Origin of the sequence: Klebsiella sp. V115_8 (assembly GCF_029967715.1) — a bacterium.
Taxonomy (GTDB): domain Bacteria; phylum Pseudomonadota; class Gammaproteobacteria; order Enterobacterales; family Enterobacteriaceae; genus Klebsiella; species Klebsiella quasipneumoniae.
Window position 1 is genome coordinate 335,005 of record NZ_JASCAR010000002.1, and the last position, 56,588, is coordinate 391,592.

General features: G+C 52.9%; 61 protein-coding genes and 1 pseudogene (2 of these 62 only partly in view). 47 read left to right on the forward strand and 15 right to left on the reverse strand.

The genetic code is table 11. The features are described from left to right. The 8 genes from QLG03_RS04005 to QLG03_RS04040 all read left to right on the forward strand — a co-directional run. Window positions 1-47 carry the 3' portion of a GNAT family N-acetyltransferase gene (locus QLG03_RS04005; RefSeq protein ID WP_004179624.1) on the forward strand. Its footprint begins 397 nt before the window's first position, so 47 of the gene's 444 nt are visible here — the last part of the coding sequence; the start codon falls outside the window, past its left edge; it ends in the stop codon at window positions 45-47. Window positions 48-382: 335 nt separating this feature from the next. After that, window positions 383-616, forward strand: coding sequence for a DinI-like family protein (locus QLG03_RS04010; protein WP_122490329.1), 234 nt, complete (start codon window positions 383-385; stop codon window positions 614-616). Window positions 617-724: 108 nt separating this feature from the next. Continuing rightward, a complete protein-coding gene (locus QLG03_RS04015; protein WP_019704502.1) occupies window positions 725-916 on the forward strand; it encodes a hypothetical protein in 192 nt (63 codons plus the stop codon). A gap of 57 nt (window positions 917-973) precedes the next feature. Beyond that, window positions 974-1,573 (forward strand): DUF1367 family protein, encoded by a 600-nt coding sequence (locus tag QLG03_RS04020; protein WP_277458244.1) that lies wholly within the window; start codon window positions 974-976, stop codon window positions 1,571-1,573. Then, window positions 1,573-1,779, forward strand: coding sequence for a hypothetical protein (locus tag QLG03_RS04025; RefSeq protein WP_282473589.1), 207 nt, complete (start codon window positions 1,573-1,575; stop codon window positions 1,777-1,779). Before QLG03_RS04020 ends, QLG03_RS04025 begins: the two co-directional genes overlap by 1 nt. Window positions 1,780-1,781: 2 nt before the next feature. Continuing rightward, window positions 1,782-2,078, forward strand: coding sequence for a DUF1364 domain-containing protein (locus QLG03_RS04030; protein WP_264969171.1), 297 nt, complete (start codon window positions 1,782-1,784; stop codon window positions 2,076-2,078). After that, window positions 2,075-2,890 carry an antitermination protein gene (locus tag QLG03_RS04035; protein WP_282473590.1) on the forward strand — a complete coding sequence of 272 codons (816 nt, stop codon included), beginning with the start codon at window positions 2,075-2,077 and terminating at the stop codon, window positions 2,888-2,890. The genes QLG03_RS04030 and QLG03_RS04035 overlap by 4 nt, the downstream gene beginning before the upstream one ends. Before the next feature lie 252 nt (window positions 2,891-3,142). Further along, window positions 3,143-3,769 carry a YagU family protein gene (locus QLG03_RS04040; protein WP_038421387.1) on the forward strand — a complete coding sequence of 209 codons (627 nt, stop codon included), beginning with the start codon at window positions 3,143-3,145 and terminating at the stop codon, window positions 3,767-3,769. Between the two features lie 748 nt (window positions 3,770-4,517). Here QLG03_RS04040 and QLG03_RS04045 read toward each other — a convergent pair. Then, window positions 4,518-4,739, reverse strand: a complete 222-nt coding sequence (locus tag QLG03_RS04045) for a YnfU family zinc-binding protein (protein WP_306293433.1) — start codon at window positions 4,737-4,739, stop codon at window positions 4,518-4,520. A 153-nt stretch (window positions 4,740-4,892) separates the two neighbouring features. Here QLG03_RS04045 and QLG03_RS04050 point away from each other — a divergent pair, with 153 nt between their 5' ends. The 28 genes from QLG03_RS04050 to QLG03_RS04185 all read left to right on the forward strand — a co-directional run bounded on the left by QLG03_RS04050 (window position 4,893) and on the right by QLG03_RS04185 (window position 31,531). Next, on the forward strand, window positions 4,893-5,192 hold the full coding sequence (locus QLG03_RS04050; RefSeq protein ID WP_024176410.1) for a phage holin family protein: 300 nt from the start codon (window positions 4,893-4,895) through the stop codon (window positions 5,190-5,192). Beyond that, a complete protein-coding gene (locus QLG03_RS04055) occupies window positions 5,189-5,728 on the forward strand; it encodes a putative peptidoglycan-binding domain-containing protein (protein WP_060876946.1) in 540 nt (179 codons plus the stop codon). Before QLG03_RS04050 ends, QLG03_RS04055 begins: the two co-directional genes overlap by 4 nt. Continuing rightward, a complete protein-coding gene (locus QLG03_RS04060) occupies window positions 5,725-6,072 on the forward strand; it encodes a hypothetical protein (protein WP_004206698.1) in 348 nt (115 codons plus the stop codon). The genes QLG03_RS04055 and QLG03_RS04060 overlap by 4 nt, the downstream gene beginning before the upstream one ends. Beyond that, on the forward strand, window positions 6,069-6,344 hold the full coding sequence (locus QLG03_RS04065; protein ID WP_259427699.1) for a hypothetical protein: 276 nt from the start codon (window positions 6,069-6,071) through the stop codon (window positions 6,342-6,344). The genes QLG03_RS04060 and QLG03_RS04065 overlap by 4 nt, the downstream gene beginning before the upstream one ends. After that, on the forward strand, window positions 6,295-6,483 hold the full coding sequence (locus QLG03_RS04070) for a hypothetical protein (protein ID WP_072023041.1): 189 nt from the start codon (window positions 6,295-6,297) through the stop codon (window positions 6,481-6,483). The genes QLG03_RS04065 and QLG03_RS04070 overlap by 50 nt, the downstream gene beginning before the upstream one ends. A 1,522-nt stretch (window positions 6,484-8,005) precedes the next feature. Continuing rightward, window positions 8,006-8,251: a DUF2560 family protein gene (locus QLG03_RS04075; protein ID WP_004184480.1), complete on the forward strand. Its 246-nt coding sequence runs from the start codon at window positions 8,006-8,008 to the stop codon at window positions 8,249-8,251. A gap of 558 nt (window positions 8,252-8,809) precedes the next feature. Continuing rightward, window positions 8,810-9,805, forward strand: coding sequence for a terminase small subunit (locus QLG03_RS04080; RefSeq protein WP_282473591.1), 996 nt, complete (start codon window positions 8,810-8,812; stop codon window positions 9,803-9,805). Continuing rightward, on the forward strand, window positions 9,783-11,087 hold the full coding sequence (locus QLG03_RS04085; RefSeq protein WP_186977470.1) for a terminase family protein: 1,305 nt from the start codon (window positions 9,783-9,785) through the stop codon (window positions 11,085-11,087). Before QLG03_RS04080 ends, QLG03_RS04085 begins: the two co-directional genes overlap by 23 nt. A 4-nt stretch (window positions 11,088-11,091) precedes the next feature. Continuing rightward, on the forward strand, window positions 11,092-12,516 hold the full coding sequence (locus tag QLG03_RS04090) for a DUF4055 domain-containing protein (protein WP_282473592.1): 1,425 nt from the start codon (window positions 11,092-11,094) through the stop codon (window positions 12,514-12,516). Continuing rightward, entirely contained in the window at window positions 12,500-13,612 is a 1,113-nt protein-coding gene (locus QLG03_RS04095) for a phage minor head protein (RefSeq protein ID WP_040146369.1), read from the forward strand. Before QLG03_RS04090 ends, QLG03_RS04095 begins: the two co-directional genes overlap by 17 nt. A 106-nt stretch (window positions 13,613-13,718) precedes the next feature. After that, on the forward strand, window positions 13,719-14,483 hold the full coding sequence (locus QLG03_RS04100) for a DUF6651 domain-containing protein (protein ID WP_012967904.1): 765 nt from the start codon (window positions 13,719-13,721) through the stop codon (window positions 14,481-14,483). An 87-nt stretch (window positions 14,484-14,570) separates the two neighbouring features. After that, a complete protein-coding gene (locus tag QLG03_RS04105) occupies window positions 14,571-15,707 on the forward strand; it encodes a P22 phage major capsid protein family protein (RefSeq protein WP_004184463.1) in 1,137 nt (378 codons plus the stop codon). Between the two features lie 40 nt (window positions 15,708-15,747). Next, the gene (locus tag QLG03_RS04110) at window positions 15,748-15,960 is read left to right on the forward strand and encodes a hypothetical protein (protein ID WP_110228730.1); all 213 of its coding nucleotides are present in this window, start codon (window positions 15,748-15,750) and stop codon (window positions 15,958-15,960) included. Between the two features lie 3 nt (window positions 15,961-15,963). Continuing rightward, window positions 15,964-16,374 (forward strand): protein singed, encoded by a 411-nt coding sequence (locus tag QLG03_RS04115; RefSeq protein WP_259427693.1) that lies wholly within the window; start codon window positions 15,964-15,966, stop codon window positions 16,372-16,374. Window position 16,375: 1 nt separating this feature from the next. Beyond that, window positions 16,376-16,759: a glutamate 5-kinase gene (locus QLG03_RS04120; protein WP_110228728.1), complete on the forward strand. Its 384-nt coding sequence runs from the start codon at window positions 16,376-16,378 to the stop codon at window positions 16,757-16,759. A gap of 1 nt (window position 16,760) precedes the next feature. Further along, entirely contained in the window at window positions 16,761-17,312 is a 552-nt protein-coding gene (locus tag QLG03_RS04125; RefSeq protein WP_110228727.1) for a hypothetical protein, read from the forward strand. Then, a complete protein-coding gene (locus QLG03_RS04130) occupies window positions 17,309-17,701 on the forward strand; it encodes a phage tail terminator-like protein (protein WP_004146196.1) in 393 nt (130 codons plus the stop codon). Before QLG03_RS04125 ends, QLG03_RS04130 begins: the two co-directional genes overlap by 4 nt. Before the next feature lie 23 nt (window positions 17,702-17,724). Then, window positions 17,725-18,657 carry a phage tail tube protein gene (locus tag QLG03_RS04135; RefSeq protein ID WP_072413061.1) on the forward strand — a complete coding sequence of 311 codons (933 nt, stop codon included), beginning with the start codon at window positions 17,725-17,727 and terminating at the stop codon, window positions 18,655-18,657. A gap of 37 nt (window positions 18,658-18,694) precedes the next feature. Then, a complete protein-coding gene (locus QLG03_RS04140) occupies window positions 18,695-19,177 on the forward strand; it encodes a hypothetical protein (protein ID WP_040182785.1) in 483 nt (160 codons plus the stop codon). Window positions 19,178-19,344: 167 nt separating this feature from the next. Next, a complete protein-coding gene (locus QLG03_RS04145; RefSeq protein WP_282473593.1) occupies window positions 19,345-19,512 on the forward strand; it encodes a hypothetical protein in 168 nt (55 codons plus the stop codon). Window positions 19,513-19,578: 66 nt separating this feature from the next. Continuing rightward, the gene (locus tag QLG03_RS04150; RefSeq protein WP_004190632.1) at window positions 19,579-20,262 is read left to right on the forward strand and encodes a hypothetical protein; all 684 of its coding nucleotides are present in this window, start codon (window positions 19,579-19,581) and stop codon (window positions 20,260-20,262) included. 45 nt (window positions 20,263-20,307) lie between these two features. Further along, a complete protein-coding gene (locus tag QLG03_RS04155) occupies window positions 20,308-20,739 on the forward strand; it encodes a zinc ribbon domain-containing protein (protein WP_041937622.1) in 432 nt (143 codons plus the stop codon). A gap of 72 nt (window positions 20,740-20,811) precedes the next feature. Beyond that, window positions 20,812-23,703, forward strand: coding sequence for a phage tail length tape measure family protein (locus QLG03_RS04160; RefSeq protein ID WP_282473594.1), 2,892 nt, complete (start codon window positions 20,812-20,814; stop codon window positions 23,701-23,703). Continuing rightward, window positions 23,703-24,176, forward strand: coding sequence for a hypothetical protein (locus tag QLG03_RS04165; RefSeq protein WP_219714076.1), 474 nt, complete (start codon window positions 23,703-23,705; stop codon window positions 24,174-24,176). Before QLG03_RS04160 ends, QLG03_RS04165 begins: the two co-directional genes overlap by 1 nt. Further along, a complete protein-coding gene (locus QLG03_RS04170) occupies window positions 24,163-24,645 on the forward strand; it encodes a DUF1833 family protein (RefSeq protein ID WP_274578594.1) in 483 nt (160 codons plus the stop codon). Before QLG03_RS04165 ends, QLG03_RS04170 begins: the two co-directional genes overlap by 14 nt. 9 nt (window positions 24,646-24,654) lie before the next feature. Next, window positions 24,655-25,035, forward strand: coding sequence for a nitrite transporter (locus QLG03_RS04175; RefSeq protein WP_080935782.1), 381 nt, complete (start codon window positions 24,655-24,657; stop codon window positions 25,033-25,035). Beyond that, window positions 25,032-28,100: a host specificity factor TipJ family phage tail protein gene (locus tag QLG03_RS04180; RefSeq protein ID WP_282473595.1), complete on the forward strand. Its 3,069-nt coding sequence runs from the start codon at window positions 25,032-25,034 to the stop codon at window positions 28,098-28,100. The genes QLG03_RS04175 and QLG03_RS04180 overlap by 4 nt, the downstream gene beginning before the upstream one ends. A gap of 77 nt (window positions 28,101-28,177) precedes the next feature. Continuing rightward, a complete protein-coding gene (locus QLG03_RS04185; protein WP_349017249.1) occupies window positions 28,178-31,531 on the forward strand; it encodes a hypothetical protein in 3,354 nt (1,117 codons plus the stop codon). 108 nt (window positions 31,532-31,639) lie between these two features. Here QLG03_RS04185 and QLG03_RS04190 read toward each other — a convergent pair whose 3' ends face one another. Further along, a complete protein-coding gene (locus tag QLG03_RS04190; RefSeq protein ID WP_282473597.1) occupies window positions 31,640-32,452 on the reverse strand; it encodes a hypothetical protein in 813 nt (270 codons plus the stop codon). After that, complete coding sequence (locus QLG03_RS04195; protein WP_282473598.1) at window positions 32,452-34,455, reverse strand: hypothetical protein; 2,004 nt, start codon at window positions 34,453-34,455, stop codon at window positions 32,452-32,454. The genes QLG03_RS04190 and QLG03_RS04195 overlap by 1 nt, the downstream gene beginning before the upstream one ends. A 91-nt stretch (window positions 34,456-34,546) precedes the next feature. Between QLG03_RS04195 and QLG03_RS04200 the strand changes: the two genes are divergently transcribed. Continuing rightward, complete coding sequence (locus QLG03_RS04200) at window positions 34,547-35,098, forward strand: recombinase family protein (RefSeq protein WP_072421971.1); 552 nt, start codon at window positions 34,547-34,549, stop codon at window positions 35,096-35,098. 146 nt (window positions 35,099-35,244) lie between these two features. Here the strand turns inward: QLG03_RS04200 and QLG03_RS04205 are convergent, their stop codons facing one another. Together QLG03_RS04205 and QLG03_RS04210 are read right to left on the reverse strand one after the other, a co-directional pair. After that, window positions 35,245-36,699 (reverse strand): sensor domain-containing diguanylate cyclase, encoded by a 1,455-nt coding sequence (locus tag QLG03_RS04205; protein ID WP_072421970.1) that lies wholly within the window; start codon window positions 36,697-36,699, stop codon window positions 35,245-35,247. A 247-nt stretch (window positions 36,700-36,946) separates the two neighbouring features. Beyond that, a complete protein-coding gene (locus QLG03_RS04210; protein WP_063942102.1) occupies window positions 36,947-37,378 on the reverse strand; it encodes an organic hydroperoxide resistance protein in 432 nt (143 codons plus the stop codon). Window positions 37,379-37,513: 135 nt separating this feature from the next. Here QLG03_RS04210 and QLG03_RS04215 point away from each other — a divergent pair, with 135 nt between their 5' ends. After that, window positions 37,514-37,969 carry a MarR family transcriptional regulator gene (locus QLG03_RS04215; RefSeq protein ID WP_117128717.1) on the forward strand — a complete coding sequence of 152 codons (456 nt, stop codon included), beginning with the start codon at window positions 37,514-37,516 and terminating at the stop codon, window positions 37,967-37,969. A gap of 200 nt (window positions 37,970-38,169) precedes the next feature. On the opposite strand, the gene arsC is transcribed toward QLG03_RS04215, so the two are convergent. The 3 genes from arsC to QLG03_RS04230 are packed head-to-tail and all read right to left on the reverse strand — an operon-like array spanning window position 38,170 to window position 40,262. Beyond that, the gene (arsC, locus tag QLG03_RS04220) at window positions 38,170-38,595 is read right to left on the reverse strand and encodes a glutaredoxin-dependent arsenate reductase (RefSeq protein WP_072421969.1); all 426 of its coding nucleotides are present in this window, start codon (window positions 38,593-38,595) and stop codon (window positions 38,170-38,172) included. A gap of 12 nt (window positions 38,596-38,607) precedes the next feature. After that, window positions 38,608-39,897, reverse strand: a complete 1,290-nt coding sequence (locus QLG03_RS04225) for an arsenic transporter (RefSeq protein ID WP_072413073.1) — start codon at window positions 39,895-39,897, stop codon at window positions 38,608-38,610. 44 nt (window positions 39,898-39,941) lie between these two features. Next, on the reverse strand, window positions 39,942-40,262 hold the full coding sequence (locus QLG03_RS04230) for a transcriptional regulator (protein WP_072413074.1): 321 nt from the start codon (window positions 40,260-40,262) through the stop codon (window positions 39,942-39,944). A gap of 85 nt (window positions 40,263-40,347) precedes the next feature. Here QLG03_RS04230 and arsH point away from each other — a divergent pair, with 85 nt between their 5' ends. Beyond that, window positions 40,348-41,046 (forward strand): arsenical resistance protein ArsH, encoded by a 699-nt coding sequence (gene arsH / locus QLG03_RS04235; protein ID WP_072413075.1) that lies wholly within the window; start codon window positions 40,348-40,350, stop codon window positions 41,044-41,046. Between the two features lie 347 nt (window positions 41,047-41,393). Here the strand turns inward: arsH and QLG03_RS04240 are convergent, their stop codons facing one another. From QLG03_RS04240 to QLG03_RS04260, 5 genes and pseudogenes are all read right to left on the reverse strand, one after another. Next, window positions 41,394-42,566, reverse strand: coding sequence for a diguanylate phosphodiesterase (locus QLG03_RS04240; RefSeq protein WP_282473599.1), 1,173 nt, complete (start codon window positions 42,564-42,566; stop codon window positions 41,394-41,396). A 263-nt stretch (window positions 42,567-42,829) separates the two neighbouring features. Then, window positions 42,830-43,107: pseudogene (locus QLG03_RS04245) on the reverse strand (SOS response-associated peptidase family protein); the annotation flags it as partial. 204 nt (window positions 43,108-43,311) lie between these two features. After that, window positions 43,312-44,277 (reverse strand): putrescine export ABC transporter permease SapB, encoded by a 966-nt coding sequence (gene sapB, locus QLG03_RS04250; protein WP_017900865.1) that lies wholly within the window; start codon window positions 44,275-44,277, stop codon window positions 43,312-43,314. Next, entirely contained in the window at window positions 44,274-45,917 is a 1,644-nt protein-coding gene (sapA, locus tag QLG03_RS04255) for an ABC transporter substrate-binding protein SapA (RefSeq protein ID WP_023289350.1), read from the reverse strand. The genes sapB and sapA overlap by 4 nt, the downstream gene beginning before the upstream one ends. 347 nt (window positions 45,918-46,264) lie before the next feature. Beyond that, on the reverse strand, window positions 46,265-47,158 hold the full coding sequence (locus tag QLG03_RS04260) for an SDR family oxidoreductase (protein WP_255987978.1): 894 nt from the start codon (window positions 47,156-47,158) through the stop codon (window positions 46,265-46,267). Between the two features lie 107 nt (window positions 47,159-47,265). Between QLG03_RS04260 and QLG03_RS04265 the strand changes: the two genes are divergently transcribed. Then, the gene (locus QLG03_RS04265; protein WP_049013550.1) at window positions 47,266-48,108 is read left to right on the forward strand and encodes a helix-turn-helix transcriptional regulator; all 843 of its coding nucleotides are present in this window, start codon (window positions 47,266-47,268) and stop codon (window positions 48,106-48,108) included. Here QLG03_RS04265 and QLG03_RS04270 read toward each other — a convergent pair. Continuing rightward, window positions 48,075-50,396, reverse strand: coding sequence for a helix-turn-helix domain-containing protein (locus tag QLG03_RS04270; protein ID WP_282473600.1), 2,322 nt, complete (start codon window positions 50,394-50,396; stop codon window positions 48,075-48,077). The two genes, QLG03_RS04265 and QLG03_RS04270, sit on opposite strands and share 34 nt — an antisense overlap. 171 nt (window positions 50,397-50,567) lie before the next feature. Here QLG03_RS04270 and QLG03_RS04275 point away from each other — a divergent pair, with 171 nt between their 5' ends. Next, the gene (locus QLG03_RS04275; protein WP_064158318.1) at window positions 50,568-51,737 is read left to right on the forward strand and encodes a M20 aminoacylase family protein; all 1,170 of its coding nucleotides are present in this window, start codon (window positions 50,568-50,570) and stop codon (window positions 51,735-51,737) included. 25 nt (window positions 51,738-51,762) lie between these two features. Further along, entirely contained in the window at window positions 51,763-53,154 is a 1,392-nt protein-coding gene (locus QLG03_RS04280; protein ID WP_023289355.1) for an MFS transporter, read from the forward strand. Here the strand turns inward: QLG03_RS04280 and pspF are convergent. Beyond that, the gene (gene pspF, locus QLG03_RS04285) at window positions 53,145-54,134 is read right to left on the reverse strand and encodes a phage shock protein operon transcriptional activator (protein ID WP_072199080.1); all 990 of its coding nucleotides are present in this window, start codon (window positions 54,132-54,134) and stop codon (window positions 53,145-53,147) included. The two genes, QLG03_RS04280 and pspF, sit on opposite strands and share 10 nt — an antisense overlap. Before the next feature lie 152 nt (window positions 54,135-54,286). Between pspF and pspA the strand changes: the two genes are divergently transcribed. The 5 genes from pspA to QLG03_RS04310 form a co-directional block, all read left to right on the forward strand. Continuing rightward, window positions 54,287-54,955: a phage shock protein PspA gene (pspA, locus tag QLG03_RS04290; RefSeq protein WP_004203910.1), complete on the forward strand. Its 669-nt coding sequence runs from the start codon at window positions 54,287-54,289 to the stop codon at window positions 54,953-54,955. Between the two features lie 55 nt (window positions 54,956-55,010). Further along, window positions 55,011-55,235, forward strand: coding sequence for an envelope stress response membrane protein PspB (gene pspB, locus QLG03_RS04295; RefSeq protein ID WP_023289357.1), 225 nt, complete (start codon window positions 55,011-55,013; stop codon window positions 55,233-55,235). Beyond that, window positions 55,235-55,594, forward strand: coding sequence for an envelope stress response membrane protein PspC (pspC, locus tag QLG03_RS04300; RefSeq protein WP_004203911.1), 360 nt, complete (start codon window positions 55,235-55,237; stop codon window positions 55,592-55,594). Before pspB ends, pspC begins: the two co-directional genes overlap by 1 nt. A 28-nt stretch (window positions 55,595-55,622) precedes the next feature. Beyond that, window positions 55,623-55,841, forward strand: a complete 219-nt coding sequence (pspD, locus tag QLG03_RS04305) for a phage shock protein PspD (RefSeq protein WP_002901915.1) — start codon at window positions 55,623-55,625, stop codon at window positions 55,839-55,841. Window positions 55,842-55,943: 102 nt separating this feature from the next. Further along, on the forward strand, window positions 55,944-56,588 hold the 5' portion of the coding sequence (locus QLG03_RS04310; protein ID WP_032452561.1) for a YcjX family protein. The gene runs 753 nt beyond the window's last position; 645 of the gene's 1,398 nt are visible here — the first part of the coding sequence; the start codon lies at window positions 55,944-55,946; the stop codon falls past the right edge of the window.

Consider the following 56,588-nt stretch of genomic DNA (forward strand, 5'->3'; position numbering starts at 1 on the left):
TTGTGCGAGATACTGAGTTCTTCGTGTATAACAAGTTTCTGAAATAAATGTTCGATGTAGCCATAATAAAGTGGTTAGTTAATGCCTGGCGGGTTAGCTCACTACTTGAGTATGGCGTCAATGCAACTTACCCAGTGGTAGTCGTCTCATCTAAACTGGCAGACTACACAATTGGAGAGCCTTCTACTTTCAATTTTGCCAAAGTTGACAGAGAGAAATGGTATGGCAGCATGAGAAAACCCGCTTCGGCGGGTTTTTTATTGTGGAAAAACCTCAATCTAAACATAAGCATGGTGTTGGCAAAAAGTGCTGCAGAGGGGTTGAACATTTCACGCAACCGGTATACTGTTTATTTATACAGTATCTGTGTGGGGTGCTAACCATGAAAGTTGAAGTCACAATTGATAAACATAAAAAACTCCCTGATGGCGCCATACTTGCTCTTGAGCAAGAATTGCTGCGCCGTTTGTCCCAGTCTTATGATGACTGCAAATTAACCATTCGACGCACAAGCAACGATGGCCTTAGCGTTTTGGGCGGCGCTGATGGCGATAAGAAACGCGTAGAGCAAATCCTGCAAGAGACGTGGGAAAGCGCGGACGACTGGTTTTACTGATTCACCTTTTGGTGGCTGGCATTTCCCAAAGCATCGCAATAAGCGTGTCCCTTTGATGCTGTCGCCGGACTATATTTTTTGCGTCTGTATGTCGCTCAGGGGGATGAAGTGGAGCTCGATATCGCCGAAGTGGTGGACATTATCAGGCAGGGCGGGAAGTTTTTAATTTCGAGTGATGGAGGGAAAATAACCGGACTCGAAAAGGTAAGAAAAAGTCAGTTTTTGCTAACGATTGAAGAGTTTAAAGAGCTAGCTAAAGAAGCTGGCTGCATTGACGAAACCGAGAGTAAGCTGCAATAATTTACCTGCCGCCTGAACAACGGCAACGGAGCATCTCAGCGCCACGGAGTGAAACCCATGGCGCAACAATTACACCTGATAAAACAGACCCAAGGAATACTGATCCCTGCCACGCAGGAGACCAGTGATTTCTTGCAATCAAAATGCAAGCTCGGCTCCGTTCTGGAGGCCGACTTTAAGCTTGTCCGCAATCCGGCGTTTCACCGCCGTTACTTTGCTTTACTCAATCTCGGCTTTGAATATTGGGAACCTACCGGCGGGGCGATTTCGTCTAACGAGCGCAGGCTTATCACAGGTTACGCCAAATACCTTGCTGCATATGGCGGGAGTGAATCGGCGTTGCTTGATGCCGCCGGGCAATATCTCGACCGGATAGCTGAGAAGCGATCCGGCTATATCAGTATTTGCAAATCCTTCGATGCTTACCGGGCGTGGGTCATCGTTGAAGCCGGCCACTATGACGCCATACAGCTGCCGGACGGCACGCTGAAAAAACACCCTCGCAGCATTTCTTTCGCAAGCATGGACGAATGCGAGTTCCAGGAACTGTACAAAGCATCGCTGGATGTTCTCTGGCGGTGGATCCTCTCTCGTTCATTCAACAGCCTGCAGGAAGCTGAGAACGCCGCCAACCAGCTTTTAAGCTTCGCGGGGTGATGCCGATGAAACACTCATGGTTTCACCATCTCAAATGCACAACGCAGCAGGCCGAAGAATTGGTAGCGAGATATCGTCAGCAGGGCGTAAAGGTCGAACGAAGCTTAAACCCTGACTTTATGACATGGACCGTCAGCGCGCAGCTGGTGGAGGACAAAAAACCGCCGCGGCCAGACTCCCGCTGGCGCAACAGGATGTGGGGGTGAGTATGGCGAATCTTCGCAAAGCGGCCCGAGGCCGAGAATGCACAGTACGGATCCCCGGGTATTGCAATGGCAATCCTGAAACCAGCGTACTGGCGCATTACCGCCTGGCGGGTACCTGCGGAACTGGATGCAAGCCGGACGATACACAGGGCGCTATATCCTGCAGTGCTTGCCACGATCTCATTGATGGCAGAACGAAAACCACCGATTACACCCGCGACGAACTGCGTCTGATGCATGCCGAAGGCGTGCTCAGAACTTTGGCTATATGGAAACAAGAGGGGTTACTGAAAGCATGAAACTCGAAGCATCCTTAAAACATTTCAGCCCTCAGGGTATGCACATCAGCGACGATGTGAGAAGCACATCACCTGATCGTCTCAACGGTACGGATGTTATGGCTGGTATTGGGGTGACAAGCAGCAGGGCAAGGTTCGGACTGGCAGCGTTCTTTGGAAAGACTGGCATCAGCAAGACAGATGAGCAGTTGGCCGTCCAGGCGCTAGCGCGGCATGCGATTGAAAACGCACCGAAGAACGTACGCAAAACCGCGGGTAAAGAGCTGGGGCACTGCTGCCTGATTTTGGCGCAGTTTGCTTTTGCGGATTATTCCCGGTCCGCGGAAACAACGGGAGTCTGCAGGGTATGCAATGGCACCGGAAAGATTGAAACCACTACCACGGAACGCAAAGTTTCTAATCCGTGGGGCAAAGCACCATATTGGGCTAAAAAATCCCGTGCTGTCCGTCCTTCCGACTGGGATAAGTGGACTGAAGTAACAGCCAGCATAAGCGCTAAATGTGAAGCCTGTGACGGTAAGGGGAAAATAAATGCTCGCTGCCGCTGTGGTGGTTCTGGCCGGGTTCTGGACCGCAAAGCGACAAAAGAGCAGGGAGCACCGGTATATGAAATCTGTGAACGCTGTTCGGGGAATGGCTTTTCAGCGATGCCGTCTACTGCTGCTTATAAAGCGATTCTGACGCTTATCCCAGACCTGCACATCAGAACATGGACGCGCAACTGGAAACCTTTCTGCGATGCGCTGGTGGACCTATGCTGGAGGGAAGAGAAGAGGGCAGATGAAGAGTTTCAACGAGCAACAGCTGATTGAGTAAATTGTCGCATTATTTTGCATTTTAAGCGCACAATGCTTGATTTTGTCCGAAGTTGTCGTGTATATTTTAAATCGTGGAATAAAACGCCTGAACGAAAACATTCATATAAACCCTGCTCCTGCAGGGTTTTATGTTTTTGAAAACAAATGCCTGAAATCGGCTATAAAGTGTGATCTGAATCAAAATGTCATGCGCCAAACTTAAGGAATATTAAGGAACTGTAAATATTCTTTATAAGTGATGGCTTTATGGCGTTAAAAGATATTTTTGTGCGAACCGAACCTCGCAGACGGCATTATGGTGTTGCATTGTTTATCGGGCTTATTTCTGGGGTGGTTTCAGCATTTGTTAAATGGGGTGCTGAAGTACCATTACCACCGCGTAGTCCTGTCGATATGTTTACCAGTGCCTGTGGACCAGAGTCATTAATTCGAGCTGCCGGGCAGATTGATTGCTCCAGAAACTTCCTTAACCCTCCTTATATTTTTCTGCGTGATTGGTTAGGGCTGGCCGATCCAAATGCGGCTGTCTATACCTTCGCCGGACATGTGTTTAACTGGGTAGGCGTAACACATATCATATTCTCCATCGTGTTCGCGGTTGGGTATTGTGTAGTTGCCGAGGTGTTTCCAAAAATTAAGCTGTGGCAGGGTTTGCTTGCTGGTGCACTCGCACAACTGTTTGTCCATATGATTTCGTTTCCGCTTATGGGCCTAACCCCACCGTTGTTCGAACTACCATGGTATGAAAACGTTTCTGAAATATTTGGACACCTGGTGTGGTTCTGGTCCATTGAGATAATTCGCCGGGATCTGAGAAACAGAATTACGCACGAACCGGATGCTGAAGTTTCTCTGAATTCAGCATTCAGATAATCTAAGCTGCGAAGTCATAAACCCGCATAAACTGCGGGTTTTTTATGCCTGTGATTAGTCGCTCTTCGATAGCAATGTATGCAGAGTGTATTGACGCTAGCTACGTTTGCAACATAACGTATTGATGTGGTGAATCCCCCTATGCGGAGGGGCGGCCAGTCAGTTACAGAAACCTGTAAATGCAGCGCGGGCCATGCCGACTGGGGCATGCTCACCGGGAGGCACCCGGCACCACACTGCCACTAAACATATTTAAGATTCATGTTGGGTTTACTGTTTACAGTTACCCTTCTATGTTTAAAGAACGTAACGGTAAAAACAAATGCATCCTGGTAAATCGGTAGCTCGGACAATCAGGCGCGCTCTTACCGTTGCTCCTTGAAATGCCAACTTCAGCCCGCCTCTCTCAGCGGGCTTCTTTTTTTCCTCGTAACAGCTAAAAGAAAAAATCAAAAAAAGCTATACCTTCATCTGGCTGGCGAAGGGGTAAACACTAAGATGTGAATCCTCAGCGCGAGCCATGATGACTGACCGAAGAATTACCTGTCGTTATCTGGCACCCCACATGCAGCATAACCCCTTATGGCCTTCCATTACGGTAGGCCTGCTGTCTTCTGGGGCCCTGCACGTCAAAAGTTCAGTCTGTAGGCCTATACCAGTCTTGGCGGAATTTAGCTAACGGACTCACTTTTCTAATCAAGACGGGCACAACAGTGGATGCTTTACCGATACTATGATTACGTAAAGCCTAAGCTAGAGGGAGTTTGTCTTGAGTGAAAATCTTACTGCAGTGGGGGCACATCAGCGCAGAACCTTTTTGGACTCGGGTGTAACTATGTTCTGATTGGTTGATGCAGTTAGGGCAGGTACATTTGATGAGGTAGTTGCGATTGTTTTTTGAGTTTTTGCGTTGTTGCATATGACATTTCCTGATGAATGGTCCGCAACCATACACTATCCACTGATACATAGCTCGTATTGAATTTCCCAACCACCTCGCACAGGTGGTTTTTTTCTTTCAGGTACCCGGAATCACCATTGATGAGTATTCCTCCCGCCGGTCCTGATCCTTATCAAACTCACAGCACCCCGTTAACCCGGAGGTGAACCTATGGCAAAGCATATGCAAGACAAAGAGAGCATGGCCGGAATCACCTGGCTGGCTCTGCTGATCATTGCTGGTTGGGGCGGCCTTGTCCGATTCCTGATGGATGTAAAGCAGGGCAAAGCAAAATGGAGCTGGATAAATGCTTTTGCGCAGATTGTGGTTTCGGCTTTTACCGGGGTTATTGGTGGGCTCATCAGCATTGAAGGTGGCCTGAGTATTTACATGATATTGGCCACTGCCGGTATCAGTGGTGCTATGGGTTCCGTAGCGCTCACGTATTTCTGGGAACGAATCACCGGAGTGAAAGCACAATGACAGCAGACAAGACTATCGAGGGGATCCTCGGCAAAGAGGGTGGTTATGTCGATCATCCGTCGGATAAAGGCGGGCCGACCCGCTGGGGCATCACGCAGACCACAGCTCGAGCACATGGTTACACCGGTGATATGAGAAACCTGCCCAGGGAAACAGCAAAGCAAATTCTGCTCAGCGATTACTGGACCGGCCCCCGATTCGATCAGGTGGCAAGTTTATCTACGTTACTGGCAGATGAGCTTTGCGACACTGGCGTGAACATGGGGCCATCGGTTGCAAGTAAGTTTTTCCAGCGCTGGCTCACTGCCCTTAACATGCGTGGGAAGTTGTATCCCGATCTGATCCCGGATGGCGCAATTGGCCCCCGAACCATCACTGCGCTTAAGGGATATCTTTCAGCCCGCGGGAAAGAGGGGGAACAGGTTCTGTTACGTGCGCTGAACTGCAGCCAGGGCGCCAGATACCTCGAACTGGCGGAGGGCCGCGAAGCCAACGAGGATTTCCTCTACGGCTGGGTTAAGGAGCGCGTGCTATGAATATGATCATCTTCGCTTTGCTCGTGGTGGTGGCTGTGCTCGTTCTGTTACTGCTGCGCAAATATACCCGGCTGGAGTTCGTTGCCCATGCCAGCCTGCTGCTGAAAACGTGGTCTGTAAAGCTGGGGGCTATCGGTGCGCTGGTTGGCATGTGGGCGCAGTCGTTCCCGGATGCTGCGCTGCACGCCTGGGCGATGCTGCCGCCGGATATCAAAAACATTCTGCCTCCAAACATTGTTGCGTTGATTAGCCCTGCGCTGGTGGTGCTGGCGGTGCTTTCGCAATACGTACGCCAGCCAGCATTGAAAGCTAAGGCCGAAGAACTGAAGGAGCCGCAGCAGTGAGCTTCGAAATTATTGCTGGGCTGGTGGTCGTCATCCTGGGCGCTATAGCTGGCGCGTTCGGTATTGGTCATGCTCGCGGTACCAGTAAGGCAGAAGCCAAAGCCGATCTGCAGCGTACCGAAGAGAATGCCGCCGCCACCGTCGCCTCGGCAGAACGTAAGGCGGAAGTTGTGAAAGGGGCCATTGATGTACAGCAGACTGTTAGCTATATGCCTGATAACAATGTTGATCGGGAGCTGCGCGAGCACTTCACCCGCCCCGGTAGTCGTTGATACGGCGTGCAACTGGGTGAGGGTCATCTACTTGACCGACCACGATATCGACGTGCTGGATATGCAGACCAAGCGCGACATTCTGGCGCACAACAAAGCAGTGCAAGCCAACTGCCGTAGCATTACCCCTGCTCATTGAGTTAAATAAATGGCCTCATCCTTGAGGTCCACGGGTAAGTAAACGCAAGGTCTTTTATGTAATTTATCAGAGATAACACGGTTGGGCGCACTATTTATGGGGTTAGGAGCTCACCTGTGGAAATGGTGATTCCGGTAAATCCTCTCCTGTGTTTTGCTCATTGTGCGAGGGGCAGATACTCATAATCGAATGCCAAAAGGCTTTTATAAGAAAACCATTAAGGCTTGATGAACTCACCTTTGAATAGAACTACTTACGATACATTCCTCATATGTTCGAAGGATATAACATCTCTCAGGTATCCTGCTTCTGGATGCCGGGAATGTGTACCGCTGGTGGGCTGGATTCTTGGAGCCTTTGCCCAGCAGCTTCAGGTGATAAAAAAACCCGTGGAGTAAATCCGACAAATTGACGGGGCGCTGCAGGGGCAGCCAATGTCGGAGTTTAGTCAGATTTCGAGGTGTTTTTCTACTGGTTTTGAGAAAAAATGGATGGTCTGACACTATAGGAAGTGGCTCATCCCTGAGCTCACGGGTAGAACAGTGGACTTTGTCATGGCAGAGCAAAGTCATAAGTTAGTTTAGATAACATTTCGGATATAACAAGCGTAGCGAGTGTATGCTTCATGGATTGTACGTCTCTAACTTTCATAATATTTCTACCATTTCAAAATTAAGATATTAGGTAAAACCTTAGGGAATTTAGAGGGTAAGAGAAGCTGTGAACAAAAAATTCTCCTCGCGAAGCAATGTTTTTCACTTTAACGAAATATATTGTTTGCAATGTGGGTTTTTTAGTTCATCATGTATGCTACATTGAGTTCTTATAAAATGAGCTGCTAATTATGACTGAGTGCAAACTTCCACAACTTCCAGAGTATTATCGATATGGTACTGAACAAATTAACAAGTTGCCTGGGAGTGGGGATGTTTTTCCTCCTGCGGGTAGTATAATAAAGTCAGTAAGTTTAAATGAAGGTGTATTTGTTTGTGTTCCGGTGCAGCGTTATATACACGGGTTGAATATTTGGGTTGTAGTTGAATCTTCTTGATAATGATTTTTGTTTGGTTAAAGTGATTTTTCGTTGGTTTGGTGGTTTCTATTTATTATAAATTCGCTGTTGGAATTTAAAATTAGCATCATTGCAATGCTTTCAAACACCGTAGAAGGATTATGATGCTAGTGCAAAATAATATTTATAATAATTCAGAGTCATATGCTATTCTTTTGTTTAGTATGTGGCCTGTCCTTATTGTACTTCTTGTCGTGATATCTTGCGCCTTTTACGGTGTATTGATGCATAAAACTGCAATTTGTTGTTTTCTGTCAGCTATGTTCCTTGGTGTCGCAGGCTGGTTTTATGGATGATCACCATAAGCTCTAATATGAGTCACTTTTTAGTATAAAGTCAGGGTGTCATTGCTTTACCTGGCTTGTAGCGTTGGTTCCCTAAAGTTTGACGATAAAAGGCCCTGTTAATACAGGGCCTTTCTGTATGTATTATTTATCAAAGAGGTAAGACATGTCAGAGATCACCGCATCTGAGCAAATCCGCCTGGATATTATCAAGAAAGTGAATTACGACACTGCAGCGGCGAAGTTAGCCATTGACTGGGTAGGCGACAGCTATCTGAAGTCTGAGCTATTCGCTGACTCTTTCGATCGTGTTTTCACGGAAAGTGAGATTGTCTCGAAGACCCGTAAGGCAATCCAGGAAGCGACCGAAGCGCTGGCGCTGTTTGATACTGCCGCTGAGCAGGTCAGCTAAGGCATTACAGCAGGCGTTCATAGAGTGCCTGTGATAATGACCATCAGACAAATCGTCTGAGCTGACAGTTCAATCAATCACCAATTACCAGTTACACGGGGTAACTGACATCATTGTCTGTTTATCCCGGTGAATTTTGAAATACTTACTACTCTCATAACGTCTCTGCCTGCCAACACCAGAACGGCAGAGGTCAGTTAGCCGTATAGATGAACCTCTCCCGGGTGGCTCCTGAGAGATTCTTTATACGCTAGCTGGTAGTAACTAAAGGCCGCATATTTTTGCGGCCTTTTTCATCATTTGTAAAATGAAAGCCCTCAGGCGATTAACGATGCTCAGGACCATGGAAGTGATCTCCACCATGTCCGCCTCCATGGGGACCAGGGGGAAGGATACATCCTGAAAGTGACAGCGCACCACAGATCACAAAAACAGCAAGCATAATTCTTTTCATAATAACTCCTGAACTAAAGAGCCTTAATTCCAAAACATAAAAGTGAATATTTTATGGAGAATCAGTAATTCCTTTTTCTCCCTCACGTTAAATAGGAATAATCCATGGCAAAACCGGACTGGGGCGAGCTTCAGCAACGGTTCCTGTCCGATCATGCCGCAACCGGCGTATCACCGAAGGATTGGTGTGAAGCGCAGGGACTGAATTACGCTACTGCCCGCCGATACATCAAGAAACCCACTGCGCAAAAACCTGCGCAGAAGAAATTGCGCACTGCGCAAAAGGAAAAGTGCGCAGAAGAGCTGGTGGATGATGATGGCCTCACCGATCAACAACGTTTATTTGTCGCGGAATACCTGAAGGACAACAACGCCACGCAGGCCGCCATTCGAGCCGGGTATAGCAAGAAGACTGCTGAACAAATTGGCTATCAGCTGCTTCAGAAAACTTCAGTTGCGCAGGCTATTGCGCAGCAGCAGAAAGCATCCATTGTGCGCACGCTCGGCAGCGCTGATGAAGTGCTTGAGCAGATGTGGCGCCTGGCCACCTTCGATGCCAACCAGCTTTCACAATATCGCCGCGGGAGCTGCCGTTACTGCTGGGGCTTCGGTCACCAGTATCAATGGCGCGATGCTGTTGAGTACGAAGAGAAGCGGCTCGAAGCGCTTGAGCGAAAACGTCGCGAGCCCGTCGATGTTGGTGGCTACGGTTACGACCACACCAGCGCACCTAACCCCGAATGCCCTCGCTGTAATGGAGATGGCGTCGGCCAGCCTTTCTTCGCTGATACGCGCAAGCTGGCGCCTGATGCTGCGCTTGCCTATTCCGGTGTGAAGCTTGGGAAGAATGGCGTGGAGATTACCGCTATTAGCCGTGAGCGAATGTACGAGGCGGTGATGAAACGGCTCGGCCTGGCTGATAGCGAGTTCGCCCAGCGTCTGCAGCTGATTGAAATTGAGCGCCGGCAGCTGGAGGTCGAAAAATTACGCAAAGAGCTGGCTGCTGATCCGGAGGATGACGAACTAACACCAGTTGCAATCAATATCAACGTAGTCGATGCACGAGTGAGGGAAGAGGATGGCGATAGCACCGACGCTTAACATCCCTCAGGCCAAATTTCTTGCGATGCAGTACAAGTTTAAGGCCTACGTCGCCGGCTTCGGTTCTGGCAAGACATGGGTCGGCTGCGGTGGTATCTGCAAAGGGATGTGGGAACACCCTAAAATCAACCAGGGTTACTTTGCGCCAACGTATCCGCAGATCCGTGACATCTTTTATCCCACTGTTGAGGAGGTGGCCCACGACTGGGGGCTGAATGTCAAAATCAACGAGGGAAACAAAGAGGTTCACTTCTACGCCGGGCGCCAGTATCGCGGAACGACGATCTGCCGCTCAATGGAAAAACCGCAAACCATCGTTGGTTTTAAAATCGGTAATGCGCTGATTGATGAGCTGGACGTAATGCCCGCCAAAAAGGCGCAGTTAGCCTGGCGAAAAATCATTGCTCGTATGCGTTACAACGTGGCCGGTCTTCGTAACGGGATCGACGTCACCACGACGCCGGAAGGGTTTAAATTCGTTTATCAGCAATTCGCAAAGGCTGTACGCGATAAGCCTTCGCTCTCAACGCTGTACGGCCTGGTGCAGGCCTCGACGTTCGACAATGAAAAGAATCTGCCGCCGGACTATATCCCGTCGCTGATGGAGTCATACCCGCCGGAGCTGATCAAGGCTTATCTCCGTGGCCAGTTCACCAACCTTACCAGCGGGACGATTTACCATCAGTTTGACCGTAAGCAGAATAACTGCCGGGAAGAAGAGCAACCCGGTGAGCCCCTGTATATCGGTATGGATTTCAACGTCGGGAAGATGGCTGGGATTGTTCATGTATTACGTCTGGGGCTTCCATTTGCGGTTAATGAAATCGTGAAGGCTTACGACACCCCTGACATGATCCGCATCATCAAAGAACGGTTCTGGCTGTACGACGGCAACGATTATCGCAAGGTGCGGGAAATCTATATTTATCCGGACGCTTCCGGCGATTCCCGCAAATCCAGCAATGCCAGCGCCACGGATATCGCTCAGCTTAAGCAGGCTGGCTTCAATGTGGTTGTTAATGCATCAAACCCGCCAGTGAAAGACCGCATCAACGCGATGAATGCCATGTTCTGCAATGGTAACGGTGAACGTCGCTACAAAGTGAATGTAAAGCGATGCCCGGTGTACACCGAATCGCTTGAGCAACAGGTTTGGGGCGAAAACGGTGAGCCGGATAAAACGGCGGATAACGATCACCCCAACGATGCCGGTGGGTATTTCATTGTGAAGCAATTCCCGATCATCAAACCGACTGGAAAAGTCACCCAACTGCGGATGTAAAACCATGCCTGATATTTCAACGCCCAACCTCGACTATAACGACATGGTTGAGGCATGGGATATTAATGATGCGCTGATGGGCGGCACGCTGGAAATGCGCCGGCAGGGCAAGAAGTATCTCCCGAAATGGCCGAACGAAGATCCTGAAAGTTATAAGGAGCGTTTGGCTTCGGCAACGTTACTCCCTGCCTATGAAGAGGCCATTAAACAAAACATCGGGCGAGTGTTTGCTGAGCCGACGGTATTGAGTGAGGATTCTCCTGAACAAATACGGGAGCTGTCGCCAGATATTGATATGGAAGGAAACCGGCTCGATGTCTGGGCACAGCAATTTTTCAGCATCGGATTCCAGTATGGTCTGGTACATGCGCTGGTGGATTTCCCGAAAATTGACCCGAAGGCAGTAAAAACTAAAGCCGACGAAAAAGCCGCGGGATCCCGCCCATATGCCACGATGCTTAATCCTCGCCAGGTCATCGGCTGGAAATCGAAAGTGGTTAAAGGGAAAGTGGTGTTGACCGATCTGCGTATCAGAGAGGTCATCGTTATTGATGGCGATGATTACGGGCAAACGAAAGTTGAGCAAATACGCCATATCATGCCGGGCAAGGTTGAAATTTATCGCCGAAATAAAGGTGATAACGGCGAAAGCCAGTGGCAGATGCACGACGAGTGGGAAACCAGTCGCGATGATATTCCCCTGGTGACGCTTTACACAAAACGCACAGGCTTTATGCGCGGTTCACCGCCACTGCTTAATCTCGCCTTACTGAATATCAAGCACTGGCAGAGTCAGAGTGAACAGGACAACATCCTTCATGTCGCTCGCGTGCCGTTGCTGGTGGCTTACGGTCTGGCTGATGGCGAAACGTTGACGATAGGTTCTTCCTCTACGACTCGTTTCGATGACCGCCAGCGGCAGGGACTGGAATATGTCGAGCATACCGGGGCTGCGATTGAAGCCGGTAAGATTTCCCTTGAAGATCTGGAAAACCAGATGCGTCAGGCCGGCGCAAAACTGCTGCGCGCGGAAAACACATCGACTAAATCCCTAGACCAGACTCACGAAGAGCGGATGCAGGAGAATTCACCTCTCTACACCATGGCAAGCTCGCTTGAGGATGCGCTCGATAATATCCTGCAGATTATGGCGGAATGGCTGGGTGAGAAAGAAGGCGGCAATGTCGATGTACGCACCGAACTGGATGTTTCAGCCCAGACGTTTGATGCCGCAGCTGCAACAGCTGTTCAGTCGCTCCGTCAGGGTGGTGATATACGTCAGGTCGATGCTGTTCGCGTTTTGCAGGCCCTCAAATTTATCGATCCGGACGCGAAGCCCGAAGAGGTAATCGACGAGTTGCGGAATCAGCAGGTCACGCTGGCCGGCGGACTGAGTAACCCGGGTGGTGCAAATGGCGACGGCGAATGACAAGCTTCAGGATGAATCGATAGCGCATGCGATATGGATAGCGCGGTACAGCACCAGCGTTGCAAACAGGATGATAAAAATCCTGAATGACAGCGACGCTGAGCTGACAGCCAGATTGCTGGTGGCGATGGATAGCCTGAATGCTGACAGCTTTACCGTCTCGCGACTGGAAGCGCTGCTCGTTAGTGTCAGAGCTCTCAATCGCGAGGCTGTGCAGTCAATGTACGCGGGACTATCTGAAGAGCTGCAGCTGCTCGCTCAGCACGAAGCTGGCTTTCAGCTGAGCCTGTTTCAGTTTGCGATTCCTGATGATGTTCTATTGCTTCATCCACTGGTGGGTATTTCACCGGATGCCGTTTACGCAGCTGCGATGGCACAGCCGTTTCAGGGGCGCCTGCTTTCGGAGTGGGCAGATAACCTTGAAGCTGACAGGATGGCAAGAATATCCAATACAGTGCGGCAGGGTTTTCTCCTGGGCGATACGCATGAGCAAATCGCCAGAAAGGTTCGTGGTCATGCTAACCGTGGTTATCAGGATGGCGCGTTGCAGATGAGCCGCACCAATGCCGGCAGTATTGCAAAAACGGCTGTGGGCCATCTTGCTTCGACGGCCAGGAAAAGCTTCGCAGATGCGAACGATGACATTTTGAAGGGTAAGCAGTGGTTATCTACATTGGATAACCGGACATCAAAAGACTGTCGAATTCGCGACCGCCTCAAGTACACCCTGGATAACAAGCCGATCGGCCATAAGGTGCCGTATCTGCAGGGACCCGGGAAAATCCATTTCTGCTGTCGCAGCGTCGAAACCTACATCCTGAAATCGTCTGATGAGCTGGGTATTGCTGTTGGGCAAATATCAGATAGCTCACGTGCCAGCATGGACGGGCAGGTGCCTTCGGATACCGATTATCAGGGCTGGTTCTCGCGCCAGTCGTTCACGCGACAGTCCCAGATCGTTGGCGTAACCCGGGCCCGGCTGATTCGTGACGGCGGCATGTCGCCCGATGACTTCTACAACGACAAGGGCGAATGGCTGACTCTGGAGCAACTTCGTAACCTGGATGCTCAGGCGTTCAGCAACGCCAGACTTTAAAGCTTTTTAAGTCTTCAATCAGGCTGCCTCCGGGCGGCCTTTTTTATTGCCGTGATCCGGATGGTGAGCGGTGCAACGGTCGGATGACCACCGAAAAGGTAACCACATGAAACTGAAAACAGTCGAAGTTAACGGCAAAAGCTATGCAGAAGTCGATTCCAGCGGTTTACCCGTCTACGTCCACGATGACGGCCAGGAAGTTGGTTTTGATGCTGTGCAGGCCGTTGGGAAAATCTCCTCTCTGAATGGCGAGGCGAAATCTCATCGTGAAGCCAAAGAAGCCGCTGAAGCCAGTCTGGCTAAGTTTGCCAAAATCGGCGATCCGGCAAAGGCACTCGAAGCGCTGGAGATGATGACTAAGATCGACCAGAAAAAACTGATCGACGCAGGCGCCGTTGATCAGGTTAAAGCGGATATCACCAAATCCTTCCAGGCGCAGCTTGATGAAGCTACTCAGCGTGCGACGACCCTTGAAGGCCAGCTTTATCAGGAAATGATCGGCGGCCGGTTCTCTGGCTCGAAATTCATCGCAGATAAAGTAGCAATTCCGGCAGATATGCTTCAGGCGCGCTTCGGTCAGTCCTTCAAAGTCGAGGACGGCAAAGTCGTTGCCTATGATGGCTCTGGCAACAAAATTTATTCCCGCTCTAAACCGGGCGAGCTGGCGGCCTTTGATGAGGCGCTGGAGTTCCTGGTGGAGCAGTACCCACAGAAAGACCACATTCTGAAGGCCAGCGGCAACCAGGGAGGCGGCTCACGGCAGTCTCAGCATTCACTCGGGCAGAAAACGATGAAACGCGATGCGTTTACCAGTTTGAGTCCGACAGATCAGCAATCAACTCTCAAAGACGGTATCACCATCGTCGATTAATTTTTTGCCAGCCGCCGGATGGCTGCTGGTGCCGGAGCTGGATAGCTCAACCAACCCTATATTTTAATCTCCAAGGAATCTATACATATGGCTAATACGCTTACCGGGTTGATCCCGACTATCTTCACGGCTCTGGATACCGTATCTCGCGAACAGGTCGGTTTTATACCGGCTGTATCGCGCAATGCTAAAGCTGATGCGGCGGCGAAGGACCAGACTGTTACTGCGCCGGTTGCGCCACCGGCAACCACTGTTGATATTACCCCGGGGGCTACTGCGCCAAATGACGGCGACCAGACGATCGGCACCGTTGATGTCAAAATCACCAAATCCAAAATGGCCCCGGTCAAATGGAACGGTGAGGAACAACTGGCACTGGGGCCCGCAGGGACATACAACACCATCCTTGCTGATCAGTTTAAGCAGGCTTTTCGCGCGCTGGCTAATGAGATGGATGCAGATCTCGCGGCTCTGTATTTCGCATCCTCTCGTGCTGTTGGTACGGCCGGCACCGCTCCTTTCGGTATTGCAGGTGATTTGTCGGATGCGGCGAATGCGCGCCAGGTTCTCTCTGACAACGGTTCGCCGACTACTGATCTGCAGATGGTTCTCGGTTCTTCGGCTATCGCTAACCTCCGCGGTAAACAGTCTGTTCTGTTCAAAGTAAACGAATCAGGTACTGATGCGCTTCTGCGCGAAGGTATCGTGGGGCGACTGGAAGGTTTCAACATCCACGAATCCGCGCATGTTAAGAAACGCGCTGCATCTCCGGCTGCCGGATACCTGGTGAATGGAGCAAAAGCTGAAGGCGATATTCTGATTGCCATTGATACCGGCACAGGTGCTTTTGCAGCAGGTGACATCGTGACGTTTGACGGGGACAGCAATAAATACCTTGTTGCTGCTGCGACGGCCACAGCAATCACCCTGGCTGCTCCTGGCTTACGTCAGGCACTGGCCGACAACACCGCTATTACCGCTGGTGGCGCCTACACCGCAAACATGGCGTTTGATCGCAATGCATTCCTGCTTGCATCCCGAACTCCGGCAATGCCGCAGGGCGGCGATACCGCGGATGATGTGATGAACGTTACTGACCCGGTATCTGGTATCACTTATCAGGTTGCTCTGTACCGCCAGTATCGCCAGGTGCGTTACGAAGTCGGTTTGTCCTGGGGCGTAGCGGCGGTTAAGTCCGCGCACTCTGCGTTGTTGCTGGGCTGATAAACAGGGGCTTCGGCCCCTTTTTTTTAGTGGAGGGCTAATGGCCGGATTAACAAAAGAGCAGCGCGCCCAACGAGCTGCTGAGCAAACTGCGTCTACGAAGGTGGATAACAACGTACCTGTAACGACCACATCGCTGCTGGTGGCGATGTTTACCGATTTCCCGGCATTCCCGGGTGCGCCCAATACCGCCAACGTTCACCCTGATGAAGTGGAGAACTGGAAGGCGCACGGCTGGAAAGAAATGGAGTGATGCATGATCACTTTCATCACCGTTGAAGACGTCAATTCGATTCTCGGTGCCACCTGGACAGATGAAAGCAAAAAAGCCAAATCTGTGCTGATGGCTAATACCTGGATGAATGGACTTAACCTGAAAATGCCGTGCGATAAGGCAACTCACGAAATCATCATTCCTGACGATGTGAAACAAGCTGGCGCCTATGCGGCGCTGTCGGCGGCAAATGACGGGCTGTATCAGCAGAAAACTGATTCGGGGGTATTGCTTAGTAAGGCGGTTGACGCTGACGACGTTTCTGTTTCAAAGACCTTCGCAGAACTTGGTACCAACAGTTCGGCATTGCTTGATTCGGACCTGCAGCTGGCGCTGGCCATGCTTAAGCCCTATGGCGTTAGTCAGTCACAGGTGCGGCTGGTGAGGGGGTGATATGGGCATTCGTGACGAGTTGCAGACCGATGTCGCCGCAGCCTTCGATACAGACCTGCAGGATGCCGTTAAGGATTTCACTGGGTCATACACCGTTCGAGGTGCCTGGGATCCGGTAACGGAAACCGGCACTGAAACGCAGGTGACTTACTCGGGGCGTGGAGTGCTGGCGCGCTATAAACTGCGCCGTATCGATGGCGCTAACATTCTGCATGGTGATGTGAAGCTAACCGCCCTGGTTAACGAGGTGACTGATAAGCCGGCCGTCGGGCATATCATCACTGCACCGGATCCGATTACGGGTGAGCTTCAGCGCTACGAGGTCATCACCGCTTCTGCCGACTCTGCTGGCGCTGCGTACTCCATTCAACTGCGGAGGGCGTGATATGGCTAAGGGCTGGAACATTGACCCGGCGTCATTCGCCGGGCTGGTGGAGGACGATGTTAGGTTGCGGCAGAGAACCATCGCCATTCAGCTGCTGAATGAAATCGTTCAGCGATCGCCTGTAGGTAACCCGGAGTTATGGGCCATCAACGCCACCGCGGTTCAGTACAACAAAGCAGTAGGTGAGTGGAACGAATCTCTTTATGCCGATCCTGCCAACCTGACAAAGACTGGCCGTCTCAGAAAAAAAGTCCGTGTTAATGACAGCATGGATATCAGGCGTCCGGTTGAGTATCGCGCAGGAACCTTCAGGGCATCGCATTTTGTCAGTATCGGCGAACCTATTCATTCCGTCCCCACCGAACCGGATCCGCGCGGGACAATGACGTTTCTTAATGGCAAAAATATCATTGACCAGGCGCCAGCCTACTCGGTGATTTACATCCAGTCGAATCTGCCTTACTCCGTGCCCCTGGAGAATGGTCACTCAACGCAGGCGCCGACAGGCGTCTATGCCGTCTCGTTTAATGGCGTGATTCAGGCCTACAAATGACCTTTACAGAAATCAGAAACGCTGTCATTTCCCGAATGGCGGCACAGACCGCTATTGCCTCTGATGCGGTGGATTATCCCAATGGCCCGGTATTTGACCCCAGTAACCGCGATATCTGGGCCCGCCTAACCAACATTGCTGGGCAGGCTGGCGCAACCGAGATCGGGGACGGGCCGGTAGTCCATAGGACGGGCTTACTCATCATTCAGCTGTTTGTTCCGGTCGGTTCCGGGACGTTGCTTATCTCCCGAACGGCCGATCAGCTAACGGAGCTATTCGAGTTTAAGGACGACGGAAAGCTGAGTTATTTCGCCGTTTCTGCTGTGCCGGCAGGTGAGACCGATGGCTGGTTACAGCTCAATCTTCAAATTCCTTATCGCGCTCTGTAGCGCACAAAAAACAGGAGGCTCCTGTGAGCTCAGGTGCAAAAGTAGTAGCCGCGTTTATTCGCGAGACAACGCCAGGAATCACGCCAACAGCAGGGGCGTGGAACCTGCTGCGTCGTTCTTCATTTGGTCTGAAACCAACGCAGAACACCAATGACAATGACGAAATCGCTGGTGACCGCATGGCGCAGGGTGTTTCACGCGGCACAGTGGATGTCGGCGGCGATGTCGGCACGCGGTTTCGCTGGAACCAGCATGATGATTTTCTTGCCAGCTGCTTCGGTTCCGAATGGGTAAATAACGTGCTGACGATGGGTAATGGTCGCATTACGTTCTCCGTGGCGACTTTTGCCAGTGATGTGGGGATCGCCCAGATTGCCCGCGGTTGCCAGGTTGGCACCTTCCAGATGGAAATCCCGGCCGATGGTGATATCACTGCAACCATTACGTTTGCAGGGCTGGACTGGGAGACGAAGGGGGACGATACCAGCTATTTCACCGCGCCGGTGGATTTAGCGGGGGCGCTGCGTTACTCCTTCAAAGAGGTCACGAACATCCGGCTAAATGGTGTTGATGGCGGGACAGGCTTCTGCGTCGACACCTTTAACATTCAGTTCAACAACAATATGCAGACTCAGCGCTGCATCGGTACCGGTTCGGCGTTCGCCGGCGCAAACATTCCGACAACCTTTACCCCGTCAGGTCAAATCACGCTGTCATGGTCAAAGGCTGCCTGGGAGGTTTACAAAAAAACGTTCACCGGCGAAACGGTGCCGTTTAGCTTCACGCTGGAGAATGCTGAAGGCGCCTATACCTTCGATTTCCCGGAAGTGCAGATCTCCGGCGACTGGCCGGATGCGGGGAGCACTGACATTGTTCAGGTTCAGCTGGATATCACCGCGGCCAATACGCCGCCAACTATTACCCGCGTTCCTGCCACTTCTGGCGGTGGTGATTAACATTGGCCCTCTTTGGAGGGTTTTTTATGGAGTTTTTATGCTGATTGTTACCCCGAAAATTGATTTAAATGGCGAGCGCTGGTTTTATCCCTACAAAAAGCCAGAAGGCAGCAAAAAGGAATTCTCGCCGGAAGAAGAATCGCTGTTCAAACTTCGCCTGCTGGTGGCCAGCAGCGAGAATCCGCAATATCGCTCTCGTAACGCGCTGGTGCGTCGCCACATCGATAAGATGGACGCAGGTTATAAGGTGGGGACAACGGATTTTAATCTCGCCAGCGTGGACGATATCGACTCTGTTGATGACCTGCTGATCGATAACGCCGCTCGGTTCCTGCTGAAAGGCTGGGAGGGAGTAGGTCAGTTAGTCGACGGCATAGAGGTTGCTCTCGACTACACCCCAGAACTTGGGGCCGCCATGCTGAAACAGCACCCGGCGCTATACTGGCTGATACTGGCTGAGGCGGCAAACATTGCTCAGGGTAAGGAGCAGCAGACTCAGGAAACCGTAAAAAAGCTATAGAGGCCCAAAAGTGGCTAAAGGAATTCGCCGGCGAACAGGGCGAGAAAGCAAAGTGGCGCAGGGAGAAGCTAAATCTCCCGCCCATTCCAGAGCCTGAAATCGATGCAGTCACTGGAGAGATCCTCAACGCTTACGCCATGATATCGCGCGGCAGAAAGTATGCCGGCATGGCCGGAGTGCCGCTCCCTCTATCCCTGAACGATATTGAGCTTTACCTGGCATCGCGCGCCATCCTGATCGACCGCATTGAGTTTGATGCAGCAATACTGGCCCTTGATGATGTCTGGAGGGCTGAGTGGGCGGAAGAGCAAAAAAGGCGGGCGATAGTGAAATAGCCTTATCATTGTTTAGCTGTCTCTATATGTTAGGATGTTTCTGATTGTAATCACAGGAAACATAAAATGAAGAAATTATTGATAGTGGCACTGGGGGCAGTGCTTTTAACTGGGTGTACAACGCCGGCTCGTAACTATGTGCCTCAAACAAAGCAAATCAGTATTCCGCCGCTAAATACAGTAACAACAACCTACGTTGGCGAGGATATGGTTAGGCAGGGAATTGATGCTAGCATTGATGCCATTCATTTCAATCAGGCTGTGGTTATAGGCTCAATCGGTGTCTATACGATCCCGGCAGGAGACTACGTAAAAATTGGAGAGGATTCAAAATCAGAGTTTTACTCTAATGTAGAAAGAACATCAGGTGCAGTTGTTCCTAACCGCTTCATGGTTAATGATCCCACACAAAGCATACAGCTCATGAAGAACGGCGAAATTTGTATTGTCACGATTTATGGTGGAACCAAGTGTGATACAGGCAAGCCATTTACGAAAGTAAAATTCCAGACCGAGCAACAATCTTCCTTCCAGCAAACTCTTATCTACAATGGGAAGGTCGGCAACAAAATTAATATTGGTTATAGAGAATTTCAAGGAGGTATGGCTCGGGCCGCTTTTTCTAATGAGGTAGAGTACGACCTTTCTGAGTCCAAAACGATACGTTATAAAGGGGCTGTGCTGGATATCATGGATGCAAATAATCAGTCAATAACCTTTAAATTGACTAGGAATTTTAATACAAATTAATAACTCCGGCCCATAATTTGGGCTGTTTTTTCATGAGGTGGGAGTGTGAGGATTCTTGGTTATCTAGCCATCTTAATAGGTGTGATCTTCGCTGTTTTTGCGCTATTTATGGATGTAACAGTATCAACAGATGATGGCTACAGAGTTAACAACCTTGGTTTAATGTCTTCACGACAAAATTACATGATATTTGGCGGATTCGTAGCGATTGCAGGAATCATCATCGTTTTGGTCGGTGAGAAGTTCAAACCATCCGCAAACTCAGTCAAATGTCCATACTGCGCAGAATTAATAAGCGCTGAAGCGGTGAAGTGCAAACATTGCGGGAGCGACGTCACCCCTTCGAAGACAATAGTTAGCGCTGACGATGCTGAGGCCAGTGATAGGTTGGCTGACGTCAATGTAAAGTTGATCGCAGGGGTTGTGCTGGCGGTCTTTGCGGCGATTATCGGCGCAATAATTTTTCACCGTCAATGAATTAAAAGCGTAACAGTTTCAAAAGCTCTAACCTCGCTTCGGCGGGGTTTTTTATTGCCCGGAGAAAGGTAAATGACTGAACAAACATCCCGCCTTGCGATCGTTCTTGATAGCTCCGGAGCAGAGAAACAGGCCGATAATCTCGCAACTGCACTGGTAAAAATGACGCAGGCAGGTGAACGTGCTGCCACCAGCGCTGTGAAGGTGACAAAGGCCACTGATGAAGAAAAACAGTCTCTTTCTGAACTCTTAGATCGCATCGACCCGGTAAACGCCGCCCTGAACAAACTGGATAAACAGCAGCAAGATCTTGCGAAATTCAAATCAAAGGGGATGGTAGATGCCGATACATTCGATCTTTATTCAAAGAAAATCGAGGAAACACGAAACAGGTTAACTGGATTTCGTGACGACCTTGGAAAAACCGGCCAATCAGCCGCACAGACTGCCTTTGCCATACGCATGATCCCAGCGCAGATGACCGACATTATTGTCGGCTTATCTACAGGTCAGTCACCGTTTATGGTGCTTATGCAGCAGGGCGGGCAGTTAAAAGATATGTTTGGTGGTATTGGTCCGGCAATTAAGGGGGTGGGCACCTATGTTATGGGGTTGGTTAACCCTTTCACTCTTGCAGCTGCGGCGGTCGGTTTTCTTGGTCTGGCCTATTACAAAGGCACTCAGGAGCAGGACGAATTTTATAAGTCTCTCGTTCTCACTGGTAATCTGGTAGGCAAAACTTCCGGTCAACTTGCCGATATAGCTGCCAGCGCAGGCATTGCTGCGGATTCAACCACTGGCAAAGCCGCATCAACCCTTAACCAATTGGTATCATCAGGCAAAGTTGCTGGAGATTCTCTGGAACGCGTGACAATCGCTATTGTTAAGATCAGTGATGCGACGGGTATTGCTACAGAAAAGTTGGTGAGCGACTTTAACGATCTAGCTGCTGATCCAGTAGCGGCTATAACCAAACTTAACGACCAATTCCACTTTCTGACACTGGCAACCTACAACCAGATTAAAGCGCTACAGGATGAAGGTAATCAGCAGGATGCTGCACGGGTGGCTACTGATGCTTACGCCAATGCCATGCAGCAGCGTGCGAATGATATTCATCAGAACCTTGGTCTTCTTGAAAGTGCATGGGACTCGCTGGGTAAAACGGCCAAAGGCGCCTGGGATGCGATGCTCAATATTGGGCGTGAACAAACACTAACGGATAAACTTGCCACCTTAAACGAAAATATTGCTGAAGCCCAAAAAGGGCAAAAAGATGGTGGATTCTGGAACAGTTTTAGCGCGAGGTTTACCAACCTCCCGGAGATGATAAAACAGAGAGATTTGCTCGAATCAGTTGCCAATCTTCAGGGGGATGTAACCAAAGGACAGGCGAAGGCTAAGGAAGCCGAACAGCAAAGAATTAAAACGCAGCAGGAAGCAGATCGCGTTAACCAGCAATATTTGAGCAATGCGGATAAGCGCAATAAATCTATTAAGCAGCAAAGCGAATTCCTGAAGGCTGGTGCAATTACTGCAGAGCAATATGCAAAAAACGTCTCACGTATTAACGAGATGTATAAGGACCCAAAGGCACCTAAGCAAAAGGCCTATACAGAGGACGCAGCAACCCGGCTGCTTGATCAGATAAACCAGCAGACTGCTGCCATGCAGTCCCAGTTGGATGCTAGTGACAAGCTTAACAGCGCAACCCAGGCGCGGGTAAAGTTCGAACAGCAAATTGCTGACCTCAAGTCTAAAACGCAGCTCACAGCCGACCAGAAATCGATTCTTTCCCGTTCAGATGAAATCCTCCAGGCGTATAAGCAGCAGGAGGCACTGCAAAACTCCGTAAAAACCCTGGATGATTACCGGAAAATGCAGGAACAGGTAAAGACGAAGGATGAGCGGACCAACGATCTGCTTAAAACCCGTCTTGAACTGCTGGAGAAAGCCAAAGCAACCGGGCAACTAAAACCCGGTGAATATGAAAAAACACGGGCAGACATTTATCAAAACACCGATATGCAACTGCCCTCGACGGTTCGTAATGTTGTAGGAAACCTGACACCCACAGGAGGGCGACTCTCTGGAACTTTTGAGGGGATGCAGGGGCAAATCAATGAATATGACCAGGCGCAGCAGGAGCTCCAGCGCTGGCTGGCAGCTCAGGAGGAAGCTTATGCGAAGGCCGGCGAAATAACTGCCGAGGGTGAGGCCAGAATGACGTCGATTCGTCAGCGTGCAGCGGATGCAAATCAGGTCATCGAGGCTCAGAAAAACACCATCATATCTGCGGCCACGCAGTCCTTGTTTGACAGTACCGCCGACATAATGCGAACGGGTTTTGGTGAGCAATCGGCAATCTACAAGGTTGCTTTTGCTGCGAGCAAGGCATTCGCTATCGCTGACTCTATGGTGAAAATCCAGCAGGCTATAGCAAGTGGGGCAGTAAGCGCGCCTTATCCGGCCAATATCATCGCTATGGCCTCAATCGCTGCGCAGACTGCCAGTATCGTCTCAAATATCCAGGCTGTTTCAGGAGTTGGCTTCGCCTCCGGCGGTTACACTGGCCCCGGTGGTAAGTATCAGCCCGCGGGTATTGTTCACAAAGGAGAGTACGTCTTCGACCAGGCGTCAACGAACCGGATCGGCGTGTCTCAGCTTGAGGCACTTCGAAATGGCCAACCGCTTGATGCAACTCTGGGGCGTACAGGGTTTGGTACTGGTGTTCAGAACGTTAACAGCGACAACAGCAGCAAGACCACCATCCATGCTCCCATTGAGCAGCATTTCCATACGCCGCCCGGTGTGACACTTGATCAGATGGCTCTCTCCATGGCTCAAACGCAGAAGCGGGCGACAACGGAAGCCCTGGATCAGGTTGCTGCGCAATTGTTGAGAGGAGATGGGAAAGTTGGTAAGGCAATGCGCAGAAAATATCCAGGCAGAGGGTTAGAGTGATGACTGATATCTACTACCCGCATGACAGTCTTCCGATGCCATTACAGGAAGGATACGGATTCCAGCCTGTAAGCCCGTTAAAACGTACCCAGTTAATCACCGGCCGCCCGCGGCAAAGGCGAGCTTATACGTCCACGCCGACGCAGGCCAGCATCACTTGGTTTATGGAAACCGATGCGCAGGGACTGGCGTTTGAGTCCTGGTTCCGTGATGCGTTATCTGACGGGGCTGCATGGTTCATGATGAAGCTGCAGACGCCGGCAGGCATTAAGTTTTACAAATGCCGCTTCACAGATATTTATCAGGGACCGGTGTTGGTGGCCCCGATTTACTGGAAGTACACGGCGACGCTTGAATTATGGGAACGCCCCCTTGCTCCTGCCCCATGGGGTAATTACCCGGAATGGATCGTCGGCAGCTCACTGCTGGATATTGCGCTGAATAAGGAGTGGCCGAAGCATGACGCAGATTAAACGCCTCTACGCCAGCAGCGGCCCGGAGGTGATCATTGAAACGCTGCAGATCACCATTGGTTCTGACGGCCATTATCTGTGCCAGGGTTACGAGAACATCACGGCAACGACGGAGAACGGCGATACCGTAACGTTTACCGCCTGTGCGATAGACATTGCGCTGCCGGCGCGTAATGCGGACGGTACGCAGGACCTCAAATTTGCCCTGTGCAATATCGATGGTGTTGTGTCCACGGCGATCCGCTATGCGCTGGCTAACCGTCTGTCTGCATTGCTGACGTACCGGCGTTATATCTCCACGGATTTAGCGGCCCCTGCGGAAGTGCCGTATACGCTGAAAATCAAGTCTGGTTACTGGACGGCGACAGAGGCGCAGATTACCGCGGGTTATATGAATATCCTTGATACAGCCTGGCCACGTTACCGCTACACGCTACCTGTATTCCCCGGACTGCGTTATATCAGCTAAGGAATCCCAATGTTCAACCCTGATAAATACCGTTCAGTCACCTGGCTGAAGGGCGGGCGCGTATACCCGCAACTCGACTGTTTCGGCATTGTGAACGAGATACGCCGCGATCTGAATTTACCCGTCTGGCCCGATTTTGCAGGGGTCACCAAAGACGACGGCGGCCTCGACCGGGAAGCGCGCAGGATGATGCTTACCCTTGAGCGCTGCGAACCCTGCGGAGGGGCCGGGGTGGCCTGTTATTCCGGATCAACCGTCACCCATGTGGGGATCGTAGTCAGTATCGAGGGTTTGCTGCACGTGGCGGAATGCAATCCGGGAACGAACGTCACCTTTCTGCCGTTGCCGCGGTTTAAGCGGCGATTTGTCAAAGTGGAGTTCTGGCAATGACCATTCGGTTTTATCCTTCTCGGCTTCCCGGAGAACCACTTGAAACGCATGAGCATGGTGTTACGAGCATTCGCAGCTGGCTGGTTGCCAATGTCGAAAACTATACCGACCGGGATGTCCCTCCGCTGACCGTTGAGGTTGAGGGGCAGTCAATTCCGCCAGGCGAATGGGCTAAGTGTGTGATTCGCCCTGATAGTGATGTCAGGCTTTATCCGGTTCCCTTCGGGCTGGAGGCCGCCACAATCGCGTGGATCGGCGTCGGTATCTCCGTTGCCGCTGCAGCCTATTCGCTGTTTATGATGAGCAACATCGATACGGGTGGCTATACCTCATCCACAGGGCGGAGTCTCGACCTGAACCCGGCAAAGGCGAATACCGCAAAACTCGGTGATGCCATTCGTGAGGTGTTTGGCCGGGTGCGTATCTACCCTGATTATGTGGTGCAGCCGGTTACCCGATTTGATGCCGCCGATCCGACGAAAATGCGCGTCCAGATGCTGCTGTGTCTAGGTGTCGGTGATCTGATTTATACCAATGGCGATATCCGGGTTGGCAGTACGCCAGCTTCAACGCTACCGGGATTCAGCAGCACCCATTACCCGCCAGGCGCGGACGTTTCCGGTGATGAGCGCAGCGAAAACTGGGTCAATTCCACCGAAGTGGGCGGGACGTCATCCGGCACCGGGCTGGATATGGCCCAGACGTCGCCGGACGCAGACGACATTATCGCAGACAGCATGACCGTCTCCGGATCGAGCGTGACGTTTACCGGGCTGGATACGGATGATGATGACGATAATGACGAGAACGATAACGCGCTGCCGCCCAGCTGGGTCGCTGGCGCCGTGGTCGAACTGAAAGCCCCGGCTAACTACCAGATCACTTCGGCGGCTGGATATAGCGTTATCGCCAGCCCGCTGCTGACGGAGATCGCGCCGGTGGTTGGTATGCCGGTGACGCTGGGGTTTAACTCTGTCGATTACGATCTGTTTATCGCGTCATATACTCCCGGTCAGGCTGCAGTGCCCGGCGCCGGGGGGAGTGCGGCAAAACTCCAGGCCAGTGCGGCCCCGACCACCTACGATTTTTCGACCAGCTCCAGCACGTTCACGATCACCTGGCAGGGGATTACCTACCCGGTGTCGCTGGTGGCTAACTACGTCTCGATGTCGGGACTGCTGGCGGCCATCACCGAGGGACTCACCGGCTCCGGCCTGGTTGCGCAGGACAATGGCGGAACTGTACTGATAACCGAGTCGGCCAGTCCGTTCGCGGGTGGGGCGATCACGTCCTCTTCGCTGCCTGCAGCTGTTTTCGGTGATGCCCCGGCTTACACCTCCGGCACGGCATCAACCGGCGGCAGCCCGGCGGTAACGGCGAATGTGACGCTTGCCTATAACAGCGCCACGGGAACGGCCTTTTCCGGCATGCCGGAGGGGGTGCAACGGCTTTCACTTGCTCACCGCGGGAATGAGTACCGGATTGTCTCGGCCGACGGCACAACGGCGACGGTGGCGCGCCTGGTTAATGGTGCCGTTGATGAGTCATGGCCGGGATTCACCGCCCGGACGATGATCGACTATGAGGCTTCTGGCCTTAACGACACGCTGAGCTGGCTGGGGCCTTTCCTCGTATGCCCTGAGAATGAAGTGGTGGATGCATTCGAGGTGAATTTCTCCTTCCCGAACGGCATCTGCGGCTTTGACAGTAAGGGCAAAAAACGGATCCGCCACGTTGAGTGGGAGATTCAGTATCGCGTCTACGGTTCCGGTTCGGGGTGGGTGAGTCACCAGGGCGAGTATGCGCTGAAAAACGTCAACGGATTAGGTTTCACTGAGCGGATCACTCTCAGCTCACCAGGGCTGGTAGAGGTTCGCTGCCGTCGGCGCAATGAGCAGGGCTCAAACAACGCCAGGGATTCGATGTACTGGCAGGCACTGCGCGGGCGACTGTTGACGCGCCCTTCATCCTATCCCGGCGTGTCGCTGATGGCAGTGACCGTTGAGACGGGCGGGAAGCTGGCGGCCCAGTCGGACCGCCGCGTAAACGTTGTGTCCACGCGGGCCTACGACTCAGGAACGGCCAGAACCATTTCTGGGGCGCTGCTGCATGTCGGGAACTCGCTGGGGCTGGAGATGGACGTCGACACCATCAACGCGCTGGAATCCGCGTACTGGACGCCACGGGGCGAAAATTTCGATTTCGCCACGGGCGACAGTATCTCAGCGCTGGAAATGCTGCAGAAGATAGCCAATGCCGGGAAGTCCCGCTTCCTGTTGAGCGATGGCCTGGCGACGGTAAACAGGGAAGGGATTAAGCCCTGGACTGGCGTGATCACTCCGCATGAGATGGTGGAGGAGCTGCAGAGCGGATTTACCGTACCGTCCGACGATGATTTTGATGGTGTCGACGTGACGTACATCAACGGGACTACCTGGGCAGAGGAGACCGTTAAATGCCGGACGCCGGACAATCCCACGCCGGTGAAAATCGAGAACTACAAACTCGATGGGGTACTCAATCAGGATCACGCCTACCAAATCGGGATGCGCCGCCTGATGAAATACCTGCAGCAGCGGGTGACGTTCCAGACCACTACCGAGCTGGACGCGCTGTGCTACAACACGGGCGATCGCATCGTGCTCACGGATGATATTCCGGGTAACAACACGATTTCCTGTCTGGTGGAGGCGATGACAACGGCTGGTGGCGTGACAACGTTCACCGTTACGGAGCCGCTGGACTGGTCTTTCGAAAATCCCCGAGCGCTGATCCGCTATCAGGATGGATCTGCATCCGGGCTGATGGTGGCGAGCAGGGTGGGTGATTTTCAGCTGTCAGTCCCGCACCTGAGCGAGTTTGATGACCCGATGAAGGTTGACCTGTCGTCGGCAACCATCGAGCCGATCCGCCTGGTGTTCTGCGGCTCAACGCGCCACGTCTACGACGCCCTTGTAGAGGAGATCGCCCCGCAGTCTGACGGAACATGCCAGGTCACCGCTAAAGAGTACCTCGAATCGTTCTATGCCTACGACGACGCTACATACCCCGGCGACGTCGCGTAATACCCCATAACAACCCCTAATTAACTCTTTTCGCTCAAACCCTCGTTTGGGCGAATATCGTTTTGGAGCAAAAAAACATGGCCTTTGATCCGCCTCTTGGGAGCACTTCGCCCGCGGTGCTGCTCGATAACGCCACTCGCCTGGATAATCTGCTGAATAGCCTGGCGCTGGTCTTCCCTGACCGCGCAGGCGAATTGCTTTACACCTGGCGTGGCATCCATCAAAATCTGATCCCGCTCAGCAAGCAATACATGACGTTAGCAGCTGCGCAGGCAGATATCGTGAATATCCCTGAGGGGAGCACCACGTATTACCGCAGCCCGGATGTTAGTGCTCTTGCCGTCGAAGTGATCAATAACGGCGGTACACTTGAGGAAACTGGAAGGAAAATGCCTTCAGGTGCGGGGGTTGATGCAAAAGTAAGTGCTTTATATGAATACATAAATGATAAAATTGGCACCATTAATGTTTTGCTTAGCGAAATCTCCTCACTTCCGCTAACTAAGTTTACCAGTATCTCAATGCCTGGTGACACTGTAGTCAATGTCGGGAAAGAATCTGTTTTACGCATTAACTCCCTGTCAGCTGCTGAAACTTCTGACGCCCGCAACCAGAAAAACACACTAAAAGTAACCAATCTGCAAAGCGGTGTCACAACAGTAATTGCAGAACTACTTCCGGCTGAATACTTTGCTGATAATGTACTTAACTCTCCCTATCACTCTGTCCAGCTGGCAAAATTAAAACCGTCAACAGTTTTTTATGATGCCACTAACTCAGTAGCCAGAGCAATATTTGACAACATTCCACTTGTCAATACTTTTAAGTCAATTACTGCCTACGCTGTGATTGACAAGTCAGGCGATTTTATTTCCGGTAACACCGGTGCGTATGGCTCAGATGGTAAATATTGCACGCTGTACTCTAACCCTGACGGATCAACCTCAATCCAGCTAACATTCCCCTATTCTGATATTACGGGGGCAGGGTTTAGCATTACTGATGATGGTGTTAAAAACTATTTCTATGCCTCATTTGATGATGTGCATCTTTATTACAGAAGTACCGATGTATCAGTATATAAAACGGCTTACCTTGCCAAATTAAGCGCCGAACCTGCGACAATTTCTGTAAACGATTATCTGACCATTGACGCAGATATTCTTTATTACAACGGAATTTCCAGGCAGAACACTGACAATAACCCTTTTACCCGTTTTGTTGCTGATGTAGTAAATGACATGGCTACCAACTACAGTGGTCCTGTCGAGTTAAAAGTGAGTTTCCCTGCAGGAATGGTGTTTGGTCACAACTGCATTAAGGTATCTGACGCTGAAGGAAACGTGTTTGATGCGCAATTTTCTGCAGATGATTTCGTGAACCTTCGCTTTCAGTCAACTGAAGGTTATCACCCTGATGGCTCATTCAAAACGGGGGCCGTGTGGATCGTCGATTCCGTATCGGCGGGACAAAAAAAATATTATAACGTGGATGTTTTTGGTTATCGCTATGATGACACGATCTATTCCGAAGGCCTGGAGTACTACGCGCCTTCTGATGCCCTGAAGCGTTATAACATTAAAGTGGGTGATTTGTATTACCGCTTTGGTTTTGCCGGTGGAGCCTATGGCCTCACATCCATTGATGCTGCTAAAAATGATGATATCAACCGTATCAGATGCACGCTAAGCCCGCAGCATCGCTACGTGACTGCAGGCGCTCAGGTTATCGAATATTTCACCTACAACGTTACGCTGAAGGTCATCAATACCGGCCCACTTTTTACCGAGATTGAGCGCACAGGCTACAATGCCGCCAGTGCCGTTTATGCGGCAGGCATTATTAAGGCCACCACTCGCTTCCGCATTTTTAAAAACGGAATTGTCGTTGTGAAAAATATGGTGACTGCCCTGGAGGATATTCCTGTTGGTAAGATGTGTGGAGCAACTATTAGCTCTAATGTTATTTATAAAAACGGGACGACTCCAGCCTATTCCGGTACCGCTGCTGCAGCAATCACAACCGGAAATACAGCCGGTAACGGCAGGTTTTCCTGGGTGCCGACCATTGTAAACGGGGATATTCACAGGGATGGAACCTCTGCGGGCCCAACCAGACCGACAGGCATCACGATGACGAATGCCGCGTCAGAGTTTACGCTGGGCGTAACCACAGGCTGGCAATATTCATCCCTGTCGGATTATTCATTTCTTAACTGGCCGGTTGAGAAAAACTGGACATGGACCATTGAAGCCTGGCTGAATGCCAGTGAAACTGAAACAGACCCGTTAACGCTTGCGAAGAAAGTTTACAATCGGCCTGTGGGTTTTGCGCGTGGCGGGAGACTTCCTAACTTTGCAGTAAAAGAAGCTGAGAATAAGCTGAGAGTATTGCTTGATGGGGTTGCTGACTTCTGGATGAATGGAGACTCAGCTGGAATAGGCGGTATGGTTTCGAATGCCGGGCCATATGATATTAATACCCCGTGGGGATACCTTGCATATCGTGAACTGCAAAAGCCCTCACCTAATATTGCGGCAGTATGGGCCAGGTTTAAACGGTGCTGGGATGATAACTGGCGAAGCACAAATATCGGAACCCGCTATCTTGAGGGGGTTATTAATGTTGCTGATTTGGTCACTCCGGTACTCAAACCATGTGTTTCTGTATATCGTGCGGCTGAGTTTTTGGGTGACACCGCAACAATGGCGGCAATGCAGCCTTATATTAAGTCCTGGGCTGACGCAATGGTTACAGCAGTCGCAGCAAAAGGAGGTGTGCCGAACACCTATACGCCATCTTCAGTCAGTGCCGCCGTGAATATTAATATCTACGGCATGCTGCTTGTCGCGCTGGCAATCCACGCCGGGATGGATACTGGCGGAGCTTACCAGTCATGCTATAACACGGCGCTGACGAATCTGACCAATAGCAGCACCATTGGTCGATATCTGCCAAACATGCTGGATTCGATGCCAGTCAGCACCTCCCTGGCAAGGAGCCGGTGGTACAACTACGATATGGACCTGGCGCCTGACTACCTCATGATGACGGAGTTACTCGGCGGAACGCCCCTGTTTAACAACGTCAACTATGGACTTCAGGGACTGTGCGGTGATGGCAGGCTGAGGGGGATTGATTTCATTATCTCTGAAAGCCGAAGGGGGATCATTTCGACTCCGGTTAGCGTTGCATTGACAATGATGCTGGTTCGACGGGTATCAACCGGGAATGCTCTGCTGGCTTGTGTTCAGGCCTATGAAAAAGACTATCTTACCAATCCGTATTCGTCCGGACGTTTCTATGGTTTCTCCCCACGCCTGGCGTCTGGCATACCAACGACCATCTCAAGTCATAACAAAGTGATGATTGAGATGCTGTCATCTTATTTTGTACACCAGATTGCAAAAGGTAAGGCGTCAGGAACGTAACTCTACTCGCCCCGAAGCCTGAAGCTAAAGGGCGCAAAACATACTCATACATCCATGCAGATTTAATGCCATTCATCGGCTTCCCCCGGGTGGCACCGGGGGATAGTTTTAACTAAACCTTCCTGCCACCGCGGCGATCTCCTCCGCGATGACCTGCAGCGCTGTTTTGCTGACCAGTGTAAGATCGTCAATTCGCGCACGGTAAAACCGACCGGCAAAAGGTGTGGTGTCCGCCAGGTTTGATCCGATGCCATTCAGGTTAACAGCCGCCGCCGGATAAGCGATTTTCCCCGTCCAGATGCCCTCATAAGCAAGAACCCCATCCAGATAAACCAGCCCCTTTTGCTGCGTGCCATCAGCCGACTCCTGATAGCGGACGCCCAGGCAGTGCAGATTGCCGTCGGCCAGACTGCCGATGTAATCCTTAATGCTGTAGTTAATGCCACGCACGCATACCGTCAGCGCCGTGATCACCCCTGCCGTGATGGTCGGATAGACCTGAATCAACCGGTTAGCGGTAGTGGCGTAACTGGTTGCCCCAATCCCCACCCAGACATTACTGAAACCATCAGCGCCAGCATTCGCCGGATCGATTTTCAGCCAGAACGTATGCATGTAGTCTTTCATGGCCGCTGTCGGAATAAACCCCGCCGGCAGGCGCAGGTACTGGCGCGACGTTTTATCGAAAATCAGCCCACCGGTAGTGCTGTCAAAGTTCAGGGCTACCGAACCCACGCTGGCCGGGTCATCCAGAAAGCACAGATTTTTGAGCTGGGCGCCGGGTGCCAGGTTTTTCGCCCCTCCCGCCCAGTTATGTTTCACATCGATCATCCCCAGCGTACCGGCATTGATGGACGGGAAATAATATAATTTTGACCCGGTGTCATTCACCCAGTCGGTGCTCTGTTCGACCTTACCCATTATTTAACCCATCCTTTATGTTTGAGAAACTGGCAAACGAAATTTGCGTTAACTTCTGCCCCGACGTACAGCGCGCCACTCATCAGCGTCTGTGACGGATGCAGCGTGTCGTATTTCAGGGAAGCAGGTGTGGTGTCGTCGGCGATATTCTGCACATCGGTTGCATTCGCCGGGTTGTAGTGGTGTTTGAAGTTCTGCAGCAGGTCAACACCATCAATTTCACAGTAGAACTCCGGCAAGGCCGCTTTGAGCCCTGCGTTAATGGCATGAATACGCTGATAGCCAGCAGAGCCTCGTGTTTCATCACCGCGTGTAAACTGAGGGCAGACACAGGGCAATTTCCCGATCGGCTTGAGATAATTGACGGTATTAATTACGTTATTTACCACTTCGCTGACGCTGGTTGTGTTGTTACGCCCGCAGGTCAGGATCAGAATGGCCTCATCGTGATCAGGATACAGCACGCCAGCAGGCATCGAGCCCAGCACGTCAGAGGTGGTATAAGGGTAAACAAAGAGCGGTGTCAGCACGCTGACAGTCTTTGCACTGCCCGCCGTATCACGGGTAAAGCTGGCCTGCACGCCATCCCAGTTAAACGTTCCGTCTACGCCAGCCAGCTGGCATTTTATGGCCGCCATTGCCCCGTTTGATGCAGAGGCATGGGGTCCCGGTACGTTCGGTATCAGGTTGACCGTCCCACTGGCCGGAATTACTCCATCCACCGGCATACAGTAAAAGGGATCGCCCCCCTGGCGGGCAGCAACAGCAGTGCTTCTGAGCCCTGATTTGCCAAAGTTGTAGGCGGGTAAACCTGTCAGAGCATGGAGGGTATTCATAAAAACGGGGTTTTCCATGAACGAATCGCCCCAGCCCGCCAGGACGCGCCGGGAAATGACAGGATGAATTTTGCCACTTTCCGCCAGATAAAATTTCCCGCCGGGTACGCTGCTGTCCCTGTCCGAAGTCCAGGAAAGCACACCGCCGCCATCAACTACCGGGTCCGTTTCATTTGCGGTGCCATCAGTCACCTGCGACAGCTGGCCGGTCTGGTTATTCAGCAGCATGATCTGGCTTTTCCCGTCCACCATTTCTGTGAACGGGAGCCGTGTTTCCGTGCGTTTGGCGATCACGTCCCGCAGGTCTTCACCGTCGAGACGGATTTTTTTTGCACTGAGTTCAGGCACTGACAGAGGCAACAGCAAATAGCTGGTACCTTCACGGGTATAGCCCTGAATATTTCCTGATTTATCCAGCCAGATATTGTCGTAGCCTTCCCAGCCCTCATACGCGCCGCCGGGTTGAAATGCCTCCGGGTCCAGGAACTTGCTGGACTGAGCCAGGCCAAGCAGGTTTGTGGCGAGGACAGCCGGGGGAATAGCTACCGGATCAACGGCGATACCGTCAACAAGAACGGTGTCCGCCTCCAGTGTCGGGACCCGAACCGGCAGGAAGTACTGCCGCACGCCATCCTTTATCCAGTACTGCAGGTTATTCTCAGCATCGATAAAGATATCTTCAGCGTTGATCGCTTCGTAGGCTGTGCCTGTTACCCCGGCCTTAAAAAAACGTGTGGTGTCAGCCAGGGGAAGCAGAAAACCGAGCGACTCAGTCAGCTGGTTTAGCAAATCCTGAGACGGCATTTTGCGTCCGGTAGGCTGAGCAGTACCAGAAACATTCCTGTATTCAACAGCGAGCGCGCTGTTGTCAGTGCTCCTGACGTAAAAATATGAACCAGCGGGGATTGTTCCGTTATTAATCGCCGCCTGCGCATCGGCCTCTGTGGCGTATTGTTCACCGAGGGGGATCAGCGTCAAACGAATGGTTTCCATCGCTGCTGCAGAACTTTCCAGGATTGCGGCGATGATTTTTCGCCATGAGTCCAGCGGTTGCCCGGCACGGTCGGGAACGGTAGCCGCGGGCCCGTTAACGAGTTCGTCCAGGCGAGTGGCGTTATCGAGCAGCACCGCGGGCGAAGTGCTCCCAAGAGGCGGATCAAAGGCCATGTTTTTTTGCTCCAAAACGATATTCGCCCAAACGAGGGTTTGAGCGAATGGCCGCGGCTTTTTACAATCAACTATTTCAAGGAGTTAGATAGTGCTGATTGGCTATGCGAGGGTATCAACCGGGGATCAAAACCTCGATTTACAGAAAAACGCGCTGATCCGCGCAGAATGTGAGCTGGTTTTTGAGGATATGGCCAGCGGGAAAAATGCCCGGCGGCCAGGGTTAAAGCGCGCCTTACGGCGGCTGCGACCGGGTGATGTGCTGGTGGTGTGGAAGCTGGACAGGCTTGGCCGCAGCGTGCGTGATCTGATTACGCTCGTGTCTGAGCTGCAGGCGCGTGGGGTGAATTTCCGCAGTCTTACTGATAGCATCGACACCTCGACGCCTGCGGGACGTTTTTTCTTCCACGTCATGAGCGCCCTGGCGGAAATGGAGCGCGAGCTGATCGTCGAGCGTACCCGCGCCGGTTTAGCCGCTGCGAGGGAGCAGGGGAGAGTCGGCGGCCGCCGCCGGGTAATGACCACTGAGGTTGTGGAGAGATGCCGCAGGATGCTGGAGAACGGTGCTACCAGGCAACAGGTAGCCGATGTGATAGGTGTGGATGTGAAGACGATCTATAAGTATTTACCAGCATCAAATTGAAATTAAATGCGATATTAATCTGATTTCTATGCGATTTGACACTATAAATGTGTTATGGATGAACACCAATATAAAAATTATCGACCTTCTTATCATTAAAATTGATGCCGCAAATGTTCACAGTTGTGGCATATTAAAGTTAAGATTCAATGCTCTAAGTGAGCGTGTTTTAAACGGTTTCTACCTGATCTCTTGGCTTCGTATAGTTTCGAGTCTGTAATTTTGAATATGTCGTCAAATGAAATGTTACAATCTGACTTCGGAAATATAGTTACAGCGCCAATGCTGACAGTGATTTTTCTTTGAAGGGTTGAAATATCTTCGATGGATTTTCTTAATTTTTCGCATGCCGTTAAGCATTCGCTGTCAGTTGTGCCTGGGATAAGAGCAATGAACTCTTCACCACCGAATCGCGCAACAATTCCTTTTTTATTCAATGTATCGGTTAAATTGAGTGCTACATACTTTAACGCTTTATCACCCTCCTGATGGCCAAAGTCGTCATTATATGATTTAAAATAATCTATATCGATAATGGCTAGAGAGAAAGGTTCAAGGTTACATTCTGCCTTCATTTTTACTTCGCTGAAGAAAATCATGAACTTTCTTCGGTTGTAAATACCAGTTAATGAATCAAAAGTTGCCATTTTTTCTAACTCTTCATTTGCTCTTTTGAGTTCCTTTTGTTTTTGTATAACATCTAATTCCATTTTTTTACGATCGTCAATGTTTTGGATTTGAGATATATAATATATGGAATTGTTAACTTCATTTTTCATCATTGACACGCTCAAAAGACACCAAATACACTCATGATTGGATTTGATGTATCTTTTTTCGAGTTCGTAATGTGGTATTTCACCATTTTTTAAGGATTCTAAAAGCTTGAGATCAAGGTCAAGATCGTCTTTATACGTTATCATTTGGAAGTTTGTTGACAGTAAATATTCCTTTGTATATCCAAGCATATTAGTAAGGGCTTGATTGACTTTTATCCATCGTCCTTCTTCTGAAACGATAGCCGTCCCAATTGTGGAATTGTTAAATATCTTTTCAAGTATCTGATTTGATTCTACTAAAGATTGAATTATACTCTCTTTTTCTTTTGTTAAAATATCTATTTCTAAAAGTGATGCTATTCCTTCAGCCATTAGACCTATGAATTCATGATCTTCACTGTTAAAATTTTCTAATTTGACATTTTTTGATGAGAAATTAATAGTTCCCCAAATGTTATTTCTCACAAATATTGGGGCTGCAATATATGATTCGAGTGACATGGATAAATAAACAGGATGTTTTTTTAGTAATGGGTGATGCCCTGCATTATTCACGCTTATGATTTTTTTCTCTGCCACTACAGCTTGGCAATAAGTATTTTCGAGATTAAATATCATTCCTGGATGAATATCTTTATGACCGCTAGAGCCAATTATTGTATATTTGCTGTTTTCTATCCTGCTTATAATTCCTATCTCTAAATCAAATGCTTTAATTCCTTCATTAATTATCCTGATAAGAATATCTTCCAGGTGGAAATCTCGGTGAACGAGCGAGTCATAAAGAGAGTGTATTCTGCCGCTATGTCTTTTTTGCTTCATTTTATCCTCCTTGAGTTTTTTATTATGGGAACGATATGATTATAGCACTAATTTTTAAGTTTGCTAAAATGTATATTTTATCTTTCTTAGGGAATGAGGGGGAAGGTTGTTGAGTTCAGTATGATTGTGAGGGGGGGATTGTAATTTCCTGTAGGGAGAGAGGGAAAAAATGATTCTGTTTGTGATTTATAGTTATTGCCATGAAAATGATGCCCATGATATTTTCACATAGGCATCTATGAGCATGTTAAATATCAAATTTATCCACTATACTAACATGAAGACGAACATCAATATTTCCTCTGGTTGCGTTTGAATATGGACAAACCTCGTGACCTTTCTTTACAAGTTCAATTGCTGCTGTCTTGTCCAGTCCACGTACTTCAACATCTAAATCAATATCCAGAGAAAAACCGCCATTCGCATTTTGTCCAATCCCAACAGCACAAGACGTTTTGGTCGAAATACCCTCGAGTTTTTGTTGCTGTGCGATATGAATCAGAGCGTTATCAAAACAGGCTGCATAACCCATAGCAAACAATTGCTCCGGATTGGCGCCAGTTTTACCACTGTCATTAGTGAAGCTGACTAAATCGAGGCCAAACGAACCGTCATCTAAGTCTACTCTGCCATCACGACCACCGACTGACGTTGCACTTGTTTTATAAAAAATTTTCATAGCCATTTCCTTACTAAGTTTGTTTGTGTGCGATTAAATCGTGTGATAATGATATCCAAAGATTGAGTCTTGTCAATGTGCTTTTCAGAAAAAATCGTATGCGATATACTTGGCTTAAAGTATATGGGGGCAGTTATGAACGAAAATGCAAGCCTGTTTGAGCAAGGGGATTTTCCGAAGCTTGAGGATTTTCTCTGTTTTGCCACTTACACTGCTAACCTTGCCTTCGGTAAGGCTTACCAGCCTTATCTGTCAGAGCTGGGGTTAACATACTCTCAATGGATTACATTGTTGGCATTGGCGGAAGAAGATGGACTAACCGTTAATCAGTTAGGTGAGAGATTATTCTTAGCGTCAAGCACCCTCACGCCAATGTTAAAAATTCTTGAGAAAAAAGGAATCGTGACCAGACAGCGCTCAGTCGAAGATGAGCGTAAGGTTCACATCTTTCTTACGGATGAGGGCAGAGAATTGCACAAAGCAAGCCATCGGTGCATGAAAGTGTTTTATTCACTAGGACTGACACTTGAAGAGGTGCAACTCTTGCAGAAGACAATTATCAAGGTAAGAAATAATTTACTGCAATCTTGACCTTCTTAACTAGCAAGCTGTTTGAGGTATAAAGGTTCCAGCTTGGGCTCTGGTTCCGACTATGGGGTACTGTGACCTGCTCAAAGTCATGTGACTCAGCCTTAGCATTTATTGGTTGTTCTGCTGCTACAGTCCGCGTAGAGCGAGAAGCGGACGCCGGTATGAAGTTAACAGACGCCCGTTAATATTACGCGGAAAGATTACTTAACCCGTTTCCCTGTATCATCAATGACCTTTTCGCCATCTTCTTTGGTAAAAGCGCTTTTCTGGCCTTCAGGCAGAATGTCCAGCACAATTTCTGAGGGACGACAAAGACGTGTGCCAAGCGGCGTCACGACCACCGGTCGATTAATCAGGATCGGATGTTGAAGCATAAAATCAACCAACTGCTCATCAGAAAATTTGTCTTCATCAAGCCCCAGTTGCTCATAAGGTTCGACGTTCTTACGCAGCAATGCACGTACTGAAATACCCATATCAGAAATTAGTTTGCTAAGCTCATCACGAGTCGGGGGCGTATCGAGATAATAAATAATGGTTGGTTCGTTACCGCTGTTACGGATCATCTCCAGCGTGTTACGTGAGGTGCCACAGGCCGGGTTGTGATAGATGGTAATATTGCTCATATCAATATCTCGCTACAAGGTGACAGAGAGTCGCCACGCCAGCACGGCCAGAGTGACGAAAAGCACGGGCAGGGTCATGATTATGCCGGTGCGGAAGTAATATCCCCAGGTGATGGTCATGTTTTTCTGTGCCAGCACATGTAACCACAGCAGGGTTGCCAGACTGCCAATCGGAGTGATTTTCGGGCCTAAATCGCAGCCAATCACGTTGGCATAAATCATTGCCTCTTTGACGACGCCAGTCGCCGTACTTCCGTCAATCGACAACGCACCAATCAGCACCGTCGGCATGTTATTCATTACCGACGACAGGAACGCGGTCAGGAAGCCGGTGCCGAACGTTGCTGCCCATAACCCCTTTTCTGCCAGCAGGTTTAGCACGTCAGATAGAGACTCCGTGAGCCCTGCATTGCGCAGGCCATAGACCACCAGGTACATGCCCAGTGAAAAAATAACTATCTGCCATGGTGCATCGCGCAGAACTTTTCCTGTGTTGATGGCGTGACCTCTTTTCGCCACTATGAACAGTACTGCTGCGCCAGTAGCGGCTATTGCACTTATCGGGATCCCAAGAGGTTCCAGAACAAAGAAACCGACAAGTAGCAAAAACAGGACAATCCAGCCCGCCCTGAACGTTGCCGGATCCTTTATCGCACTGGCAGGCGTCTTCAGCAGCGAAACGTCATACGTCACCGGAATATCCCTGCGGAAGAAGAGATGCAGCATGACCAGCGTGGCCGTAATTGCGGCCACATCTACGGGGATCATCACGGAGGCATACTGCGTAAAGCCCAGACCGAAAAAGTCCGCCGAGACGATATTCACCAGGTTAGAAACAATGAGCGGCAGGCTGGCCGTATCTGCAATAAATCCTGCGGCCATGACAAAGGCTAGTGTCGTGCCCTGACTGAATCCCAGTGCGAGCAGCATCGCAATTACAATCGGCGTAAGGATCAGTGCGGCTCCGTCATTGGCAAACAGTGCAGCAACAGCAGCCCCAAGCAAGACTATCCAGCTAAACAAAAGGCGCCCACGTCCGTTACCCCAGCGGGAGACGTGCAGTGCGGCCCATTCAAAGAAGCCGGACTCATCGAGCAGCAGGCTGATGATGATGACCGCAATAAATGCCGCTGTCGCGTTCCAGACGATATTCCAGACAACGGGAATATCAGCGATATGGATGACTCCGGTTATCAGCGCCAGCACAGCCCCGATACTCGCACTCCAGCCAATACTCAGGCCTCCGGGTTGCCAGATCACCAGTATCAACGTCAGTAAAAATATACTCCCCGCCAAAAACATCTCAGACCCCGTTATATATGATTATGTGAATTTGTTTTCTTTTCTCAGCAGGAGGTGCAGGCTGATTTATCCAGCCATTTACGCAAATCCTCCCGCATACACTGCCAGGACGTCGTGATTGTCTCAGCTGCCCATGCCGGTATGTGGGGTGACAGACGATAGTGGATCCATTTGCCTTCACGACGGTCCAGAACCAGCCCAGCCTCACGAAGGATAGCCATATGTCGCGAGACTTTGGGCTGTGATTCGGAAATGGCTGCGCAGATATCACAAACGCACAGTTCTCCTGACTCCCGGAGAATCATGACGATGGCGAGCCGAGTTTCATCCGACAGGATTTTGAAAAGCTGAACAGGTTGTAGCATTTTTCACTCCGTTCCCTTTAGAATATATATATGATAAATCATATGTGTTAAATTTGAAACCATCTGCTCTTTCCGGAGGAGAAAAATGGAACAATTTCCTGCCCTGAATATTGAATTCTTTGATCAACACATCGCTGAACGCCTGAACCTGCAAGAGCCACCACGGATTCTTATCCTGTATGGCTCAGTAAGAGAGCGCTCCTACAGCCGCTTTGCTGCGGAAGAAGCTGGTCGCCTGCTGACGGCGATGGGCGCGGAGGTAAAACTGTTTAATCCATCCGGTCTACCCCTGCCGGATGATGCGCCGGACACGCATCCTAAAGTCACCGAGCTGCGTGGTCTGGTCAGATGGTGTGACGGGATGGTGTGGAGTTCTCCGGAACGGCACGGGGCTATGAGCGCAGTTATGAAGGCGCAAATTGACTGGATACCATTAAGTGAAGGTGCGGTTCGTCCTTCGCAGGGCAAAACACTTGCGGTAATGCAGGTCTGCGGCGGTTCACAGTCCTTCAATGCAGTAAATCAGATGCGTATCCTGGGCCGCTGGATGCGGATGTTTACGATCCCCAACCAGTCCTCCGTAGCCAAAGCGTGGCAGGAGTTTGACGAAAACGGACGAATGAAACCTTCGTCATGGTATGACCGCATCGTCGATGTAGCCGAGGAGCTGTTTAAAATCACGCTGCTGCTTAAGGGACAAACCGGCTATCTTGCTCATCGTTACAGCGAGCGAAAAGAGAGCCATCAGGAGCTGTCATCCCGTGTCAATCAGGACAAAATATAACTTCTGTTCTTCGTAAATCCATAATGCATGAGCTTAACAACGTCCGCTCCTGGCACATTGCGGACGTTATGAATTTATAGCCGCTCAATAATTAGTTCTGGCCCTTGGTTTTTCACGTCACCCATGGCACGCGAGACCGGGTGCAAGAAGAAATGCTCAGCGGGCACTACTCCGCCTCCGGTAGTCTCAACTGCCTGCAACCCGGGGACATCCTGCCTCATTTATTCGCGCACTGCTACGGTTTCACGGCTAGCGGGCATAGGTGGTCAAAATCAATCAGGCGTTTATTGGTCTCAAATTCAACGTCAGTAAAACGCCTTAAAATTCATCACTGCTTTCTGCTGTTATTAAATCTCCACAGGATCCGGCCAGCTTACAAATGGTAAGCCGTCATCTGAGTAGCCAGAAAAAAGGGGGCCCTGGAAGTAAGCGATACCTGCTGACTCCAACCACATCCATTCTTCAGCTTTTTCGATTCCTGTAGCGCATATTCTTATCTCGAGAGTATCACAGCAATTTATTATGCCTTGAACTACGGCTTGTTTCGCGCCATCCCTGTGAATATTTCTTATGAGCTCACTATGAATTTTGATTTTTTCAGGTTGGAATTTTGTTAGAAGGAGTAATCCTGCATGTCCAGACCCAAAGTCATTAATAGCAACGCTTATTCCAGCACTTTTAAGTGTTCGTAGCGCATATAAAAATTCATCAATATTGGCGAACAGATCTTTTTCTAAAAATTCGATGATAATTTGTTCAGGGATAAGACCGCTTTGCTCAATATACTTAAGCAGCGAGCAAGGGGCATCACTAATCTTACTTATAGTCAATGGTAATAGACTAATTGAAACCCTTTGTCCAGAGTGAAGGAAACTACCAGCTTCAAGAAGAGCAACACGTTTTGATTCCAGATCATGCTGTAACAAGCCCATTCCATACAAACCAGTCGTCACGGGATTACTGAACTGGAACGAATGGACCTTTCTCGCGAGAGGGTCTACCACTGGATTTATAATGAAGGAGCTAGAAAAATAAGGGTTTTCAGGTATTAAAGACTCCCTGGAAAACTGCCATTCAGTAGCGGGCGGCAATTCATAGTATTTTTCTTGTTGTCTGGACTCTATGAATGTTCTAAAAAAACGTAATGCTCTGTCATTATAAAGAAGTTGATGTTTTGCTGTTCCACGGTTCAGAATTGTTCTTAGGCAGTCTTCATGACTGTGTAAATCTATATCAATTAGTTCCATCCCGGCATTACCAAATCGTCGGAAAGGTGCAACGTCATTTAATAGTTCTACAATATTAAAGTGACGAGTATCACTACAGATCCTGCTGTAAATTTCGTTAACCTGAGCCTCAGGGCCTTCAAGCAGTTGTAGAAAGTGAATCCCATTAAAAATCAATATTCCAGTGACATCACTCTTGATATTATGGGTATTTGCGAGCTCAATCATTTCCATGACTGAGGTTCTTGAAATGCTACTATGGGCGTGACTACGGTAAATGATAGTTGTAAGCATCTCAGTTCTCGCTATGGTGTTTGAACAGAGATTAGCAGACTTATGATCTAAAATCCGAAAAAATTATCAAAAATATTTAGCCCTCTATGACTGATAAAATGCCTATAGTTTTCACGGAGAATTTGGTGGCAAGTCATCAGCACAAACTGTTTATTTTATATGATAAGTTATTGATTTCTTGACATTTTAAAATGGTAAAGGGGTAAGGCTACCTTTTAGTTCTACTCAGTTACACCAGTTGTCGGCGCAGGAAAGAGTGAGCGATGTTGCCTGAGAGGCTTGAACATTCTGCTTGTCGCCGCGGTTTCTACTCGAGCAATAATCAGTGGTGGTTTATCCCACCAACCTGGTGCGTAACCAAGTGAACTGGATCGAGATGCAGTTGCTCATCACGTTCACTCCGGAGCTAAACCTTTGTCCCTGGCGCCACGTTGTACCGGCTTATTGGTTCAGGGTCATAAGCGATATCCCGTTCGCCCTCTTCAGCCAAATAAGCCAGGTACTCTTCACGGGGCTGTGATTGAGCAAAGCGTCGGCTCATGGTTACCTCCAGTCTTCAGACTGAAAGTATAGTAGGTGTGGAGGAAACGTAGGAAGGGAACTCCGACAGCCATCTAACTGATGACTGTCGGAGATGACGTCAAAAACAATGTGTACAAAATTGTGTATTAAAAGCAAGAAAATCGCACAATTTTAAAATTTAAATCATTGTTTTTAATGGGGAAAATTATTTATATTGTAGCTGCTATCGTAGGGCATACCATTCCTTATGTTTCAGTGGGTTAGCCATGGCACCGAGAATATCGGAAATCACGTTGACAATAATCACCAGCGCGCCAATCACCATCACTCCGGCGGAGATCGCCGCGTAGTCCTGCTGACGAATGGCGTTGATAAGCCACCGGCCCAGCCCTGGCCAGCTGAATACCATCTCCGTGATCATCGCCAGGGTGAGCATGGTGGAAAACTGCAGGCCGAGGCGCGGGATCACCGGCGGCAGAGCGTTGTGCAGCACGTGGCGCAGTAAAATTTTGCGTCTCGAGACGCCGCGGGTGGCGGCCGCCTTGACGTAGTTGGTGTCATAGACTTCGCTGGTGCTAATGCGCATCAGGCGGATCACTTCGGTAGTGGGGGCTACCGCCAGGGTCAGCACCGGCAGCACCATATGCCGGGCGGCGCTGACGATCATCTCGTGGCGCCACGGCGAGTCCGAAAGCCAGGCGTCAATCAGCGCGAAACCGGTGACGTTTTTCACCTCATACAGCAGGTCGAAGCGGCCGGAGACCGGAAGCCAGCCGAGGGTCAGGGAGAAGAAGAGGGTCAGGAGCAGCGCCAGCCAGAAGACCGGGATCGAGAAACCGACCAGCGCGACGGCGCTGATCAGGGTATCGGGCCATTTGTTGCGCATCACGCCGGCGATCATCCCCACCGGAATGCCAATCAGCAGGGCAAAGCCGAAGGCGAGGATGCACAGCTCCATGGTCGCCGGGAACACCTCGCGCAGCTGTTCGGAAATCAGCTGGCCGTTAATGCTGGAGACGCCAAAATCCCAGTGCAGCACCCCTTCAAACCAGAACAGCCATGCATTCCACAGGGTCGCGCCCTGCAGCGGGGCATGGGGAGTGAAGTAGCTCAGGCTGAAGCCGACAAAGGTCAGAAAAAAGAGGGTGACCAGCAACAGCAGCAGACGGCGCAGGGTAAAAATAATCATGGTTTTTTCACCTCTTCGGTTTTCTCCCGCGATACGCCAGCGAACGAAGCGTTACCGAAGGGGCTAAGCACCAGGCCTTTCATATCATAGCGATAGGCCTGCAACCGCAGCGATGAGGCCAGCGGCAGGACCGGCAGTTCACGAGCGAGGATGCGCTGGGCCTCTTTGTAAGCGTCCATCCGCGAGGAGAGCTGCTGCGAGAGCAGCGCTTTTTGCAGCACGTCATCAAATTCCCGGTTACACCAGTGGGCGAAGTTGGTTTGCGAGGCGATCGCCGCGCAGCTCAGCAGCGGCCGGAAGAAGCTGTCCGGATCGTTACTGTCCGTCGCCCAGCCGGAGAGCGTCAGGTCATGGTTCATGTCCATCAGCCGCGCCTCCTGGAAGCGCCCCTCCACCGGCATGATGATCACCTTGACGCCAATCTGCGCCATATCCGCCTGGATCAGCTCTGCTGTTTTCAACGGGCTGGGGTTCCACGCCTGCGAGCTGGTGGGAACCCACAGTTTGAGGGTCAGATTTTCCAGCCCCAGGGCCTTCAGGCGGGTGCGGGCCTCCTGGGGATTATATTCGGTAATCTTAGCGTCGTTATCGTAGGCCCACGAGGCGCGCGGCAGCATCGACGCCGCCGTCTCCGCGGTGCCATAGTAGATAGACTGCATCAGGCGCTGGTTGTTAATGGCCAGCGCCAGCGCGTGGCGCACTTCCGGGTTGTCCAGCGGCGGCTTGGCGGTGTTGAAGGCCAGCCAGGCAATGTTCATCCCCGGACGCAGCGTCAGGCGCAGGCGCGGGTCGTCACGCAGGATCGTCAACTGGCTGGCGGCCGGCCAGGCCAGCACGTCGCATTCGCCGGTCAGCAGTTTCGACAGGCGGCCGGTTCCACCGGAGCCGAGGTCAACCACCACCTGCGGCATCAACGGCTTGCCGCGCCAGTAGCCGGGGTGGCGCTGCAGGCGAACATACTGCCCGGAGCGGTACTCAGACAGCTGGAACGGGCCGGTGCCCACCGGCTGGCGATCGAGCTGTTCCTGACGATCGTCCTGCGTTAAGCGGGCGGCATATTCGGCGGAGGTAATCGACGCATAGTGGGTGGCCAGATGCCAGAGGAATGATGCATCCGGCCGCTTGAGGCGAAACTCCACGGTCTGATTATCGAGCTTGCGGACGCTCTCCACGCTGTCAGCAAACTGCAGGCTGTCGAAGTAGGGGAAGCTGCTGCCGTTGACGTTGTGCCAGGGGTGATCGCGGTTAAAAATGCGGCCAAAGGTGAAAATCACGTCATCGGCGTTGAAATCCCGCGTCGGGGAGAACCATGCCGTGCGTTGAAACGGGACGTGGCGGCGCAGGTGAAAGCGGTAGGTGGCGCCGTTATCGAGGACTTCCCAGCTCTCCGCCAGCTCGGGGACCAGCCGATAGGTATAAGGGTCGACGTCAAGCAGGCGATCGTAGATCTGCGCGGCCAGCGTATCGACGATCAGTCCGCTGCTCACTTTCTGCGGATTAAAGGTATTAACCTGGCCGCTGACGCAATAGACGAAACCGCTGTCGCGAATATCGGCGCGGTCGGGGAGCGCAGGGGCGGCAAAAGCCTGCCCACACAGCAGGGAAACCGCTGCCAGGAGAGATGACAATTTCAGGCGCATATTTTCTGTTTGATTATAGAGTTGAACTCTATCTTATTAAGATTCATAGACATTCACCACCGCCTTCAACAAGCCTGAGGGATAATGCGGTTACCGGGTGCGTATAGTATTCAGTCAATTGATTAAAATAGTCGCGGAACCGAGTCTGTATAATGAAACATGGTAACTTTTTATCGCCGATATCGCCAGTCAGCTCTGTTTGGCCGCGGTTGACCGGACGGTGGAAGCGACGCTAACGCCGGGGATAAATTCAGTATAGCGGGGAGAAAGCAGAGGGTTCGACGGGCGGATAACCCTACCCGTCGGGTGTCATACAGAGGGGAACGTTTTTGCTTATCGTGACAACGTCACTTTTGATAATCCATATTCCGTAAATCCTCCAGCAGCCCGGGGCCGACCGGCTGCCACTGCAATCGCTCGCGAGTCCATGCCGAGCTGGCGCGCAGGTCAAGGGCGGTAAAGGGGGCAAACCAGCCGAACCAGGCGTCAGCCTGCTCCTCATCCAGCTGGGTCAGCGGCAGATTTAAGCCCCGGGCGATGACTGCGGCAATCTCCCGTAATGCGATCCCCTCTTCAGCCACCGCATGGTAGCGCTCGCCCGCAGCGCCCTGCAGCAGTGCGCTGACGTACAGGCGCGCGACGTCATCGACATGGGCGGCGGACCAGCGGTGGTTCCCCTCGCCGCGCAAGGCCACCGCGCCGCTGGCGACCGCGCGTTCGATATAGCTGGTCAGCAGCCCCTGGCGCACGGTGTCATGCACCTGCGGCAGGCGAACGACCCGGACGTCCACTCCCGCCTCCAGCAGCTGCTGGCCGGCAAGTTCTGAGGCGGTCCGCGGGCTGGGGTGCGCGGCGTTAAAGCACGACTCGCGGGCCGGGGCGCCGCTCCCGTCGTCGCCCATCAGCGTGCCGGAGGTGATGACCAGCGGCCGCGCGCTGCCCCGCAGCGCCTGGCCCATGGTGAGGATCGCCTGGCGGTCTTTCTCGCAGTTGGCGGCAAAGCGGCTGAAGTCGTGGTCGAAAGCGGTATGGATCACCGCGTCGGCGCTCTCGACGCCCGCCAGCAGCGAATCGGGGGCGTCCAGCGTGCCGCGGCGCACCTCGACCCCTGCCGCTTCCAGGGCCTGCGCCGTGGCGTCGCTGCGCACGAGGCCGATAACCTGATGGCCCGACGCCTGCAGCGCCGGAAGAATACGCGAGCCGATAAATCCGCTCGCGCCGGTAAGAAATATACGCATTATGAACCTCCTGAACGGGTTATCAGGCGTATCCTACCCGCGATGTCATACTATAAAAGTAGAGACATTATCGGGGTATAAATTCTAACAGGCAGACTTACAGGCAGATGATGAACACTACTGACAATCATGCTTTAGGTGATTTTCTCCGCGCCAGGCGCCAGCGTCTCGACCCGGCAACGTTTGGCTTCCCGGCGGGACGCCGACGCACGCCGGGCCTGCGCCGTGAAGAGGTTGCCCAGCTCGCCAGCATCAGCCCGACCTGGTATACCTGGCTTGAACAGGGGCGCGGCGGGGCGCCTTCCCGCGAGGTGCTGGAGCGGATCGCCCGCGGTCTGCGGCTGACCGCCCCGGAGCGCGAACATCTGTTTATACTCGCCTTCGGCCATCCGCCGCAGACCCGTTTGACGATCACGGATGATATGACGCCGCGGCTGCAGCGGGTGCTCGATGCCTTCGCCATTCCGGCGATTATCCGTACCGCCAGCTGGGACGTGATCGCCTGGAACGCGGCGGCGGCCAGGGTGCTGACCGACTACGGCCAGCTGCCGCTGGCGGAGCGCAACGTGCTGCGCCGCCTGTTTACCCGGCCTGAGGCCCGCTGCACCCTGGAGGACTGGCAGACGGTGGGGCAGCTTATCGTTAACGCCTTTCGCGCCGACGTCACGCGGATGGGCGCCACGACGGAAACTGACCAGCTGATCGCGGAGCTCAGCCAGCAGAGTGTCGAGTTCGCCCGTTTCTGGCAAAGCCACGACGTCGCCGGCCACGGCGAGGGATATAAGCGCATTCACCACCCGCAGATGGGCCCGCTCGATCTGGAGTTCACCTCTTTTGCCGTGGAGGGCCGCCCCGATCTGTCGCTGCTGGTTTTCAACCCGGCGACGACGGAGAGCCAGCGCAAAATTCACGGCCTGCTTCAGGCGTCGGGATCCTCATCGGGGGAGTACTGAGGGGTAAATTCGTACAGGGCCAGGGCGTTGCTCTCCAGCGAGTCGACCCGCAGCCAGTGGCCGTCGAGTCGGGCTTCCTCCACGCTGAGCGCCGGACGGGCCTGATGCATCAGCCACTGATAATCTTCGGCGTCGGGGCCGCTGCGGCTGCGAAAGGCGTCCACCAGCGGGAACAGCGCGCCGTGGTGCTGATCGAAGAGGTGCTGTTTGATGCGCCAGCGGCCCTTGAGCCCCTGCAGCCGCACATTGTACGGCTGGCTGAAGCGTTGAATAAAAGCCGCTTCGCTGGAGAGCCAGGGGTTGTAGACCACCGTATTGCGCAGCAGCAGCTGGTAGTGCCCCTGGTGATGGAGCAGCAGCAGGTTTTTGTCGTGAAACAGGATCTCGCCGCGCAGCCGTCGCCAGAGCCACAGCACCCAGTAAACCGGGCGCGGCAGCCCGTGCAGATAGTGCAGCGCCAGGCTGGAGGTATCCAGCTTGCCGTTGGCGCGGGCTTCGCCCTGGAGGCCGGAGTTTAACCAGAAGCCCGCCAGCCAGACCTGGTCCGCGACTCCCAGCAGATTATCCATCAACAGCGCGCCGCGAAAAAAGCGCCCGTTGGTGTCCCGCGTATCGCCGGTCAGCGTATTCCACGAGAGCAGCCATAGCGGCAGGTTAAGCTGCCGTTGACGCAGGGCGCTGTAGATCTGTCGCAGCTTATGTGCCGGATAGTGCTCGCTGGAGGCCAGACTGCTGCTGTCCGCCTGAGCCAGATCCAGCCGTTCGTTGGCATCCGCCTGGCAGGCGAGAAAATCGGCTTCCGCCAGCAGCGGCGAGTGGAACAGCGGATCGTCCCCGGGCGCGCTGGCGGCAAAGCGGTGCCAGATCCCCAGCTGCGGCTGCGGCAGCAGACGGTGAAGAACCTCGCGCTGCTGCCGCCAGGCGGCCTGGCGGGCCGCTTCGCTGGCCTGCGGCGACCAGTGCCAGACAAAGCGCCAGCTGCTGAGCGTCGTCGGTGGAAAATGGTTGGCGGCGAGTTGCAGGAAGCGCTGCAGCAGATCGCTGCGGGTGGTGACCCCGGTATGCAGGATCACCTGCCAGCCCATCGCCGCCAGCCAGCTGAAGATCTGCTGCAGGTTGTACCAGCAGGCGTAGCCAGCCATCTGCGGATCGTCCCAGCCGGTGCCGAACAGGCGGCTGCTGAGAAAGGCATCGTTGATATCAATGGCATACACCGGCAGGGCGCGGTGCAACTGCTCCAGTTCGCGGCGCACGTCCTCCCGCAGCAGATCGTCCAGCTCGCGCACGGTCACCACCATCCGGGTATGGCGCAGCACCGCGGCGCGCGCCGGTCGGTGGTGCAGGTTGATCTCCCGGGTTTGCGGCGGATTGATCAACAGCGGCTGACTCTCCCGGTCGCGTTGTTCCGGCTCATTAAGGCGGGCGTAGAGCCGGTCCACGGCCACCGGCTGCCAGCGATCGCCCTGCGGCGGGCGCGGTCGGCCCGGCTCCCGGGGGGACCGCTCGCGATACTGGCGCGGCGTCACCCCATGGTGGCGCTTAAACAGGTCGCTCATCATCCGCGTGCTGGCGAACCCCTGCTCGCGGGCAATTTGCTGAACGGGTTTGCGGGTGGTTAACAGCTGATCGGCAGCGTGGCGCAGGCGCAGCGCGGTGAGGTACTGAACAAAACTGACGCCAACCTCCTTGTGAAACAGGCGTGACAGCCAGGCCTCGGAGACAAACTCGGCGGCCGCCACCTCCTGTAAAGAGAGACGGCGCTGATAGTTGGCGTCGATCCGCGCCACTACGCTGGCTATCCTCCGGCTCCATTTTTCAGCATCGCGCCGGGGCGTGAAGGCGATGGGCTGGCTGAAGCGCGTGGCCAGCAGCAGCGCTATCTCACTCAGCCAACGGTTGGCCTCCAGCCGGTAATGGCCGGGATGATTGACCAGGCCGCTCACCAGCAGCTGGCGCATCAGGCGGCGCAGGCCGTCATCGGCATCGCGGGTGCGCGGCGATATCTGGTAGTCGACGGCAAAAAAGGCGTTGTCGAGGCGGGCCAGCCAGCTGGCGGAGAGGGTGAGGATCATCACCGCGTTGCCCCCGGCGCTGCGCAGGCTCCAGCGACGGTTGCGGTTAACGATCGCCAGCGCGTCGACGGCAAGCTGCTGCGGCGCACCTTCCGCCTCCGCCAGATTTACGCTCCCCTCCAGCACCCACAGCAGCGTCAGCAGATCGCTCTCCGGCTGGCTTAGCTGACGCACATCGCGCACGGTGACGCTAAAGTCGCCTGAATGCTGCTCCACATGGTTCTCCTCTGTAGACAAAAAGCAACCGGTTGTTTTTTGTCATAACCGATATGTATGAAAAACACTCATTCATTTCTCGTCAATATAAAACAAAAAAACGCGCCTGAAAGCTGTTTCACCCGCATAAACTCGAAAGTGTCGTGCAAACACAACACAGGAATAACAAAAATGACACATCCGTTGCTTGAAGCCTTGCAGGTCAACGAGGCGCAATTTATTGCCTTACGTCGCCGGTTCCACCAGCAGCCGGAGATCGGCTTTGAAGAGCATCAGACCAGCAGCGAGGTCGCCCGACTGCTTGGCGAATGGGGATACGAGGTTCATCGCGGCCTGGCGGGCACCGGGGTGGTGGGTACGCTGCGCGTCGGCCACGGGGAAAAACGCCTCGGCCTGCGGGCGGATATGGATGCCCTGCCGATGCAGGAGCGGAGCGGGAAGCCGTGGGCAAGCCAGGTTGACGGGCGCTTTCACGGCTGCGGCCATGACGGGCACACCACCACGCTGCTCTACGCGGCTGAATATCTGGCGCGCACCCGCCAGTTTAACGGGACGCTGCAGCTGATTTTCCAGCCCGCGGAAGAGTTGCTGTACGGCGGGCGGGTGATGGTCGAGGACGGTCTGTTTGACCAGTTCCCCTGCGACGCCATCTTCGGCCTGCACAATATGCCGGGTCAGCCGCTGGGTAAAATTGGTCTGCGCGACGGGGCGATGATGGCCTCCTCCGATACGCTGCATATTGAAGTGAAGGGCGTTGGCGGCCACGGCGCGGTACCGGAGCATACAGTGGATGCCACGCTGGTGGCCTGCCATATTACCCTCGCGCTGCAGTCCATCGTCTCGCGCAATATCACCCCGTTTGAGCCAGCGGTCGTGACCGTCGGCAGCATCCAGGCCGGACATGCGCCCAATATCATTAACGATCACGTGTTGATGAAGCTCACGGTGCGCACCCTCAATGAGCAGGTACGCGAGACCGTGCTGCAGCGGATCCATGATATTGCCGTGGCTCAGGCGGAGAGCTTTAACGCCACGGCTACGCTGACCCACGTCAACGGCAGCCCGGTATTACGTAACGATCCGGCGGCCAACGCCATGGTGCGGGAGGTGGCCACAGCGCTGTTTGGCGCAGAGCAGGTGGGCGAGGTGAAGCCGTTTATGGGCAGTGAAGATTTCGCCTTCATGCTGGAGCAGCACCCCCACGGCAGTTATTTCACTATCGGCGCTGGCGACGAGCCGGATCGCTGCATGGTGCATAACCCGGGCTATGACTTCAACGACGCGCTGTTGCTTAGCGGCGCGGCGCTGTGGTGCGGCCTGACGGAACACTATCTGCGTTAATCACCGGAAACGGGAGGGCCATGCAATGAGCACTGTCACCGTAAGCGACACCCCCTATGTCGGCAGCGATCGTCTGCTGGTGGGGATTGTGCTGAGCGTTTTAACCTTCTGGCTGTTTGCCCAGTCGGTGATTAACGTCGTGCCGGCGATGAAAAGCAGTCTTGATATTTCTCTTGAGACCTTAACCCTGGCCGTCAGCCTCAGTGCGCTGTTCAGCGGCTGTTTCGTAGTGGCCAGCGGCGGCCTGGCGGACAAGTTTGGCCGCATGCGAATGACCACCCTCGGGCTGGGGCTGAGCATCGTCGGCAGCGCCATGCTGGTACTGGCCCAGGGGCCGGGGCTGTTCCTCGCCGGCCGGGTGCTGCAGGGGCTGTCGGCGGCGTGCATTATGCCGGCGACGCTGGCGCTGATTAAGACCTGGTACCAGGGGCGCGCGCGTCAGCGGGCGGTCAGCTTCTGGGTCATCGGCTCGTGGGGCGGCAGCGGCCTGTGCTCCTTCGTCGGCGGAGCTATCGCCACCGGCCTGGGCTGGCGCTGGATCTTTGTCTTTTCCATCGCCGTTGCCCTGGCGGCGCTGGCGTTACTGCGCGGCACGCCGGAGAGCCGCAGCGCCAGCGCCAGCCAGCAGAAGCTGGACGTTGGCGGCCTGCTGAGCCTTATCGCCGGGCTGGTGCTGGTGAATCTGTTTATCAGCAAAGGCCACGGCTGGGGCTGGAGCAGTCCGCTGTCGTTGAGCATGCTGGCGGGGGCGCTGATCGCTGGCGCGGTGTTTATTCGCAGCGGGCTGCGCAAAGGCGAGGCGGCGCTGATCGATTTTGCGCTGTTTCGCAACCGGGCGTACGGCGCGGCGGTGCTGTCGAACTTTCTGCTCAACGGGGCGATTGGCACCATGATGATCGCCAGCATCTGGCTGCAGCAGGGGCACCACCTGACGCCGCTGGAGAGTGGAATGATGACCCTCGGCTATCTGGTCACCGTCCTGGCGATGATCCGGGTCGGCGAGAAGCTGCTGCAGCGCTACGGCGCCCGGCTGCCGATGATGGCCGGCCCGGTGCTGACCGCCATCGCCATCGGCCTGATATCCTGCACCTTTCTCGATAAGGCGCTCTATATCGGCGTGGTGTTCGGCAGCAATGTGCTGTTCGGCCTCGGACTGGGCTGCTACGCCACGCCGTCAACGGATACGGCGGTGGCCAACGCGCCGGAGAACAAAATTGGCGTCGCCTCGGGGATCTACAAGATGGGCAGCTCGCTGGGCGGGGCGATGGGGATTGCCGTGACGGCGTCACTTTTCGCGCTGTTTTTGCCGCTCGGTATGGCCCATGCCGCCCAGTATGCCCTGTGGTTCAACGCCGCCTTATGCCTGGGGGCGATGGCGGTGAGCGCGCTGCTGCTTCCGCGCGCCTCTCATAGCTGATGCTTTTTCAGCAGCGCGCGGAGCTGATGATAGGTTAAGCCCAACAGCTCCGCCGCCTGCTTCTGATGATACTTCGCCTGCTGCAGACTCCGCTGCAGCAGGCGTTTTTCCTGCTGTAGCTGAAAATCGCGGAGATCCAGCGGCAGGGCGGGCAGTTCGTCCCCGGACGCGGCCTCCGGCACGGAGGCCGCGGACTGACGGAAAGGGTTGAGGATAATGGCGTCCAGCTCGTGCTCGCTGTCGCCGTGGCGATAGACCGAGCGCTCGACGACGTTCTTCAGTTCACGAATATTTCCCGGCCAGCGGTAGCCGAGCAGCGTGGCGGTGGCTCGTTCGCTGAAGCCGGGAAACAGCGGCAGACCGAGCTCGCGGCACATCTGAATGGCAAACTGGTTGGCGAGCAGCATGATGTCGCTCTGCCGTTCGCGCAGCGGCGGGAGCTGCACCACGTCGAAGGCCAGACGGTCGAGCAGGTCGGCGCGGAAATGGCCTTCCTCCACCATCCGCGGCAGGTCGGCGTTGGTGGCGCACACCAGCCGGACGTTGACCTGCAGCGGCTGGCTGCCGCCCACGCGCTCCAGTTCGCCATATTCAATCACTCTTAACAGCTTCTCCTGCACCAGCATCGGGGCCGTCGCCAGCTCATCGAGAAACAGCGTCCCGCCGTCTGCGCGCTCGAAGCGTCCGGGATGGCGCTTGCTGGCGCCGGTGAAGGCCCCGGCTTCGTGGCCAAACAGCTCCGAATCGAGCAGGTTATCATTCAGCGCCGCGCAGTTCAGCGAGATAAACGGCCCCTGCCAGCGGGCGGAGAGGTAGTGCAGACGGTTGGCGATAAGCTCTTTCCCGGTACCGCGCTCGCCGATGACCAGCACCGGTTTGTCCAGCGGAGCCAGCCGGGAAACCTGTTCCAGCACCTCGAGAAAGCTGTTGGCCTCGCCCAGCAAATTATCCTTGTACTGCGCCATGATGAATTTCGCCATTAAGTAGTGTGATTAACCAGGTGACTGTAGCAATGCCCTGCATAATTCGCAACCACTCTGTTTAAAATCAATAAGATAAAAAGTTGGCACGCCATTTGTATTAGCTAAGCCACAGGTGAATGCCTGCAACCAGAACTATGAGGACTGAAATTATGGGTATTTTTTCTCGTTTTGCCGACATCGTGAACGCCAACATCAACTCCCTGCTGGAGAAAGCCGAGGACCCGCAAAAGCTGGTGCGTCTGATGATCCAGGAGATGGAAGACACGCTGGTTGAGGTACGTTCCACGTCGGCCCGCGCGCTGGCGGAAAAGAAACAGCTGACCCGTCGTATTGAGCAGGCGGTCGCCCAGCAGGCGGAATGGCAGGAAAAGGCCGAGCTGGCCCTGCGCAAAGAGAAAGAGGATCTGGCCCGGGCGGCGCTGATCGAAAAACAGAAGCTGACCGACCTTATTGCTCAGCTGGACCACGAAGTGCAGCTGGTGGATGAAACGCTGGCGCGCATGAAGAAAGAGATTGGCGAGCTGGAGAACAAACTCAGCGAAACCCGCGCCCGTCAGCAGGCGCTGGCGCTGCGTCATCAGGCGGCGAGTTCGTCCCGCGATGTGCGTCGCCAGCTGGACAGCGGTAAACTGGATGAGGCGATGGCACGCTTTGAATCCTTTGAACGTCGCATCGATCAGATGGAAGCGGAAGCGGAGAGTCACCGCTTTGGCAAGCAGCAGACGCTGGATCAGCAGTTTGCCGAACTGAAAGCGGACGATGAAATCAGCGAGCAGCTGGCGGCATTGAAAGCCAAAATGAATCAGTCCAACCAGTAAGTACGATTGCGCGGCGCGGCGTTGCGCCGCGGCTCACCCCCTGTAAGGAGTACACATGAGCATGCTTTTTCTCGCCATTCCGTTGACGCTGTTTGTGCTGTTTGTTCTGCCGGTCTGGCTGTGGCTGCACTACAACAATCGCGGCGCCAACGGGACGCTGACGCAAAATGAGCAGCAACGGCTGCTGCAGTTGACCGATGACGCGAAGCGGATGCGCGAGCGCATTCAGGCGCTGGAAGCGATCCTGGATGCCGAACATCCGAACTGGAGAGACAAATAATGGCTGGACTGGATCTGAATAAAAAACTATGGCGTATCCCGCAGCGCGGGATGGTCAAGGGCGTCTGCGCGGGTATTGCTCAGCATCTTGATGTCCCGGTGAAGCTGGTGCGCCTGATTACCGTGCTGGCGATGATTTTTGGCCTCTTTTTCTTCGTCCTGGTGGCCTACATCATTCTGACCTTCGCCCTGGACCCGATGCCGGACAGTGAGCTTTACGGCCACAAAGCGCCGAGCAATGGCGATCTGCTGGCCGCCGTGGATGCCGAACTGGCCTCCGGCGAACAGCGTCTGCGTGAGATGGAACGGTACGTCACCTCCGACACCTTCACGCTGCGCAGCCGCTTTCGTCAGCTGTAAATCCTGTTGTTAACGAGTGAGGCAACGCATGAATAGCAAATGGCAACGCGCCGGGCAGCAGGTTAAGCCCGGCCTGAAAATCGTCGGTAAGCTGGCGCTGCTGACCGCGCTGCGTTATGGCCCGGCGGGCGTTGCCGGCTGGGCGGTCAAATCGGTCGCGCGACGGCCGCTGAAAATGCTGCTGGCGGTGGCGCTGGAGCCGCTGCTCAGCCGGCTGGCAAACCGCGTCACGCGCGGGATGAAATAACGCCGTCGTGGGGAAGGCGCAAAAGGATTAACGTTCTCCTGCTTATCCCCGGCAGATAGCTTATGATGACGAGACACACCTTCAGGGCATAACGGACTGGCGATGAAGCGACTGAAAACTGAATTGAATGCGCTGGTCAACCGCGGGGTTGACCGGCATTTACGGCTGGCGGTGACCGGCCTGAGCCGCAGCGGCAAAACGGCGTTTATCACCGCGCTGGTCAACCAACTGCTGAATATTCACACCGGCGCCCGCCTGCCGCTGCTGAGCGCTGCGCGCGAAGAGCGACTGCTCGGCGTCAAGCGCGTACCGCAGCGGGACTTCGGCATTCCGCGATTCACCTACGATGAAGGGCTGGCCCAGCTGTACGGCCAGCCCCCCATGTGGCCAACCCCGACGCGCGGCGTTAGCGAGATCCGTCTCGCGCTGCGCTACCGTTCCAACGACTCCCTGCTGCGCCATTTTAAAGACACCTCCACGCTGTATCTGGAGATCGTCGACTATCCGGGCGAGTGGCTGCTCGATCTGCCGATGCTGGCGCAGGATTATCTGAGCTGGTCGCGGCAGATGACCGGACTCCTGCAGGGACAGCGTGCGGAGTGGTCGACCCGCTGGCGGCAGTTGTGCGCCGGGCTGGATCCGCTGGCCCCTGCCGACGAGGCCCGGCTGGCCGAGATCGCCGCCGCCTGGACGGATTATCTGCACGCCTGTAAGCGCGAAGGGCTGCACTTTATCCAGCCCGGACGC

Bases quoted from the DNA above. Each gene is read 5' to 3' on its own strand.
- QLG03_RS04080 (WP_282473591.1), top strand. From the start codon at position 8,810: ATGGCAAAACCGGACTGGGGCGAGCTTCAGCAACGGTTCCTGTCCGAT.
- QLG03_RS04205 (WP_072421970.1), bottom strand. From the start codon at position 36,699: ATGAAGCAAAAAAGACATAGCGGCAGAATACACTCTCTTTATGACTCG.
- QLG03_RS04225 (WP_072413073.1), bottom strand. From the start codon at position 39,897: ATGTTTTTGGCGGGGAGTATATTTTTACTGACGTTGATACTGGTGATC.
- QLG03_RS04230 (WP_072413074.1), bottom strand. From the start codon at position 40,262: ATGCTACAACCTGTTCAGCTTTTCAAAATCCTGTCGGATGAAACTCGG.
- QLG03_RS04010 (WP_122490329.1), top strand. From the start codon at position 383: ATGAAAGTTGAAGTCACAATTGATAAACATAAAAAACTCCCTGATGGC.
- QLG03_RS04150 (WP_004190632.1), top strand. From the start codon at position 19,579: ATGAAGAAATTATTGATAGTGGCACTGGGGGCAGTGCTTTTAACTGGG.
- QLG03_RS04050 (WP_024176410.1), top strand. From the start codon at position 4,893: ATGCAAGACAAAGAGAGCATGGCCGGAATCACCTGGCTGGCTCTGCTG.
- QLG03_RS04265 (WP_049013550.1), top strand. From the start codon at position 47,266: ATGAACACTACTGACAATCATGCTTTAGGTGATTTTCTCCGCGCCAGG.
- QLG03_RS04185 (WP_349017249.1), top strand. From the start codon at position 28,178: ATGGCCTTTGATCCGCCTCTTGGGAGCACTTCGCCCGCGGTGCTGCTC.
- QLG03_RS04125 (WP_110228727.1), top strand. From the start codon at position 16,761: ATGGCTAAGGGCTGGAACATTGACCCGGCGTCATTCGCCGGGCTGGTG.
- QLG03_RS04280 (WP_023289355.1), top strand. From the start codon at position 51,763: ATGAGCACTGTCACCGTAAGCGACACCCCCTATGTCGGCAGCGATCGT.
- QLG03_RS04240 (WP_282473599.1), bottom strand. From the start codon at position 42,566: ATGCTTACAACTATCATTTACCGTAGTCACGCCCATAGTAGCATTTCA.
- QLG03_RS04115 (WP_259427693.1), top strand. From the start codon at position 15,964: ATGATCACTTTCATCACCGTTGAAGACGTCAATTCGATTCTCGGTGCC.
- QLG03_RS04020 (WP_277458244.1), top strand. From the start codon at position 974: ATGGCGCAACAATTACACCTGATAAAACAGACCCAAGGAATACTGATC.
- sapB (WP_017900865.1), bottom strand. From the start codon at position 44,277: ATGATTATTTTTACCCTGCGCCGTCTGCTGCTGTTGCTGGTCACCCTC.
- QLG03_RS04105 (WP_004184463.1), top strand. From the start codon at position 14,571: ATGGCTAATACGCTTACCGGGTTGATCCCGACTATCTTCACGGCTCTG.
- arsC (WP_072421969.1), bottom strand. From the start codon at position 38,595: ATGAGCAATATTACCATCTATCACAACCCGGCCTGTGGCACCTCACGT.
- QLG03_RS04025 (WP_282473589.1), top strand. From the start codon at position 1,573: ATGCCGATGAAACACTCATGGTTTCACCATCTCAAATGCACAACGCAG.
- QLG03_RS04275 (WP_064158318.1), top strand. From the start codon at position 50,568: ATGACACATCCGTTGCTTGAAGCCTTGCAGGTCAACGAGGCGCAATTT.
- QLG03_RS04100 (WP_012967904.1), top strand. From the start codon at position 13,719: ATGAAACTGAAAACAGTCGAAGTTAACGGCAAAAGCTATGCAGAAGTC.
- sapA (WP_023289350.1), bottom strand. From the start codon at position 45,917: ATGCGCCTGAAATTGTCATCTCTCCTGGCAGCGGTTTCCCTGCTGTGT.
- QLG03_RS04210 (WP_063942102.1), bottom strand. From the start codon at position 37,378: ATGAAAATTTTTTATAAAACAAGTGCAACGTCAGTCGGTGGTCGTGAT.
- QLG03_RS04075 (WP_004184480.1), top strand. From the start codon at position 8,006: ATGTCAGAGATCACCGCATCTGAGCAAATCCGCCTGGATATTATCAAG.
- QLG03_RS04130 (WP_004146196.1), top strand. From the start codon at position 17,309: ATGACCTTTACAGAAATCAGAAACGCTGTCATTTCCCGAATGGCGGCA.
- QLG03_RS04160 (WP_282473594.1), top strand. From the start codon at position 20,812: ATGACTGAACAAACATCCCGCCTTGCGATCGTTCTTGATAGCTCCGGA.
- arsH (WP_072413075.1), top strand. From the start codon at position 40,348: ATGGAACAATTTCCTGCCCTGAATATTGAATTCTTTGATCAACACATC.
- QLG03_RS04070 (WP_072023041.1), top strand. From the start codon at position 6,295: ATGTTGATCGGGAGCTGCGCGAGCACTTCACCCGCCCCGGTAGTCGTT.
- QLG03_RS04040 (WP_038421387.1), top strand. From the start codon at position 3,143: ATGGCGTTAAAAGATATTTTTGTGCGAACCGAACCTCGCAGACGGCAT.
- QLG03_RS04055 (WP_060876946.1), top strand. From the start codon at position 5,189: ATGACAGCAGACAAGACTATCGAGGGGATCCTCGGCAAAGAGGGTGGT.
- QLG03_RS04095 (WP_040146369.1), top strand. From the start codon at position 12,500: ATGGCGACGGCGAATGACAAGCTTCAGGATGAATCGATAGCGCATGCG.
- QLG03_RS04060 (WP_004206698.1), top strand. From the start codon at position 5,725: ATGAATATGATCATCTTCGCTTTGCTCGTGGTGGTGGCTGTGCTCGTT.
- pspC (WP_004203911.1), top strand. From the start codon at position 55,235: ATGGCTGGACTGGATCTGAATAAAAAACTATGGCGTATCCCGCAGCGC.
- pspA (WP_004203910.1), top strand. From the start codon at position 54,287: ATGGGTATTTTTTCTCGTTTTGCCGACATCGTGAACGCCAACATCAAC.
- QLG03_RS04030 (WP_264969171.1), top strand. From the start codon at position 1,782: ATGGCGAATCTTCGCAAAGCGGCCCGAGGCCGAGAATGCACAGTACGG.
- QLG03_RS04140 (WP_040182785.1), top strand. From the start codon at position 18,695: ATGCTGATTGTTACCCCGAAAATTGATTTAAATGGCGAGCGCTGGTTT.
- QLG03_RS04085 (WP_186977470.1), top strand. From the start codon at position 9,783: ATGGCGATAGCACCGACGCTTAACATCCCTCAGGCCAAATTTCTTGCG.
- QLG03_RS04120 (WP_110228728.1), top strand. From the start codon at position 16,376: ATGGGCATTCGTGACGAGTTGCAGACCGATGTCGCCGCAGCCTTCGAT.
- pspD (WP_002901915.1), top strand. From the start codon at position 55,623: ATGAATAGCAAATGGCAACGCGCCGGGCAGCAGGTTAAGCCCGGCCTG.
- pspB (WP_023289357.1), top strand. From the start codon at position 55,011: ATGAGCATGCTTTTTCTCGCCATTCCGTTGACGCTGTTTGTGCTGTTT.
- QLG03_RS04110 (WP_110228730.1), top strand. From the start codon at position 15,748: ATGGCCGGATTAACAAAAGAGCAGCGCGCCCAACGAGCTGCTGAGCAA.
- QLG03_RS04215 (WP_117128717.1), top strand. From the start codon at position 37,514: ATGAACGAAAATGCAAGCCTGTTTGAGCAAGGGGATTTTCCGAAGCTT.
- QLG03_RS04180 (WP_282473595.1), top strand. From the start codon at position 25,032: ATGACCATTCGGTTTTATCCTTCTCGGCTTCCCGGAGAACCACTTGAA.
- QLG03_RS04035 (WP_282473590.1), top strand. From the start codon at position 2,075: ATGAAACTCGAAGCATCCTTAAAACATTTCAGCCCTCAGGGTATGCAC.
- QLG03_RS04195 (WP_282473598.1), bottom strand. From the start codon at position 34,455: ATGGCCTTTGATCCGCCTCTTGGGAGCACTTCGCCCGCGGTGCTGCTC.
- QLG03_RS04165 (WP_219714076.1), top strand. From the start codon at position 23,703: ATGACTGATATCTACTACCCGCATGACAGTCTTCCGATGCCATTACAG.
- QLG03_RS04175 (WP_080935782.1), top strand. From the start codon at position 24,655: ATGTTCAACCCTGATAAATACCGTTCAGTCACCTGGCTGAAGGGCGGG.
- QLG03_RS04090 (WP_282473592.1), top strand. From the start codon at position 11,092: ATGCCTGATATTTCAACGCCCAACCTCGACTATAACGACATGGTTGAG.
- QLG03_RS04190 (WP_282473597.1), bottom strand. From the start codon at position 32,452: ATGGGTAAGGTCGAACAGAGCACCGACTGGGTGAATGACACCGGGTCA.
- QLG03_RS04045 (WP_306293433.1), bottom strand. From the start codon at position 4,739: ATGTATCAGTGGATAGTGTATGGTTGCGGACCATTCATCAGGAAATGT.
- QLG03_RS04145 (WP_282473593.1), top strand. From the start codon at position 19,345: ATGGCCGGAGTGCCGCTCCCTCTATCCCTGAACGATATTGAGCTTTAC.
- QLG03_RS04170 (WP_274578594.1), top strand. From the start codon at position 24,163: ATGACGCAGATTAAACGCCTCTACGCCAGCAGCGGCCCGGAGGTGATC.
- pspF (WP_072199080.1), bottom strand. From the start codon at position 54,134: ATGGCGAAATTCATCATGGCGCAGTACAAGGATAATTTGCTGGGCGAG.